53 protein-coding genes and 1 pseudogene (2 of these 54 cut by a window edge) are annotated in these 57,671 nt (G+C 47.4%); 40 read left to right on the plus strand and 14 right to left on the minus strand.

The genetic code is table 11. From position 1 onward, the window contains the following. Positions 1 to 795, plus strand: partial view of a bifunctional glutamate--cysteine ligase GshA/glutathione synthetase GshB gene (gshAB, locus tag BN3349_RS01710; protein WP_040975556.1) — the 3' end only. Its footprint begins 1,479 nt before the window's first position; 795 of the gene's 2,274 nt are visible here — the last part of the coding sequence; the start codon falls outside the window, past its left edge; the stop codon is at positions 793 to 795. 101 nt (positions 796 to 896) lie between these two features. Here gshAB and BN3349_RS01715 read toward each other — a convergent pair whose 3' ends face one another. The 4 genes from BN3349_RS01715 to BN3349_RS01730 form a co-directional block, all read right to left on the minus strand. Continuing rightward, complete coding sequence (locus BN3349_RS01715) at positions 897 to 1,856, minus strand: AEC family transporter (protein WP_040975557.1); 960 nt, start codon at positions 1,854 to 1,856, stop codon at positions 897 to 899. Positions 1,857 to 1,926: 70 nt separating this feature from the next. Next, positions 1,927 to 2,907, minus strand: coding sequence for an FUSC family protein (locus BN3349_RS01720; protein WP_040975558.1), 981 nt, complete (start codon positions 2,905 to 2,907; stop codon positions 1,927 to 1,929). A 125-nt stretch (positions 2,908 to 3,032) separates the two neighbouring features. Further along, positions 3,033 to 3,539, minus strand: coding sequence for an HdeD family acid-resistance protein (locus BN3349_RS01725; protein ID WP_040975559.1), 507 nt, complete (start codon positions 3,537 to 3,539; stop codon positions 3,033 to 3,035). A gap of 69 nt (positions 3,540 to 3,608) precedes the next feature. After that, entirely contained in the window at positions 3,609 to 5,246 is a 1,638-nt protein-coding gene (locus BN3349_RS01730) for an NAD-dependent malic enzyme (protein WP_040975560.1), read from the minus strand. Between the two features lie 201 nt (positions 5,247 to 5,447). Between BN3349_RS01730 and BN3349_RS01735 the strand changes: the two genes are divergently transcribed. Continuing rightward, a complete protein-coding gene (locus BN3349_RS01735) occupies positions 5,448 to 5,798 on the plus strand; it encodes a helix-turn-helix domain-containing protein (RefSeq protein ID WP_040975561.1) in 351 nt (116 codons plus the stop codon). A 134-nt stretch (positions 5,799 to 5,932) separates the two neighbouring features. Beyond that, positions 5,933 to 6,997, plus strand: a complete 1,065-nt coding sequence (locus tag BN3349_RS01740) for a PhoH family protein (RefSeq protein WP_040975562.1) — start codon at positions 5,933 to 5,935, stop codon at positions 6,995 to 6,997. A 48-nt stretch (positions 6,998 to 7,045) separates the two neighbouring features. On the opposite strand, the gene BN3349_RS01745 is transcribed toward BN3349_RS01740, so the two are convergent. After that, on the minus strand, positions 7,046 to 8,539 hold the full coding sequence (locus tag BN3349_RS01745) for a PTS transporter subunit EIIC (protein ID WP_040975563.1): 1,494 nt from the start codon (positions 8,537 to 8,539) through the stop codon (positions 7,046 to 7,048). 246 nt (positions 8,540 to 8,785) lie between these two features. Between BN3349_RS01745 and ybeY the strand changes: the two genes are divergently transcribed. The 22 genes from ybeY to BN3349_RS01850 all read left to right on the plus strand — a co-directional run bounded on the left by ybeY (position 8,786) and on the right by BN3349_RS01850 (position 34,369). Beyond that, the gene (gene ybeY / locus BN3349_RS01750) at positions 8,786 to 9,253 is read left to right on the plus strand and encodes an rRNA maturation RNase YbeY (protein ID WP_040975564.1); all 468 of its coding nucleotides are present in this window, start codon (positions 8,786 to 8,788) and stop codon (positions 9,251 to 9,253) included. 4 nt (positions 9,254 to 9,257) lie between these two features. Further along, positions 9,258 to 11,219: a tRNA(Met) cytidine acetyltransferase TmcA gene (locus BN3349_RS01755; RefSeq protein ID WP_040975635.1), complete on the plus strand. Its 1,962-nt coding sequence runs from the start codon at positions 9,258 to 9,260 to the stop codon at positions 11,217 to 11,219. Positions 11,220 to 11,252: 33 nt separating this feature from the next. Further along, a complete protein-coding gene (locus BN3349_RS12000) occupies positions 11,253 to 11,429 on the plus strand; it encodes a DUF5363 domain-containing protein (protein ID WP_180334825.1) in 177 nt (58 codons plus the stop codon). Between the two features lie 140 nt (positions 11,430 to 11,569). Further along, positions 11,570 to 13,078: a carbon starvation CstA family protein gene (locus BN3349_RS01760; RefSeq protein ID WP_032108593.1), complete on the plus strand. Its 1,509-nt coding sequence runs from the start codon at positions 11,570 to 11,572 to the stop codon at positions 13,076 to 13,078. 224 nt (positions 13,079 to 13,302) lie between these two features. Next, positions 13,303 to 13,761 carry a division/cell wall cluster transcriptional repressor MraZ gene (mraZ, locus tag BN3349_RS01765; RefSeq protein ID WP_040975565.1) on the plus strand — a complete coding sequence of 153 codons (459 nt, stop codon included), beginning with the start codon at positions 13,303 to 13,305 and terminating at the stop codon, positions 13,759 to 13,761. Between the two features lie 119 nt (positions 13,762 to 13,880). Next, positions 13,881 to 14,855 (plus strand): 16S rRNA (cytosine(1402)-N(4))-methyltransferase RsmH, encoded by a 975-nt coding sequence (gene rsmH, locus BN3349_RS01770; RefSeq protein ID WP_040975566.1) that lies wholly within the window; start codon positions 13,881 to 13,883, stop codon positions 14,853 to 14,855. Further along, positions 14,849 to 15,169: a cell division protein FtsL gene (ftsL, locus tag BN3349_RS01775; RefSeq protein ID WP_040975567.1), complete on the plus strand. Its 321-nt coding sequence runs from the start codon at positions 14,849 to 14,851 to the stop codon at positions 15,167 to 15,169. Before rsmH ends, ftsL begins: the two co-directional genes overlap by 7 nt. Before the next feature lie 14 nt (positions 15,170 to 15,183). After that, positions 15,184 to 16,992, plus strand: coding sequence for a penicillin-binding transpeptidase domain-containing protein (locus tag BN3349_RS01780; RefSeq protein WP_040975568.1), 1,809 nt, complete (start codon positions 15,184 to 15,186; stop codon positions 16,990 to 16,992). Between the two features lie 21 nt (positions 16,993 to 17,013). Next, positions 17,014 to 18,477, plus strand: a complete 1,464-nt coding sequence (gene murE / locus BN3349_RS01785) for a UDP-N-acetylmuramoyl-L-alanyl-D-glutamate--2,6-diaminopimelate ligase (protein WP_040975636.1) — start codon at positions 17,014 to 17,016, stop codon at positions 18,475 to 18,477. Positions 18,478 to 18,537: 60 nt separating this feature from the next. Beyond that, entirely contained in the window at positions 18,538 to 19,920 is a 1,383-nt protein-coding gene (gene murF, locus BN3349_RS01790; RefSeq protein ID WP_040975569.1) for a UDP-N-acetylmuramoyl-tripeptide--D-alanyl-D-alanine ligase, read from the plus strand. Continuing rightward, positions 19,914 to 20,996 (plus strand): phospho-N-acetylmuramoyl-pentapeptide-transferase, encoded by a 1,083-nt coding sequence (gene mraY / locus BN3349_RS01795; RefSeq protein ID WP_040975570.1) that lies wholly within the window; start codon positions 19,914 to 19,916, stop codon positions 20,994 to 20,996. Before murF ends, mraY begins: the two co-directional genes overlap by 7 nt. A gap of 10 nt (positions 20,997 to 21,006) precedes the next feature. Beyond that, entirely contained in the window at positions 21,007 to 22,320 is a 1,314-nt protein-coding gene (murD, locus tag BN3349_RS01800) for a UDP-N-acetylmuramoyl-L-alanine--D-glutamate ligase (protein ID WP_040975571.1), read from the plus strand. Positions 22,321 to 22,330: 10 nt separating this feature from the next. Further along, entirely contained in the window at positions 22,331 to 23,521 is a 1,191-nt protein-coding gene (gene ftsW / locus BN3349_RS01805; protein WP_040975572.1) for a putative lipid II flippase FtsW, read from the plus strand. Beyond that, complete coding sequence (gene murG, locus BN3349_RS01810) at positions 23,514 to 24,593, plus strand: undecaprenyldiphospho-muramoylpentapeptide beta-N-acetylglucosaminyltransferase (RefSeq protein WP_180334826.1); 1,080 nt, start codon at positions 23,514 to 23,516, stop codon at positions 24,591 to 24,593. The genes ftsW and murG overlap by 8 nt, the downstream gene beginning before the upstream one ends. 18 nt (positions 24,594 to 24,611) lie before the next feature. After that, complete coding sequence (gene murC / locus BN3349_RS01815; RefSeq protein WP_040975573.1) at positions 24,612 to 26,048, plus strand: UDP-N-acetylmuramate--L-alanine ligase; 1,437 nt, start codon at positions 24,612 to 24,614, stop codon at positions 26,046 to 26,048. A gap of 17 nt (positions 26,049 to 26,065) precedes the next feature. Next, on the plus strand, positions 26,066 to 26,995 hold the full coding sequence (locus tag BN3349_RS01820) for a D-alanine--D-alanine ligase (RefSeq protein ID WP_040975574.1): 930 nt from the start codon (positions 26,066 to 26,068) through the stop codon (positions 26,993 to 26,995). Then, a complete protein-coding gene (locus tag BN3349_RS01825; protein WP_040975575.1) occupies positions 26,992 to 27,759 on the plus strand; it encodes a cell division protein FtsQ/DivIB in 768 nt (255 codons plus the stop codon). The genes BN3349_RS01820 and BN3349_RS01825 overlap by 4 nt, the downstream gene beginning before the upstream one ends. Before the next feature lie 35 nt (positions 27,760 to 27,794). Beyond that, positions 27,795 to 29,072, plus strand: a complete 1,278-nt coding sequence (gene ftsA, locus BN3349_RS01830) for a cell division protein FtsA (RefSeq protein WP_040975576.1) — start codon at positions 27,795 to 27,797, stop codon at positions 29,070 to 29,072. Positions 29,073 to 29,157: 85 nt separating this feature from the next. Continuing rightward, positions 29,158 to 30,465, plus strand: coding sequence for a cell division protein FtsZ (ftsZ, locus tag BN3349_RS01835; protein ID WP_040975577.1), 1,308 nt, complete (start codon positions 29,158 to 29,160; stop codon positions 30,463 to 30,465). Positions 30,466 to 30,510: 45 nt separating this feature from the next. Then, positions 30,511 to 31,428: a UDP-3-O-acyl-N-acetylglucosamine deacetylase gene (gene lpxC / locus BN3349_RS01840; protein ID WP_040975578.1), complete on the plus strand. Its 918-nt coding sequence runs from the start codon at positions 30,511 to 30,513 to the stop codon at positions 31,426 to 31,428. A 105-nt stretch (positions 31,429 to 31,533) separates the two neighbouring features. Next, on the plus strand, positions 31,534 to 33,180 hold the full coding sequence (gene ushA, locus BN3349_RS01845; protein ID WP_040975579.1) for a bifunctional UDP-sugar hydrolase/5'-nucleotidase UshA: 1,647 nt from the start codon (positions 31,534 to 31,536) through the stop codon (positions 33,178 to 33,180). A 28-nt stretch (positions 33,181 to 33,208) separates the two neighbouring features. After that, complete coding sequence (locus tag BN3349_RS01850; protein WP_040975580.1) at positions 33,209 to 34,369, plus strand: chorismate mutase; 1,161 nt, start codon at positions 33,209 to 33,211, stop codon at positions 34,367 to 34,369. A gap of 68 nt (positions 34,370 to 34,437) precedes the next feature. Here the strand turns inward: BN3349_RS01850 and BN3349_RS01855 are convergent, their stop codons facing one another. Beyond that, positions 34,438 to 35,751, minus strand: a complete 1,314-nt coding sequence (locus tag BN3349_RS01855; protein WP_040975581.1) for an NCS2 family permease — start codon at positions 35,749 to 35,751, stop codon at positions 34,438 to 34,440. A gap of 138 nt (positions 35,752 to 35,889) precedes the next feature. Beyond that, complete coding sequence (locus BN3349_RS01860; RefSeq protein ID WP_032108612.1) at positions 35,890 to 36,090, minus strand: YMGG-like glycine zipper-containing protein; 201 nt, start codon at positions 36,088 to 36,090, stop codon at positions 35,890 to 35,892. A 201-nt stretch (positions 36,091 to 36,291) separates the two neighbouring features. Here BN3349_RS01860 and galE point away from each other — a divergent pair, with 201 nt between their 5' ends. The 3 genes from galE to adk all read left to right on the plus strand — a co-directional run bounded on the left by galE (position 36,292) and on the right by adk (position 39,595). After that, a complete protein-coding gene (galE, locus tag BN3349_RS01865) occupies positions 36,292 to 37,308 on the plus strand; it encodes a UDP-glucose 4-epimerase GalE (RefSeq protein WP_040975582.1) in 1,017 nt (338 codons plus the stop codon). A gap of 85 nt (positions 37,309 to 37,393) precedes the next feature. Continuing rightward, positions 37,394 to 38,662, plus strand: a complete 1,269-nt coding sequence (locus BN3349_RS01870) for an AmpG family muropeptide MFS transporter (protein ID WP_040975583.1) — start codon at positions 37,394 to 37,396, stop codon at positions 38,660 to 38,662. A gap of 288 nt (positions 38,663 to 38,950) precedes the next feature. After that, complete coding sequence (gene adk / locus BN3349_RS01875) at positions 38,951 to 39,595, plus strand: adenylate kinase (protein ID WP_040975584.1); 645 nt, start codon at positions 38,951 to 38,953, stop codon at positions 39,593 to 39,595. Between the two features lie 57 nt (positions 39,596 to 39,652). Here the strand turns inward: adk and BN3349_RS01880 are convergent, their stop codons facing one another. The 5 genes and pseudogenes from BN3349_RS01880 to BN3349_RS12005 all read right to left on the minus strand — a co-directional run bounded on the left by BN3349_RS01880 (position 39,653) and on the right by BN3349_RS12005 (position 41,476). Next, positions 39,653 to 40,471: a DNA ligase gene (locus BN3349_RS01880; RefSeq protein ID WP_101430469.1), complete on the minus strand. Its 819-nt coding sequence runs from the start codon at positions 40,469 to 40,471 to the stop codon at positions 39,653 to 39,655. Between the two features lie 70 nt (positions 40,472 to 40,541). After that, on the minus strand, positions 40,542 to 40,955 hold the full coding sequence (locus BN3349_RS01885; protein ID WP_143933741.1) for a hypothetical protein: 414 nt from the start codon (positions 40,953 to 40,955) through the stop codon (positions 40,542 to 40,544). A 109-nt stretch (positions 40,956 to 41,064) separates the two neighbouring features. Beyond that, positions 41,065 to 41,220, minus strand: coding sequence for a pantoate--beta-alanine ligase (locus tag BN3349_RS12195; protein WP_245853704.1), 156 nt, complete (start codon positions 41,218 to 41,220; stop codon positions 41,065 to 41,067). 47 nt (positions 41,221 to 41,267) lie between these two features. Next, positions 41,268 to 41,372, minus strand: a pseudogene (locus BN3349_RS12315) (pantoate--beta-alanine ligase); the annotation flags it as partial. After that, positions 41,339 to 41,476 (minus strand): hypothetical protein, encoded by a 138-nt coding sequence (locus BN3349_RS12005; RefSeq protein ID WP_180334823.1) that lies wholly within the window; start codon positions 41,474 to 41,476, stop codon positions 41,339 to 41,341. The gene BN3349_RS12005 and the pseudogene BN3349_RS12315, both read right to left, overlap by 34 nt. Positions 41,477 to 41,508: 32 nt before the next feature. Here BN3349_RS12005 and BN3349_RS01895 point away from each other — a divergent pair, with 32 nt between their 5' ends. The 7 genes from BN3349_RS01895 to cysI all read left to right on the plus strand — a co-directional run bounded on the left by BN3349_RS01895 (position 41,509) and on the right by cysI (position 51,558). Next, positions 41,509 to 42,657, plus strand: coding sequence for a 5-methyltetrahydropteroyltriglutamate--homocysteine S-methyltransferase (locus BN3349_RS01895; protein ID WP_040975586.1), 1,149 nt, complete (start codon positions 41,509 to 41,511; stop codon positions 42,655 to 42,657). A 515-nt stretch (positions 42,658 to 43,172) separates the two neighbouring features. Beyond that, positions 43,173 to 44,606 carry a siroheme synthase CysG gene (gene cysG / locus BN3349_RS01900; protein WP_040975587.1) on the plus strand — a complete coding sequence of 478 codons (1,434 nt, stop codon included), beginning with the start codon at positions 43,173 to 43,175 and terminating at the stop codon, positions 44,604 to 44,606. A gap of 25 nt (positions 44,607 to 44,631) precedes the next feature. Next, complete coding sequence (locus BN3349_RS01905) at positions 44,632 to 45,363, plus strand: phosphoadenylyl-sulfate reductase (RefSeq protein ID WP_040975588.1); 732 nt, start codon at positions 44,632 to 44,634, stop codon at positions 45,361 to 45,363. Positions 45,364 to 45,458: 95 nt separating this feature from the next. Further along, positions 45,459 to 46,391, plus strand: coding sequence for a sulfate adenylyltransferase subunit CysD (gene cysD / locus BN3349_RS01910; RefSeq protein WP_040975589.1), 933 nt, complete (start codon positions 45,459 to 45,461; stop codon positions 46,389 to 46,391). 119 nt (positions 46,392 to 46,510) lie between these two features. Then, complete coding sequence (locus tag BN3349_RS01915) at positions 46,511 to 47,803, plus strand: sulfate adenylyltransferase subunit 1 (RefSeq protein WP_040975590.1); 1,293 nt, start codon at positions 46,511 to 46,513, stop codon at positions 47,801 to 47,803. A 122-nt stretch (positions 47,804 to 47,925) separates the two neighbouring features. Next, positions 47,926 to 49,719, plus strand: coding sequence for an assimilatory sulfite reductase (NADPH) flavoprotein subunit (locus tag BN3349_RS01920; protein ID WP_040975591.1), 1,794 nt, complete (start codon positions 47,926 to 47,928; stop codon positions 49,717 to 49,719). 66 nt (positions 49,720 to 49,785) lie between these two features. Next, complete coding sequence (gene cysI, locus BN3349_RS01925; RefSeq protein WP_040975592.1) at positions 49,786 to 51,558, plus strand: assimilatory sulfite reductase (NADPH) hemoprotein subunit; 1,773 nt, start codon at positions 49,786 to 49,788, stop codon at positions 51,556 to 51,558. Between the two features lie 127 nt (positions 51,559 to 51,685). Here cysI and BN3349_RS01930 read toward each other — a convergent pair whose 3' ends face one another. Next, positions 51,686 to 52,597, minus strand: a complete 912-nt coding sequence (locus BN3349_RS01930; protein WP_040975593.1) for an AraC family transcriptional regulator — start codon at positions 52,595 to 52,597, stop codon at positions 51,686 to 51,688. A gap of 38 nt (positions 52,598 to 52,635) precedes the next feature. Here BN3349_RS01930 and BN3349_RS01935 point away from each other — a divergent pair, with 38 nt between their 5' ends. Together BN3349_RS01935 and BN3349_RS01940 are read left to right on the plus strand one after the other, a co-directional pair. Then, positions 52,636 to 53,076, plus strand: coding sequence for a nuclear transport factor 2 family protein (locus BN3349_RS01935; protein ID WP_040975594.1), 441 nt, complete (start codon positions 52,636 to 52,638; stop codon positions 53,074 to 53,076). Positions 53,077 to 53,115: 39 nt separating this feature from the next. After that, on the plus strand, positions 53,116 to 53,475 hold the full coding sequence (locus BN3349_RS01940) for an MmcQ/YjbR family DNA-binding protein (RefSeq protein WP_040975595.1): 360 nt from the start codon (positions 53,116 to 53,118) through the stop codon (positions 53,473 to 53,475). A gap of 325 nt (positions 53,476 to 53,800) precedes the next feature. Here BN3349_RS01940 and nagE read toward each other — a convergent pair whose 3' ends face one another. Beyond that, the gene (nagE, locus tag BN3349_RS01945; RefSeq protein WP_040975596.1) at positions 53,801 to 55,255 is read right to left on the minus strand and encodes an N-acetylglucosamine-specific PTS transporter subunit IIBC; all 1,455 of its coding nucleotides are present in this window, start codon (positions 55,253 to 55,255) and stop codon (positions 53,801 to 53,803) included. 271 nt (positions 55,256 to 55,526) lie between these two features. Here nagE and nagB point away from each other — a divergent pair, with 271 nt between their 5' ends. The 3 genes from nagB to BN3349_RS01960 form a co-directional block, all read left to right on the plus strand. After that, complete coding sequence (nagB, locus tag BN3349_RS01950; protein ID WP_040975597.1) at positions 55,527 to 56,330, plus strand: glucosamine-6-phosphate deaminase; 804 nt, start codon at positions 55,527 to 55,529, stop codon at positions 56,328 to 56,330. 27 nt (positions 56,331 to 56,357) lie between these two features. After that, the gene (nagA, locus tag BN3349_RS01955) at positions 56,358 to 57,497 is read left to right on the plus strand and encodes an N-acetylglucosamine-6-phosphate deacetylase (RefSeq protein ID WP_040975598.1); all 1,140 of its coding nucleotides are present in this window, start codon (positions 56,358 to 56,360) and stop codon (positions 57,495 to 57,497) included. 119 nt (positions 57,498 to 57,616) lie between these two features. Next, positions 57,617 to 57,671, plus strand: the start of a protein-coding gene (locus tag BN3349_RS01960; RefSeq protein WP_040975599.1) for an ROK family transcriptional regulator. The gene runs 1,169 nt beyond the window's last position; only the first 55 of its 1,224 coding nucleotides appear in the window; the start codon lies at positions 57,617 to 57,619; the stop codon falls past the right edge of the window.

A 57,671-nucleotide genomic window follows, 5' to 3' on the forward strand; every position in this document is an offset into this window, starting at 1 on the left:
AAAAAAGTGTTGGCGAAGTCCGGGTTCAATGTGCCGCAGAGTTTGGAATTTACCTCGGCGGAACAAGCACTGGCGAGCTATAGCCTGTTTGAACGGCGCGCAGTAGTGATTAAACCAAAATCCACTAATTACGGTTTAGGCATTACTATTTTTCAGCAAGGTGTGCAGCACCGCGAGGATTTTGCTCAAGCGGTGGCAATCGCATTCCGTGAAGACAAAGAGATTATGGTGGAAGATTATCTGGTCGGCACCGAATACCGCTTTTTCGTACTCGGTGATAAAACGCTGGCGGTGCTGCTGCGTGTTCCCGCCAATGTTATCGGCGATGGCATCCATACGGTGGCGGAACTGGTGGCAGCGAAAAACGATCACCCACTGCGCGGCGACGGCAGCCGTACCCCGCTGAAAAAAATCGCCTTGGGCGATATTGAGCGCTTACAGCTGAAAGAACAGGGACTGACAATCGACAGTATCCCGGCAAAAGATCAATTGGTACAACTGCGCGCCAATTCCAATATCAGCACCGGCGGTGACAGTATCGATATGACCGACGCAATGCACGACAGCTACAAACAGCTTGCCGTGGGCATCACCAAGGCTATGGGCGCGGCAGTGTGTGGCGTGGATCTCATTATTCCCGATCTGACCCGACCTGCTGAACCGAATCTCGCCTCATGGGGCGTAATTGAAGCGAATTTCAATCCGATGATGATGATGCACATTTTCCCTTATGCCGGACAATCCAGACGGGTAACCCAAAATGTCATCGCGATGTTATTCCCGGAACTGAAATAATTGTAAAAACCGCATATTGTTTATGCGGTTTTTTATGGTGTATAGGCATCAATTCTTAGCTGATTTCCAACTGCTATGATGCCGTGTAAAGTTGTCAGGTATTACATAAATTGCAACAATGCATCAACAATCGGTACTACAATCATAAATAAAATAGTGCTAGTGGTAACCACATTAGTGGCAAACTGCACATCACCTTTTGCTTCGTTGGCTAGAATTGGTAAGACTGCCAGCGCAGAGACGGATGATTGTAGGATAAGGGTTTTAGCTTCTATCGGCGGCAATAGTAGCCAATGCTGGCCAAACAAGATTAATACAAACATGATTAGCGGTGCGAGAATAAATTTACCCAGCAGTGCGGCGACGGTGTCTTTGTCAAAACGGATGCTTTTCAGACCGGCATCGCATAGAGTAATCCCGATATAAATCAGCGATAATGGGGTGACCGTTGCACCGATATATTGTAGCGAGGAATGGATAAACGCCGGAACTGGAATATTACTTAGCAGAAATAGCAGAGAAATAAGAAAACCGATTAGTGGCGCTGGAAATAATTTTTTCCAGTTAAATGCCTGCGTCTGGCTTGCTAGTTGTGATTCGCTGCTGTCGTGTGCGATCAACAATGCTCCAAATGCCCAGGTAGAAACCGTATTGAGTACATAATACACGAGAAAATACGGCATACTGATATCTCCGAACAGCGCTATATTCAACGGTAAACCGATAAAAATTGTATTGGCGTTTACAATGGTATTGATAAAAATTCCGCGGCGACCGGGGCGGATACGGAGAATTTTTACCATTAGCCATGAAATCAAATACCCGATCACAACAGAAATAATGCCGTAAAATAGACCGTCCGATAAGGCCAATAATTTATCGCGGTTCAGATATGTTAATACTGAGATGAAAATTGATGCCGGCATTGCGATATTCATAATTAGTCGGGAAAGATTGGCAGCAAAGGTATTTGCGAACCAACCTTGTTGTCGCAGATAAAACCCCAGGGCGATAATGAGAATAATAGAAAGTACACTTTCTAATGCGGTTAAGAATGCCATAAGTTAGCCTCTTTAGTAAGATGATGGTTTAACTCGGTTTGGCGGATTTGCTCGCTGTCCGCCTATTCCGTCATAAACGGAAAATTCGTCCCATTACAAGGGCAGTTGCACCACCGAGCAAGGTGGCGATCAAACGATGTTCGGTGGTTTGAATCGGATCACCGAAACCGAGTGCGATAAGAAAGACAATCGTTGCGGAAATCATACTGCTTAATAAGGCGTAATGCGCTTTTTGCATAGAAAAGGCGGCTGCAGCCGTTAAGGTCAGGCAGATTAACAGTATAAATAGCGCATCATGAAACAGATAGATAATCACTGTAGCCAGCCCACAGCCGAATAACGTGCCAACCAAACGGTTAATGGCTCGATTCAGAGTAACATTTCCTGCGGGACGTAAAATTAGCAAGGCAGTCATTGGTGCCCAATAATCGTTTGCAATTCCTGCTGCTTTGGCCATTAACAACGCACTGATTACTGCAATCACAACGCAAAACATAAAACGGAATAGTAAACCGTTTGATAGTGATGTCGCAGCAGCAACCGGTAAAGGTTGCGCACTTTTCGGTATTAAGGCCGACAGTAGCATCATACCGATTAACTGTATTCCACCCCCCAGTAGAATCAGCTCGGCGCGCAATAATGCCGGATCTAATGATTGCGGATAATAGCTGGCAACCAAAAAAGCGACGACGATCTGTAAACTGATCCACCATAGATTATTGTCGTAACCCGTGAGCAATGCGCAAACTGCGGTTAACAGTGCTGTTATGGGTAGAAGCCAGATTGAGTGTTCACTTGCCAGTGAACCGACAAAGGCGGCCAGCGCCATACCCAGTGTAGCGGCAATAACGGCTCCCCAGCGATAGCCAGCAAATGTTCTGGAGGCGCCGAATCCGACGGAAAAAGCGGCGCCGACAACCACCACTGCGGAAGTGGGATCCAAATCCAGGCTAAACGCCAGTACAATAATGATTGCCGGTGCACACAGCACCGTTTCGCGCCAGTAAATTTCACCACAGAAATTTTTTAATTTATTTGCATACGCACTCAATCCGGTTTTACTCCTGTACTTATTGGGATTACACGTTTGGTACGTATTCCCAAGTAATAAAAATAGTGCGCGGATTATAGCGATTATTGCGTAAAAATACCTTAAAAAACGACCGCACTTCTTTCTTAGATTTTATGAGAAGATGACCAACACAACAGCGAAATTCCGTTGGAAAACAACTCAATTGCAAACAACAATCCCAGCGTGACAGCCGCTGATTCCGGAAAGTTGGCAAAAATAATGCAGGCCAACAGTAGCGATAGTGCACCGGAGGCGATCATTATCCACCGAACTATACCGCTTAGCCGTCGAAGCGCTATGATAAGACGGAAAAAACCGGTCAGCAGCAGGAGTATAGCGACTAATAGAGTGAGTGACGTAATGCCCTGTAGCGGGTGGGCAACCAGAAAGTATCCCAACAGCAAATAAGCCACGCCAATGAAAATCTCACTCCACTTTGCTTGTCCACTGAGAGTGGAGAAAGCGAAATAAAGCAGAATGATGCCTGAAATAATAAAAAACCAGCCAGCCAACAGATCAACCGTTAAGCTAGCGGCGAAAGGATTGAACCAGGCAAATAGACCGCCGATCAGAGACAGCAACCCCGCGATAAATAAACTGGAGTTTTTCATTTTATATCTCCTATTACATTTGAGCGTAAAAATTAACCGTCCGCGAATATTACGGACGGTTCGGATTTATCAGCGGTATAATGGTTGCCACATAGCATCCTGTACGGTTTGTACCCAGTTTGCTGACTGTCTAGTTGCCACACCGTCGGCAGTTGCCTGTTTGGCTACCGCAACGGCAACCGTAGCGGAAGATGCCCGCAAATTATCTACCGGCGGCAGCAATGAGGCACCTAAATCCTGTGGGTTCACTTGACTTGCTACCGCTTCGGCTGCTGCCAGTAGCATGGCATCGGTGACTTGTCTGGCACCGGATACGATCACGCCTAATCCCAATCCCGGATAAAGCAAGGCATTATTGCCTTGTCCGATATGAAATTGCGTGCCCTGATAATTTACCGGTGCAACTGGAATACCGGTGGCAATCAGCGCTTTGCCGTTTGACCATGGTATAGCATCTTCCGGCATCACTTCGATCTTTTCGGTCGGATTAGACAGCGGTAACAAAATCGGACGTGCTACACCGGCACATAGAGCTTTGATGACTTGCTCATTAAAGGCGCCATGATCGGTAGAGGTTCCAATCAGAATAGTCGGTTTTACTTGTTTAACAACTTCCAACAGACGAATTTTACCGTCTTCTTTTTGCCAAGCGGCGACCTCGGCAGCCGGACGAGCATATTCTTGCTGATAGTCAGGCAGATGCGGCATATCATCGGTGATCAGACCATTGATATCAATTAACCAGACACGTTTTTTGGCTTCTTCACGCGACAACCCGTTGCGTTCCATTGCTGCGCTGATTTGATCTGCCATTCCTGTTCCTGCCGTGCCTGCGCCATATACCACTAAACGCTGATCGGCAAAAGTCTGTTTTGTCACTTTCAGACCAGAAATTACCGCTGCCATGACGATTGCCCCTGTACCTTGCATATCATCGTTAAAAATACGGTATTTTTCGCGGTTTTGCTGTAGGATACGGCGTGCGTTAGACGGACCGAAATCTTCAAAATGCAGCAATGCATTCGGGAACATAGCGGAAGCGACTTTAAGATATTCATTAATCAAATGATCGTAGCGTTCACCACGAATACGAGCGTGTCGGTTGCCAAGATAGGCGGGATCATTTAATAAGGCCTCGTTATCGGTGCCTACATCCAGATTGACGGCGATGACGCGTGAAGGATCAATTCCCGCCGCTGCGGTATAAACCGCCAGTTTACCGACAGAAATATCCGTACCGTTAACTCCCCAATCGCCAATACCGAGAATTTCTTCCGCATCAGATACAACGATTAAATCCACATCGTCTGGGTCAAGACCTAACGTTTCAAAGGATGCTTTGATATCTTCAGGACGATTTATGTTCAAATACACCGCCCGCGAACGGCGATAATCGCGACTCCATTTTTTGATTGCTTCTCCGACGGTTGGATCATAGACAATAGGCAACATTTCCGCCAGATGATCAGTAATCAAACGATAATACAGTATTTCATTACGGTTATGCAGCTGATCTAAAAAGATATATTTTTCAATATCTTTTTCATAGCTTGATAGTTGTTTGTAAGCTCTGGTCACTTGTTGGTCAAGCGTTTCCACTGCTGCCGGAAGGCGCCCGGTCAAACCTAATTGGGCGCGTTCTTCCAGCGTAAAGGCCGTACCTTTGTTGGTCAGCGGGTTGTTGATGATATCAAGAGTTTTTGCCATGATGAGCTCCTTGGGGTTGTGGTAAGATAAATACGAAACTATCTCAATCATACAATTTTTGCAATGATTTATACTGAATCGTTACAGGTCAGTATATAGCATATTGCATTAAAAACAACCTAAAAGGTTGTTTGATGGTATTTAAAAGTCCTTAATAAAATAAGTTGATTGCTCCACTATTAACGTTGAATGGAGGACTGTATGAAACTTAATTTTAATCATAATGAAGTCAATAAACGCATCGGAAAAACTATTGCAAAATACCGTCAGCAAAGTGGATTTACCCAGGAACAAGTGGCAGAAATACTGGAGATTGGCAATGAAGCTGTATCACGCATGGAACGCGGAATTATTATTCCCAATGCTGTCAGGTTGATTGAACTAGCGGAAATTTTTAACTGTACTGTAGCCGATCTGATTGGAGAAAGCAGCCCTCGCTTGTCCGACCAGACACATCATATTCACCGCCTGATAACGGATCTGGCCGAGTCGGATCGGTATTTGATGCTACATTTCGTGCAAAGTTTTGCCGGTCGCTTAAAACAGGCATGAGTCAGTCGATATTGGAGAAGTGCGGTGAATTTTTTTCGAGTTTAAAACAGTAGCAAATTGCACCGCACTTTTTTACAATAAGAACGGTGAAACGTCGCCGGTCAGGCGTTGGAAATGAAGAAAGGAATAACGATTTGACACAAACAGAAAGTCAGGAATTTACTCTCGAGCCGCAGGATAATCTGCGTTTGCAAGCGCTTTGCGGTGCGTTTGATGAAAATATCCAATTGATTGAGAAAGCATTTAATCTGATTATTTCCCGTCGCAATTTTACGTTTACCGTACAATCGCAGGACGATGAGGCAAAACCGCATCATGCCGAGATAATCGCTGGTGCGGCGAAATTAATTCAGCGTCTATATTTGGAAACTGCGCCGATCCGCGGCAAAGTGAAAGAAATTGATTTGTCCGATGTGCATATAGCGATTCAGGAAAGCCGCATGCTGTTGCAAGCGGAGCACGACGAGAGCCGGGTGTACGGCACGACAATCAAAACCAAACGTGGCTTAATTAAACCGCGTGGACCGAATCAGATTCAGTATCTGCATAATATTCTACGCTATGACATCAGCTTCGGTATCGGACCTGCCGGCACCGGGAAAACCTTTTTAGCCGTTGCCGCTGCGGTGGAGGCGCTGGAGCGGCAGGAAATCCGCCGTATATTGCTCACTCGCCCGGCGGTGGAAGCGGGGGAAAAGCTGGGCTTTTTGCCCGGTGATCTGGGGCAGAAAATCGAACCCTATCTACGCCCGTTATATGATGCGCTGTTTGAAATGCTCGGTTTTGAGAAGGTACAGAAACTGATGGAGCGCAATGTGATTGAGATCGCACCGCTGGCTTATATGCGCGGGCGCACGCTGAACGACAGCTTTATTATTCTGGACGAAAGCCAGAATACTACGGTAGAACAGATGAAAATGTTTCTGACTCGTATTGGTTTTAATTCTAAAGCGGTGATCACCGGCGATATTACGCAGATTGATTTGCCGCGTAGTCAGAAATCCGGTTTGCGCCATGCCATTGACGTGCTGGAAAATGTGCCGGAGCTCAGTTTCAATTATTTTGACAGCCAAGATATTGTGCGCCATCCGGTGGTTGCCAAAGTGGTGCGGGCCTATGATGCTTGGGAAGCACAGGAGGAAGTTCGTCGTCAAGCACTGGCGCAGCAGCGACAGGCGCAATTGGCGGAGACGGAATAATACAACACGAAAGACAAGGGAAGCGCGGGCTTCCCTCGGTTTATCATATCAATCCTCATGCCCTAATAGCTGATTGATTTCACTTTTATATAGCACTGCTTTAGCACCGAACACCGCCTGTACGCCGCCGCCCACTTCAAGCACATCAATTGCCCCCAGCGCTTTTAAACGGGCTTTGTCCACCGCTTTAATATCTTTCACCGCAACCCGTAAACGGGTGATGCAGGCATCGACGTGTTCGATATTATTTGCCGACCCCAACGCCGCAATGATTTTACCGGCATTTTCTGTCAGTGAGGTTGTTTGCGGTTGAGTGTTTTCTTGCTGTTCGTCGCCGCGCCCCGGCGTCATCACATTACATGTTTTGATTAAAAACAGGAACGAAAAATAATACAACAACGCCCAAGGAATACCGACCAGAATCACCCGAATCCAGTGCGTATTTTCGTTGCCTTGTAAAATGCCGAACAACAGAAAATCAATAAATCCGCCGGAGAACGTATTGCCGATGGTGATATTCAGAAAATCGGCAATATAGAAAGACAGTCCGTCCAAAAAGGCGTGAAATACATAAAGCCAAGGCGCGACAAATAAAAACATAAATTCGATAGGCTCGGTAATGCCGGTGATAAAAGAGGTCAGCGCGGCACCGAGAAATAGCCCGCCGATCTGGCTGCGACGCGGTTTCGGCACGGCATGATACATGGCAAGACACGCGGCGGGTAAACCGAACATCATGGTATCAAAACGTCCGGCAAAGAAACGTGTGCCTTCGGTGAATAAGCCCTGATGCATCGGATCCGCCAGTTGGGCGAAAAAGATTTTTTGTGCGCCGACAATGGTTTCGCCGTTCACGATTTCAGTGCCGCCCAGTTCGGTGTACCAAAACAGCGGATAAATCATATGGTGCAGTCCCACGGCACCGCTCAGCCGCATTAAAAAACCGTAGAAAAAGGTGCCGATTTCGCCCATGGCGGCAATCCGTTCGCCGGCGGCAAGCAGCCAGCCCTGAAATGTCGGCCAAATCAGGAAAAACAGCACACCGACGAAAATCGCGCAGAATGCGGTGATAATCGGTACGAATCGCGAACCGCCAAAAAAGCCGAGCACTTGCGGCAATTGAATATTATGATACTTGTTGTGCAGCTTTACGGTGATTAATCCCATCACCAGCGCGCCGATAACACCGGTATCAATGCCTTTGCTATCGGGCGCGAAGAGCGGAATCAGCGCCGAAATAGTACCGCTCATAATCAAATAACCGACCACCGCGGCGAGGGCGGCGACACCTTTATCCCGTTTCGCCAGCCCGATACCAAGCCCGATGCACAGCAGTAGCGCTAGATTGCCGAATACCACACTGCCGGCGGCGGACATTAACTGAAACACGCTTTGCAGTATATTTTGATCCAATAGCGGATAAGCCTGAACGGTTGCCTGATTAGACAGCGCCCCGCCGATTCCCAGCAATAACCCAGCGGCGGGCAGAATGGCAATAGGCAGCATAAAGGCTTTGCCTATTTGTTGCAGTTGTTTAAACATTGAAATAGCTCCTAATTTTAATTCCGGTGTAAAAATTCATTTTTCGCAAAAAACCGAAAAAGTGCGGTAATAATAAATCTTTTTTTGCCGAAAAGCCTGTGCTTTTTTCTAAAATGTGATCTAATTTTCAGATTTATAAGACATTATTTCTCATTCTGCGGGTTATACGGCGCAATGGAAAAATCAATATTCTTCATCGCGTTTGAATGGTATGCTAAGCCCATTTTGAGTAAGCAGAGAAATGCCATGAAAAATGTGATGATTGATTTACAAATCGCCTGTGAAAAACCTGAAAATTTGCCAACCGCCGCTCAGTTCCAACAATGGGCGAGTGCAGCGGTGCGGGCGGAAAAGACAGAACCTGAAATCACCGTGCGGATTGTGGATGAGGCGGAAAGCCATCAACTGAATCTAACCTATCGCGGTAAAGATCGCCCCACTAATGTGCTGTCTTTTCCCTTTGAATGTCCGCCGGAAGTGGTGTTGCCGTTGCTGGGCGATTTGGTGATTTGCCGTCAGGTGGTGGAGCGCGAGGCGCAGGAACAGGGCAAACCGTTGATGGCGCACTGGGCGCATATGGTGGTGCACGGCAGTTTGCATTTGCTCGGTTACGATCATATTGATGATGCTGAAGCGGAAGAAATGGAAGCGCTGGAGACGGAAATTATGTGCACTCTGGGCTTTGCGGATCCTTATTTAGCGGAAAAAATTTAACTTGTTGGCTCGACAGATTGCGCTGCTTGTGGGCGAAGATGAATGGTTAACGCAGGAACTTAGCGCGCTTTGCCAACGAAGCGACGAAAGTGCGGTGCTTTTTTATGCCGAAAAGCGACCGCACTTACAACTCAATTGCCCGTATCTGATGGTACCCTTTGCGCAAGCGCGAAACCGTTTAGGGCAGGAAGCGGCTCTGAGCATTTACGATGCGCGTCATGGCATTAATCTGGATGCGCTGGCGATTGCTGGCGGCGGACTAACAGCTGGCGGATTGTTGTTGCTGATTTTTAATTGCTGGCAGGCGCTGGAAAAACAGATTGATTTTGACAGCCTACGTTGGAGCGGCGAGGCAGGCGGCATTTGCACCCCGCATTTTATCCGTTTTTTCCAGCGCCATATTGTTGATTTCGGTTTTCCGATTTATCGGCAGCAAGACAACCCATGCATTAATTTAAGCGTGCCACGTATATGCCGGTGCGTAGAGAATCCTATGCCGACGGACGAACAACAGGCGGCGATGACGCGCATTTTGAGCGCACAGGCGGATATTTTCGTGGTGACGGCAAAACGCGGACGCGGTAAATCCGCCTTGGCTGGCATGCTGGCGGCTCGGTTAACGGATGTGATAGTGACGGCGCCGAATAAAAGTGCGGTCAATATTTTGTGCGAATTTGCGGGGTCGTCGTTACCTTTTCTCTCCCCCGATGAATTATGCCGGCAAATTACACAGGCGCCGCAGCGGTTTGCTAAACAGTGGCTGATTATTGATGAGGCGGCGATGATCCCGCTGCCGTTGCTGCAAGTGTTGACTGGCGCCTTTAAGCATATTTTATGCACCACGACGGTGCAGAGTTATGAAGGCACCGGGCGTGGATTTTTGCTGAAATTTATGCAAAAAATAGACCGCACTTGGTGCCATTTGACTTTACATAAGCCGTTGCGCTGGCGCACGGATGATCGTGTCGAGCCCTTTATGGATGCGCTGTTGCTGCTGGACGCGGAAGATGCTGTGGCACAACCGTTACTGCAGCCCGAGCATCCTTACACAATTTGCCGATTAAGCCGAGGGCAGCTTATTGAACGGCAGCGTTACCGTGCTTTTTACGGTTTGTTGACCTTGGCACATTATAAAACCTCACCCTCGGATTTACGCCGTTTGTTCGATGCGCCGCGGCAACGGTTTATGCAGGCGGAATCCGAACAGGGGCTACTTGGATGCCTGTGGGGCGTGGAAGAAGGGGAAATGTGCGATGCGGCATTGATTGCCGATATTCAGCGCGGCGTGCGGCGTCCGAAAGGCAATCTGGCGGCGCAGATGCTGTGTCAGCAAACCGGATTGACGGCGGCTTGTAGTCTAAAATCCGTGCGCATTTCCCGTATTGCCGTGCTGCCGCATTTGCAGCGGCAGGGTATCGGACAGCAGTTGATTGAGGCACTGGCACAACAAGGCGATGCGGATTTTCTTTCTGTCAGCTTCGGCTATACGCCGTGGTTGGCTGCATTTTGGCGGCAGTGCGGTTTTGTGTTGGTGCATATCGGTGAACATCGGGAAGCCAGCAGCGGTTGCTATTCGGCACTTGCGGTGCGCCCGTTAACTGCGGCGGGAGAGGATTTCTGCCAGCGTGCACAGGCGCAGTTTCGGCGTAATATCGGGTTATCTTTTCACCCGTTGGCAAGCAGTTTTTCGTTTGAACCGCTTGATTGGGCGCTGCGGCGAGAAGATTGGCAAAGTCTGCGAAACTTTGCTGATTTTCACCGCACTTTAGCCGCAGCATTGCCGGCAATTCGGCGTTTGATAAGGGCGGTGGGGGCGTCGTTAAGCGAGCGATATTACCCGTTGTTAACGCAATATTGCTTGCGACAGAAGAACGCCCCCGTCCCTGCTGCGAGCAAAAAACGTTGGCTGGAGGCGTGCCGGGCGGAAGTAAAAGAAATGTTGCAAAAATATCAAAGCCTTTTATGATTACAGCTGTTTATGGATTAAAGGAGAGAGCATATGAGCGAGACAAAGAAAAGCTGGTTGCGCAGAGCATTGGATAAATATAATGCATTTTGTGAGGAGGTCGGCGTTGATCAGGGCGCATGCCGCAGTTGCATTCCGGTGGTGCGATTTGATGAAAGTGGTGAGAAAAAAACAGGTGAAAAAACAGACGAACATAAAGATAAACTGTGATAGACCTCACTTTTTATAAATATTTTCCCAGCAAATAACTGGAGTAACGTTTACTTCATTGCAGTGACTACATAAAATATGCTCGCTTTATAAAAATAAATAAGGCGGGCATATTTTTTAATTTATTAAAGGTGATTTTTATGTTGTGGTTCCTTTTCTGTGTTGCTGTGTTGCTTGCTGGATATTTTATTTACAGTAAGTTTGTCGAAAAAGTTTTTGTTATTAATCCGAAACGTGAAACGCCGGCGTTTGCGAAAAAAGACGGCGTTGATTATGTTCCTATTTCGAAAAAGAAAATCTGGTTGATTCAGTTGCTGAATATTGCCGGCACGGGACCGATTTTTGGTCCGATTCTGGGGGCGTTGTACGGACCGGTCGCAATGTTGTGGATTGTACTGGGTTGTATTTTCGCCGGTGCGGTTCACGATTATTTGACCGGTATGCTGAGTATCCGTAACGGCGGGGCGAATATTCCCTATTTAGCCGGTAAATATTTAGGACGCCCAGCCAAACATTTTATGAATATATTGGCGATTTTGCTGTTGTTGTTGGTCGGTGTGGTGTTTGTCGCCAGCCCAGCGTCCTTGTTGACCAATATTACTAATGATTTGCTCAGCTCCGGTTCCGTCAGTGCAGCAGCGGTAAATGATGAAGCGGGGGCATCGACCACGCACATCTTAACTATCTGGACTGCCGTTATTTTTATTTATTACATTCTTGCTACCTTAGTGCCGATTGATAAGATTATCGGTCGCATTTATCCGTTCTTCGGCGCATTATTAATGTTTATGACTTGCGGTATGCTGTTCGGTTTATTCTTTGAAGGTATTCCGTTTTTCAGAACGATCGGTGCGGACGTCAGTTTTGTTGACTTCTTTAAAAATATGCATCCTGCGGATACGCCGATTTGGCCGTTGCTGTTTATCACCATTGCTTGCGGTGCGATTTCCGGTTTCCATGCCACTCAATCTCCGTTAATGGCGCGTTGTACTGAAAATGAAAAAGAAGGTCGCTTTATTTTCTATGGTGCGATGATCGGCGAAGGGGTGATTGCATTAATCTGGTGTATGGTCGGCTTGAGTTTCTATAATGATCAGGCATCGTTGGCCGAAGCGATTAAGATCGGTACGCCAGCGAAAGTGGTGTATGATTCCGCTATCGGCATGCTCGGACTGTTCGGCGGTATTTTAGCTGTGTTAGGCGTGGTGATTTTGCCGATTACTTCCGGCGATACCGCATTCCGTGCCGCACGTTTACTGATTGCCGATTTCTTCAAATTCGATCAGCGTAATATCGTTAAACGTTTGACTATCGCGTTGCCGTTGTTTGCGATCGGTTTCTTGGTGTCTAAAATGGACTTTTCTATGTTATGGCGCTATTTCGGTTGGGCGAATCAAACCACTGCTATGGTGACATTATGGGTGGGGGCGGCATTTTTATACCGCAACGGCAAGTTCCATTGGATTGCAACCGTTCCGGCTATCTTTATGACTATCGTGTGTTCCACCTTTATTCTGAATGCGCCGATCGGATTAGGGCTGAACTATGATTTGTCCGTGTGGCTCGGTCTGGCTTGCGGCGTATTGTCCGTGCTGATGTTCTTCGGAATGTTAAAACCGTTGGCTAATGACGACGGAAACGAAAATTAGTTTTTCGCTTAATTAATTTGAACTGACCGCTTACGGGAAACCGTGAGCGGTTTTGTTTTTTATGGCGTTATACAAAACTTTACGTTATTCAGAAATTAAACGCTTGCAACTTGATTTAACTAATAATAAACTTAGGCAAAGTGGTGGAAAGTGGTATTTTGTGGTAAAAAATGCCGAAATGAGTCGTATAAATCTTCAGTTGCGAAGAAATAAAAGGACATCTTATGTTTCGTGGCGCATCGGCGGTGAATCTGGATTCAAAAGGGAGACTGGCTATCCCTACCCGCTATCGCCCGGAAATTATGGAACATAATCAGGGAAGAATGGTTTGTACGGTGGATATCCGCCAGCCCTGTTTATTGCTTTATCCGCTGAATGAATGGGAAAGCATAGAACAAAAATTACTCGCCCTATCCAATTTTGATCCGATGCAACGCAGTTTACAGCGTGTAATGCTGGGATATGCGACGGAATGTGAACTCGACAGTGTCGGGCGAGTGTTGCTCAGCGGGCCACTACGCCAGCATGCAAAATTAGAAAAAAGCATCATGTTGGTTGGGCAGCTGAATAAATTTGAAATTTGGAGCGACGCTGAATGGCAATCCCAAATCGAAAAAGATATGGCTTTGGGGGCCAGCGGTCAGCTGTCGTTATCGCCGGAATTAATTACGCTGTCGATATAAAAGAAAGATTTTCTTTCATGTAAAAGAACAGCGGCACTAGCAAAGGTAAGCGGTGTACAGGGTACACCGCCTTATCTTCCCTAATTTTATTTTGTGTTTTTATTTTTTAATCAATGATCATGAACGCGCAGCATACTTTTTCATCACCGGAACACACCACCGTTTTATTGCATGAAGCGGTCGCGGGGCTGGCTTTGAAAGAAAACGGTGTGTATATTGACGGCACTTTCGGGCGCGGCGGTCATTCCCGTTTGATTCTTTCGCAGTTATCCGCCAGTGCGCGTTTGATTGCTATCGATCGTGATCCGAGAGCGATTGCGGCGGCCGAACAAATCCAGGATCCTCGTTTTCACATTGAACATAACAGTTTTTCCGCCATTGCCGAAATTTGTGAGAAACTTAATTTGGTCGGCAAAATAGACGGTATCTTATTGGATTTAGGGGTATCTTCTCCGCAGTTGGACGACGCTGCACGCGGTTTCAGTTTTATGCAAGACGGTCCGTTGGATATGCGCATGGATACTACCCAAGGGCTTTCTGCCGCCGAATGGTTGCAACAGGTCTCTGAACAGGATCTGGCGTGGGTATTAAAAACCTTCGGTGAGGAACGCTTTGCCAAACGTATCGCGCAGGCGATCGTCGGTTATAACCGTCATGCCCGCCAGCAAGGCACGCCGCCATTAACACATACCTTGCAGCTGGCGGAGTTGATTGCGCAATCGGTGCCGTTTAAAGACAAACATAAACATCCCGCCACGCGCAGTTTTCAAGCAATCCGTATTTTTATTAATTCTGAATTGGAAGAGCTGGAACAGGTTCTGCAATCGGCATTAACGGTATTGGCGCCGCAGGGTCGTTTAGCGGTGATCAGTTTTCATTCCCTGGAAGATCGCATGGTAAAGCATTTTATGCGTAAGCAAAGTCAGGGTGTCGTTATCCCGAAAGGTTTACCATTGCGCGATGATCAGATTCAGCGGCATCAGACATTAATGCTCATCGGCAAAGCGATTAAGCCGACAGAGAGCGAAATTACCCAAAATACCCGTGCCCGAAGTGCGGTACTGCGCGTTGCCGAGAGGGTTGCAAAATGTTAAAGAATTCGGAGCGTTACCCCTTGCAGAGCATTGTGCTGGAAGATTTGTTCACATCCAACAAATTGATAATAGCGTTGCTTATATCGGTGCTGGTTACTGCGCTGGGCACCATTTGGATTACACATCAGACCCGCGGATTAATTGCACAAAAAAGCGAATTGGTTTTGCAGCATCAGGCATTGGAAAATGAATTCTTAAATTTAAAACTGGAAGAGGCGACGCAGAGCGATAATACCCGAATTGAAGCGATTGCTACGGGAAAATTACAGATGAAAGCGATTGATCCCGAGCAGGAAGTTTTGATCCTGGAATAGGTAAGGTGCGTAAAATGATCAAATTTAATAAGCAAAACAGTAACAAAACGAAACGCAATAGCAATAACGGCAGTGCAATTAAACGCAATAAACCGAAAGTTTCTTATGATACGAGCTTTTTAAAAGGGCGTTTTTACTGGACGATCGGCGTGGTTCTGATCGGGCTGAGCGCATTGATTGCGCGCGCCACCTATGTACAGGTGATGAATTCGGATCCGTTAATGGATGAAGCGGATAAACGTTCGCTGCGTACGCAGGAGGTGCTGTCTGTACGTGGTTCGATTCTAGATCGTAATGGTCAGTTGTTGTCAGTTAGTGTGCCAATGTATTCCATTGTGGCGGATGCGAAATTTATTTACGAAGAAAACGCGCTACAGGATAAAGAGCGCTGGAAAGCGCTGGCGGAGGTATTGGGCGTGTCTTATCACACGCTGATTAAACGACTGGAAAAAGATCCTGCCTCGCGTTTTGTGTATTTATCCCGCCAGGTTTCGCCGACCGTCGCCGATTATATTAAACAGCTAAAACTCAAAGGCGTCGTGCTGAAAACCGAGGCGCGCCGTTTTTATCCACGGGTGGAAGAAACCGCCCATATTATCGGTTATACCGATATTGACGGCGCCGGGATTGAAGGAATTGAAAAAAGCTTTAATTCTCTGCTGGTAGGCAAATCTGGTTCGCGCACTTATCGCAAAGATAAATACGGTAACGTGGTGGAAGATATTTCCGATGTGAAAAAATACGATGCGCATGATGTGACCTTAAGCATTGATGAAAAGCTGCAATCTATGGTATATCGCGAAATCAAAAAAGCGGTGACGGAAAATAAAGCGGAATCGGGTACCGCCGTGTTGGTGGATATTCGTACCGGTGAAGTACTGGCGATGGTCAACGCGCCGTCTTATAACCCGAACAATCGCCTTGGCGTTAAAGCGGAACTGATGCGTAACCGCGCGATTACCGATACCTTCGAGCCGGGGTCAACGGTTAAACCGTTCGTAGTGTTAACCGCACTTCAGCGCGGTGCGGTACGCCGTGACGAAGTGATTAATACCGGACCGCTAGTATTAAACGGGCATGAAATCCGAGATGTCGCCCCGCGTGACAAACAAACGCTGGATCAGATTCTGGAAAATTCCAGCAATCGCGGTGTCAGCCGTTTGGCATTGCGGATGCCGCCGGCCGCATTAATGGAAACTTATCAAAATGCCGGTCTTGGCAAGCCGACGGATCTCGGCTTGATAGGCGAACAGTCCGGTTTGCTGAATGCCAATCGCAAACGCTGGGCGGATATCGAACGTGCTAATGTGGCTTACGGTTACGGTATCAACGCCACACCGCTGCAAATTGCGCGTGCTTATGTGACCCTCGGCAGTTTCGGAATTTATCGCCCGCTTTCCATTACCAAAGTGGATCCGCCGGTGATTGGCAATCGCGTATTTCCGGAAAAACTGACTCGCGAAGTAGTCAACATGATGGAAAAGGTTGCCATAAAGAATAAACGCGCTATGGTGGAAGGTTATCGGGTCGGGGTGAAAACCGGAACGGCGAAGAAGTTGGAAAACGGTCGTTATGTGGATAAATATATTGCATATACCGCGGGCGTTGCGCCAATCAGTGATCCGCGCTATGCCCTGATTGTGCTGATTAACGATCCGAAAGCGGGGCAATATTACGGCGGTGCGGTTTCTGCGCCGGTGTTTTCCAGCATTATGGGCTATGCGTTGCGTACCAACAATGTGACGCCTGACGGTATTGAGCAGGATAAGGTCGCAAAACGCATGGTTCGTTTAAGTGATAAAAAAACGGAAAAAACGAACTAAGCGTTCAATGAAGAAAAAATGATGCAAAAACTTACCGCACTTTTAGGGTTATCTCAGCTTGCCGATGAGGTTGAGCTGACCGATATGACATTGGACAGCCGCTCTGTAAAGACTGGCTGTCTTTTCGTTGCAGTCAAAGGACATCAAACCGACGGTCGCCATTATATTGCACAAGCGTTGCAAAATGGCGCAAGTGCGGTGCTTTTTGAGGCAGATTCGGCGCAACAACATCTGTGCATTCGCTATGAAAACGGCGTTCCGCTAATCGCCTATTATGGTTTATCCGAGCAGTTATCCGCCATTGCCGATAAATTTTATGCCTCGCCTTCCCGTCGTCTCACGCTGGTTGGGGTAACTGGAACCAACGGCAAAACAACCGTCGCGCAGTTGCTGGCACAATGGACGCAATTGCTCGGGCATACTGCCGGTGTTATGGGAACAATCGGAAACGGTTTGTATGGTCGGATGAAAGCGGCTACCAATACCACCGGTTCCGCGCTTGAAATTCAGGCTGCGCTGGCGGATTTTGCCGCACAAGGAGCGGATTTCGCCGCCATTGAGGTTTCTTCGCACGGCTTGGTACAGCATCGCGTGGAGGCGTTGCATTTCGCGGCGGTAATCTTTACCAATCTGAGTCGTGATCATCTTGATTATCATCATTCAATGGCGAACTACGCCGCCGCCAAAAAGCGTCTTTTTAGCGAGCTGAGCAGCAAACACAAAATTATTAATGCCGATGATCCTCTCGGTGCTCAATGGCTGGCAGAATTACCGCAAGCGGTGGCGGTCAGCTGCGATCCGGCATTTCAACCGCAGCATAATCCATGGCTGAAAGCTGAGCGGATCAGCTTTAACGGTAACGGCGCGCTGATTACATTTCGCTCAAGCTGGGGCGACGGCGAATTGCACAGCCCGCTGATCGGTGCCTTTAATGTCAGCAACCTGCTGCTGGTGAGCGCCACCTTGTTGGCATTAGGCTATTCCGTGGTGCAATTATCTGACAGCGTAGCAAAATTAAAGGGCGTGTGCGGACGCATGGAAATGTTGAGTGCCGCCCATAAGCCGACGGCAATCGTGGATTATGCACATACTCCCGATGCGCTGGAAAAAGCCCTGATTGCGGCGCGTCAGCATTGCCATGGCAAACTGTGGTGTATTTTCGGTTGCGGTGGTGATCGCGACCGTGGCAAACGCCCGCTTATGGCGCAAATCGCCGAGCAGCTTGCAGATCGGGTGATCGCCACCGACGATAATCCGCGCACGGAAGACAAACGGCAAATTATGGCGGATATTTTAGCGGGGTTTGAGAAACCGCAGCAGGTTTTGGTTATCCATGACCGCGAGCAGGCAATTCGCACTGCGATAGACAGTGCGGTGGAAAATGATGTGATTTTAATCGCCGGTAAAGGGCATGAAGATTATCAGATCATCGGCACGTACAAACAGCATTTTTCCGATCAGGAAACGGTAGCCAAGTATTTTTAAACAGCAAGGCAAGGCGACCGATTGCCGGATATGTCTTGCGACACACTCAGAAGTATACTCATGATTAAACTGGATCTCAAACGGCTTGCAGAGATTCTGCAAGCCGAATTAATCGGTGATGGGCGCATTAGCGTGGAAAACGTCAGCACCGATACTCGTCAGCCGAGTGAAAACGGCTTGTTTTTTGCGCTGAAAGGCGAAAAATTTGATGCTCATGCTTATCTCAACGCCGCGGTTGAACAAGGTTGTCGGGCGGTCGTTGTGCAGCATCGTTGCGATGTTGCCGTTCCTCAACTGGTTGTTAGCGATACGCGTGTTGCGTTGGGACGGCTGGCGCAATGGCTGAAAGCGCATTTAAATCCGATTACCGTGGCGATTACCGGTTCTTCCGGAAAAACTTCAGTGAAAGAAATGACTGCGTCAATTCTGCGCGAAAGTGCGCTGGATTCCGACGCGGTTTTGTTTACTCAGGGTAATTTTAATAATGACATCGGCGTGCCGTTGACCTTGCTGCGCTTGAAGGAAAAACACCGTTTCGCCGTGGTGGAACTGGGCGCTAATCATATTGGCGAAATCGCGTACACGACTGCGCTGGTGCGCCCGGATGTGGCGTTGGTCAATAATGTGGCGGCAGCGCATTTGGAAGGTTTTGGCAGTATCGAGGGGGTGGCGCAGGCAAAAGGCGAAATTTACCGCGGTTTGAAACAAAACGGCGTGGCGCTGATTAATTTGGATTGCCATTATCTGACGCGTTGGCAGGCGGATATCGGCAATCACCAAGTGCGGTCGTTTTCTATCAAGAATCCACAGGCAGATTTTTATGCGACGGACATTATGATAACGGAACAGGGGTCCGAGTTTATTTTGCACAGCCCGCAAGGTGAGATTGCCGTGCAGCTACCTTATTTAGGTGCGCACAATATCGGCAATGCGCTGGCGGCTGCGGCGCTGGCAATCAATGCGGGCGCGCACTTGGCTGAGGTGAAACGAGGATTGGAGCGTCAAGCGCAAGTGAGCGGGCGTTTATTTCCGCTAAATCCCTGCAAAAATCTGTTATTACTAGACGATACTTACAATGCCAATGTAGATTCGTTGCGTTCTGCTATCAGCGTATTACAAAAATATTCCGCTTTTCGTATTTTAGTTGTTGGTGATATGGCGGAATTAGGCGAAAATAGTCAGCTTTGTCATCAGCAAGTGGCAGATTTTGCCAAGGCGGCGAATTTGGATGCGGTGCTGAGTTTCGGCTCGGCAAGTGCGTCGATAGCAACGGCTTGCGGTGGTACGCATTTTACCGATAAGGCGGCGCTGATCGCCTGCGCAACGGCATTAATTCGGGATAAATTAAACGCGAATCAAAAAGTGGTTTTACTGGCAAAAGGGTCACGCAGTATGCGAATGGAAGACGTGATCCGTTCATTAAAGGATAATTTTGTATGTTAGTCTGGTTGGCTGAATATTTACAGCAATATCAAAGCGGGTTTAATGTGCTGTCGTACATTACCGTACGCGCGATTTTGGCGTTATTGACCGCACTTTTACTTTCATTATGGGTCGGGCCGAAAGTCATTCGCCGTTTACAGATTCTGAAATTCGGTCAGGAAGTGCGCAACGACGGACCGGAAAGCCATTTAAGCAAAAAAGGTACGCCGACGATGGGCGGTATCATGATTTTATTTGCGATCGGCGTCAGCACGCTGTTGTGGGCGAATCTGGTCAATCCTTATATTTGGTTCAGTTTGTTGGTGCTATTCGGTTACGGTGCGGTCGGTTTTATTGATGATTACCGCAAAATTACGCGTAAAAACAGTGATGGGCTGATTGCGCGTTGGAAATATTTCTGGTTGTCCGCCATTGCGTTGGTTGCAGTATTCGGCATGTACGCTGTGGGCAAAGATACCGATGCTACCCGGCTGGTGGTGCCGTTTTTTAAAGAAATTATGCCGCAGTTAGGGCTGTTTTATATTATTCTGGCCTATTTCGTGATTGTGGGAACCAGTAACGCGGTGAATCTGACCGATGGGCTGGATGGTCTAGCGATTATGCCGACAGTTTTTGTGGCCGGGGCGTTTGCGTTAATCGCATGGGCGACGGGGAATGTGGAATGGTCGAAATATTTGTATATTCCTTACATTAAATACACTTCCGAGTTGGTGGTGTTCTGCACCGCGATTGTCGGCGCGGGGCTGGGTTTTTTATGGTTTAATACCTATCCGGCGCAGGTGTTTATGGGCGATGTAGGGTCATTGGCATTGGGCGGCGCGCTGGGCGTGGTCGCGGTGTTGGTACGACAGGAATTTTTACTGGTGATTATGGGCGGCGTATTTGTGATGGAGACGCTGTCGGTGATTTTGCAGGTGGGCTCCTATAAATTGCGTAAACAGCGTATTTTCCGCATGGCGCCGATTCATCATCATTTTGAACTGAAAGGCTGGCCTGAGCCGCGGGTGATTATCCGTTTTTGGATTATTTCCCTGATGCTGGTGTTATTAGGGCTGGTGACGCTGAAATTGCGTTAAGAGAAGAACTATGAATAGTCAATATCGGAATAAAAATATTTGTGTTGTCGGACTAGGTAAAACCGGATTGTCCTGCGTGCGCTTTTTAAGCGCGCAACAGGCTAAAGTGCGGGTGATGGATACCCGCGCCAATCCGCCCGGCGCGGAGCAATTGATGCCGGGAATTGCGCTGCATACCGGCGGTTTAAACCAGCAATGGTTGCTGGAAAGTGAGATGATTGTGATCAGTCCGGGATTGGCGCTAAAAACGCCGGAAATTCAGACCGCACTTCAAGCCGGTGTAGAGGTGGTGGGCGATATTGAATTGTTCTGCCGCGCGGCGGACAAACCGATTGTGGCGATTACCGGTTCAAATGGCAAAAGCACGGTAACGACCTTGGTGACGGAAATGGCGAAAGCCGCCGGAATAAACGTCGGTATGGGCGGTAATATCGGTATTCCCGCGCTGTCTTTACTGGATAAAAACTGTGATTTGTATGTGTTGGAATTATCCAGTTTTCAGCTGGAAACCACCTACAGCCTGCACGCTGCTGCCGCCACTGTGCTGAATGTTACGGAAGATCACATGAACCGTTATGCGGATTTACAGGCATATCGTCGGGCCAAATTAAAAATTTATCAGCATTGTCAGACGGCGGTGGTCAACGGTGAAGATCCGTTAACTCGGGAAGACGCTGCGCAAAGCGTGCAAACACAGGTCAGCTTTGCCGAACAGGATGCCGATTACTGGCTGAAAAGTGAAAACGAAAAACAATATTTAATGGCGGGGCACACCATGATTTTGCCTTGCGATGAAGTCGGATTGAGCGGTCGCCATAATCAGATGAACGCGCTGGCGGCAGTGGCGTTGGCGCAGGCGGTAAGAATCGATTTAAACGCAATTCGCACCGCACTTCGTACATTCGGCGGTTTGGATCACCGTTTTCAGTTAGCACATTTTGCCCATGGCGTGCGCTGGATCAACGATTCAAAAGCCACTAATGTAGGCAGCACCGTCGCGGCGCTGACTGGTTTGCAGGTGGGCGGAAACTTATATATGTTATTGGGCGGTGATGGTAAAGGCGCGGATTTTTCGGCATTAGCGCCATTGCTGAATCAGCCGCATATTTATTGTTACTGTTTCGGGCGAGACGGTGCGCAGTTGGCCGCGTTGTCCGCACACAGTCGGCTATTTGATACGATGGCACAGGCGATCGAAAGTCTGCGTCCGACATTACAAGCGGGGGATATGGTATTATTGTCGCCGGCCTGCGCCAGTTTAGATCAATTCGCTTCCTTTGAACAGCGCGGAGAAGAATTCACCCGTTTGGCAAAATTAAGTTAGAGTCAGGTTAATGCGGTTTATTGAGAAGTTTAAACAAAATTACCAAGATTGGGCGAGATTGGCGCCGAATAATTTACTTTATGACCGGGCGCTGTTCTGGTTATTTATTATCTTATTGCTGATCGGTTTGATGGCGGTGTCTTCCGCCTCAATTCCGGTGGGAACCCGGCTGTTCAATGATTCGTTCTATTTTGCCAAACGCGACGCGCTGTATGTGGTGATTTCCATTGTGGCCTGCTATACCTTTTTACAGGTGCCGATGGACAACTGGCAAAAATATCATGCCTACATTTTCTGGAGCGCGATGTTTTTGCTGGTACTGGTACTGATTCCCGGTATCGGCGCTAAAATCAACGGTGCCAGACGTTGGATCCCGCTGGTCTTCTTTAATTTCCAGCCTGCCGAATTTGCCAAACTGGCGCTGACTTGTTTTCTCGCCAGCTATTTTACTCGCCGTTACGATGAAGTGCGCAGCCGGCGATTAAGCGCTTTTAAACCTATGATTGTCATGGGATTATTAGGTGGATTGCTGTTATTGCAGCCGGATTTAGGCAGTACGATCGTGCTGTTTATTATTACTTTCGGGCTGTTATTTATTGCGGGCGCTAATTTCTGGCAGTTCGTCGCACTTGGTTTCTCCGGTGTATTGCTAATTTTATGGCTTGCGGTTTCCTCCGCATATCGACTGAAACGCCTGACCGGTTTTATGGATCCGTTTCAGGACCCATACGGCACAGGGTTCCAGCTGTCCAATTCATTAATGGCGTTTGGACGCGGTGAGTTTAGCGGAGAAGGGCTGGGCAATTCAATTCAGAAACTGGAATATTTGCCAGAGGCGCATACTGACTTTGTGATGGCGGTGATTGGTGAGGAGTTCGGTTTTATCGGTATTTTCTTTGTTATTGTTTTATTGGCGCTGCTGGTGTTCAGAGCAATGAAAATCGGGCGTGAGTCGTTACAACTGGAACAGCGTTTTAAAGGCTTTTTCGCATTTGGAGTCAGTTTTTGGATTTTTTTCCAAGGCTTTGTCAATTTGGGCATGGCATTGGGTTTGCTGCCGACCAAAGGGTTGACTTTTCCGCTGGTCAGTTACGGCGGTTCGAGCCTGATTATTATGTCGATTACGATCGGTGTATTACTGCGTATCGACCATGAAAACCGGTTAATGCGCGGCGGTCAGGCTCGTTTGCGGGATGATTAAGGATTATATTGTGATACAGGAAACAAGAAAAAAATTACTTATCATGGCGGGCGGCACCGGCGGGCATGTTTTCCCCGCAATTGCCGTGGCGCAATATTTACAGCAGCAGGGCTGGGATATTTGCTGGCTGGGTACGCAAGACCGTATGGAGGCGCAGTTGGTACCGAAATACGGAATTCCTATTCGCTTTATTCAGATTTCAGGATTGCGTGGCAAAGGCATTAAAGCATTGTTGGCGGCGCCGTTTGCGATTTGCAGAGCTGTATTGCAGGCGAGAAAGATTATTCGTGATTATCGCCCTGATGCCGTACTGGGCATGGGCGGATATGTGTCCGGACCAGGCGGTCTTGCTGCCAAGCTATGCGGCGTGCCGATTGTGCTGCATGAACAAAATGCCATTGCCGGCTTGACTAATCATTGGTTGGCAAGGATCGCCACGCGGGTATTGCAGGCGTTTCCGAGCGCATTCGCGCAGGCGCAGACGGTAGGAAACCCGGTCAGACAGGATTTATTCGCAATGCCCTCGCCGCAGGAACGTTTTGCCGGTAGGAGCGGTAAATTGCGAGTATTGGTGGTCGGCGGCAGTCAAGGTGCAAGAGTGCTGAATCTCACGCTCCCTGCAGTGGTGTCGCGTTTGGCGGATAAACTTGAAGTGCGTCATCAGGTCGGAGCCGGTGCGGCGGCACAGATTCAGGCGCTTTATCCCGCCGATGCGGACGTTCGCATTGTTGAATTTATTGACGATATGGCGCAGGCTTACGGTTGGGCGGATATTGTCATTTGTCGTTCCGGCGCATTGACCGTTTGCGAGCTGGCGGCGGTAGGCGCGGCGGCAATTTTCGTGCCGTTTCAGCATAAGGATCAGCAGCAGTATTTAAATGCCAAATACCTTGCCGATGCGGGGGCGGCGGAAATCGTGCAACAAAAAGAGTTAAATGCCGATGTGCTGGTGCGGTTGTTAAGCCGTCTTGATCGCGGCAAATTATTGGATATGGCGGTGAAGGCAAAAACGATGTCGGCGCCGCGTGCGGCGGAGCAGGTTGCGCAAGCGGTTATTGACGTAACAAATTAAGCAATCAGGAATAGATTAATGAAAGATTTTCAACAACGGGTCAGACAGACTGTGCCGGAAATGCGTCGGGTACGCCAGATTCATTTTGTCGGTATCGGCGGTGCCGGCATGGGCGGTATTGCAGAAGTATTGTTAAATGAAGGGTATTTGGTAACCGGTTCGGATATTGCGGAAAGTGCGGTCACAAATCGGTTAATTTCTTTAGGCGCGAAAGTGTTTTTCCGTCATGAAGCAGGCAATGTTACAGGTGCCAGCGTAGTGGTGGTTTCCAGTGCGATTAAAGCGGATAATCCGGAAGTCAAGGCGGCGCGTGAAAAACGAATTCCGGTCATTCAGCGGGCGCAGATGTTGGCGGAAATTATGCGTTTCCGGCATGGTATTGCCATTGCGGGGACGCACGGCAAAACTACTACGACGGCGATGATTTCCATGATTTATGCACAGGCAGGGCTGGATCCGACCTTTGTCAACGGCGGCTTGGTGAAGTCTGCTGGCACTAATGCGCATTTAGGCTGTAGCCGTTATTTAATTGCGGAGGCGGATGAAAGCGACGCTTCGTTTTTGCACCTACAGCCAATGGTGTCGGTAGTGACTAATATTGAGCCAGACCATATGGATACCTATCATGGCGATTTTGAAGAAATGAAACAGACCTATGTGAATTTTCTGCATAATTTGCCGTTTTACGGTTTGGCGGTACTGTGTGCCGATGATCCAGTTTTACATGAGTTAGTGCCTCAGGTTGGACGCCAGGTAGTTACTTACGGTTTCAGCGAGAAAGCGGATTATCGCATTGAAAATTATCGCCAAACCGGCTTTCAAGGGCGTTATACGGTGTTGACTCCGGCGGGAAAAGCCATTGACGTATTGTTGAATGTCCCAGGGCGGCATAATGCGCTGAACGCCACTGCCGCGCTAGCCGTTGCGAAAGAAGAAGGCATCGGCGATGAGGCGATTTTGATTGCGCTGGCTGATTTTCAGGGCGCAGGACGCCGTTTTGACCAGCTGGGTAAATTTAGCCGCCCGAATGGCAGAGTAATGTTGGTGGACGATTACGGACATCATCCGACGGAAGTGGAAGTGACCATTGAAGCGGCTCGTCAGGGCTGGGGCAATAAACGTATTGTGATGATTTTTCAGCCGCACCGTTATTCGCGTACCAGAGATTTATTTGAGGATTTTGTGCGTGTGCTGTCACAGGTGGATGTGCTGATTATGCTGGATGTTTATGCCGCAGGCGAACAACCGATAGCCGGCGCCGACAGTCGTTCCTTGTGCCGTTCGATTCGTAATTTGGGCAAGGTGGATCCGATTTTTGTCGCCGATTACGCACAATTGGCGGACATACTTGATCAGGTCATTCAAGACGGTGATCTGATTCTTGCGCAAGGTGCGGGCGATGTGAGCAAATTATCGCGTCGCTTAGTGGAACAATGGACAGCGGAACAACGCTAATATAAGTGGAACCCTAAATGAAAAAAGCATTAAAACAACAAAAAATTGCAGTGTTGCTCGGCGGCACTTCGGCTGAGCGCGAGGTTTCTCTCAGCTCCGGTAGTGCAGTGTTAGCGGCGTTGCAAAATCAGGGATTTGACGCCCATCCGATTGATCCGAAAACCTTTCCGGTGGCAACCCTAAAACAACAGGGATTTGAGCGGGTATTTAATATTTTGCACGGTCGTGGCGGTGAAGACGGCACGATGCAAGGTCTGCTGGAACAAATCGGCTTGCCTTATACCGGCTGCGGTGTTATGGCTTCGGCGCTGACTATGGATAAACTGCGTACCAAAATGTTATGGAAAGCGTTCGGACTGCCGGTTGCGGAGATGGAAATCGTGACAAAATCAAGCCTGTCAGAACTAAACCCAGCGGCTGTTGTCGAAAAACTAGGATTACCGCTGATGGTGAAACCGTCTTTGGAAGGTTCCAGCGTCGGACTGACTAAAGTGAAAACGGTCGATACCTTGAAAAGTGCGGTGGAATTTGCGTTAGAACATGATGATACGGTGTTGATCGAGGAATGGCTGGCGGGCGATGAGTTTACTGTACCGGTATTAGGAAACGAAGTACTGCCAGCAATCAAAATTGTACCGGAAGGCGAGTTCTACGATTACGAGGCGAAATATATTTCGGATAGCACGCAGTATTTTTGTCCGGCCGGCTTAAGTGATGAACGCGAACAGGAATTACGTCGGCTGGTGAAAAAAGCTTATGATGCGCTAGGATGCCGCGGCTGGAGCCGAATTGACATTATGACCGATGCGCAAGGCGCTTTCCGTTTAGTTGAAGTGAATACCAATCCGGGAATGACCAGTCATAGTTTATTCCCTAAATCTGCTGCCGTTGCCGGATATTCGTTTGAGCAGCTGGTGGCAAGAGTGCTGGAGCTCAGTGTCGAATGAATGTATTACGGCATAAAACATCGCAAGGGATCAGGACCGGCGCACGGAAACCCCGGTTTTTTGTGCGGATAAAGCCCTTAGTTGTGCTATTATGCCTAGGTCTGTTGTGTTATGTATATGCTAATCGGCAGGATTGGCTGGATGCGTTGGACGACAGACCGATAAGTGCTTTCGCCTTGGTCGGTACGCCGACTTTTACGACGGACGCCGATATACGGGAAACTTTGCTGAAAATGGGCGAACTGAAGGGCTTTTTCGGGCAGAATATGGATGCGGTGCGCGAGCAGATTCAGACGATGCCTTGGATCAAGGATGTGGTGGTGCGAAAAATCTGGCCGGATCGGCTGAGTATTCTGGTTAATGAATATACGCCGGTTGCAGTGTGGAATGAAACCGAGTTTGTTTCTGCCGACGGAGTCGTGTTTAAACTGCCGATGGAAAAATTAAAACAGGCGGATTTACCCCGTTTATCCGGTCCGGATTATCAAAGTGCGGTCGTTTTGGGGGCATGGAATAAGATTTATAATGATTTCAAATCCAAGGGGTTGATTGTTAAGGCGGTTGCCATTGATGCCAGAGGTTCATGGCAGGTTGTATTGGATAATGATGTCAGATTAAAATTAGGGCGCGGTGAATGGAAGACAAAACTGGATCGTTTTGTGACGATTTATCCGCAGATCGAAGTGCCGGAACATAAAAAATTATCTTATGTCGATCTGAGATATGCTGTCGGTGCCGCGGTCGGAATGGCGGATGCGGATTAGTGCATAATTACAAGTGAATAGTGCGAAGTTATAAAATGGCTAAAATTGTGGAATCAAAAACTATTGTAGGGTTAGAAGTCGGTACTTCTAAGGTCGTTGCCGTTGTGGGCGAAGTATTGCCCGACGGTGTAGTGAATGTGCTTGGGGTGGGCAGTTGTCCGTCTAAAGGAATTGATAAAGGCAGCATTACCGATTTAAGTGCCGTAGTAAATTCTATTCAGCGCGCGATTGAAGCAGCTGAGTCGGTTGCCGATTGTCAGATTATGAGCGTGACCTTGGCGATTACCGGGGAACATATTCAGAGTTTGAACGAAAGCGGTTTTGTGCCGATAGCTGAAGGCGAAGTTACGCAGGATGAAATTGATTCCGCCATGCATACGGCAAGTTCGGTCAAAATGGGCGAAGGCTTGTCGTTGCTGCATATTATTCCGCAGGAATATGCCGTTGATAAACAGGTGAATATTAAAGATCCGCTCGGGTTGCAAGGCGTGCGTTTAAAAGCACAGGCGCATTTGATTGCCTGTCATCAGGATTGGCTGAATAATCTGAAAAAAGCCGTCGAACGCTGTAAATTGAAAGTGGATAAAATCGTGTATTCCGGTGTTGCCTCCGGTTATTCCGTACTGACCGAAGATGAAAAAGATTTAGGCGTTTGTCTGATTGATTTCGGTGCCGGTACTATGGATATTGTGGTTTATACCAATGGCGCCTTACGGTTCAGTAAAGTCATTCCTTATGCCGGAAACCGAGTCACTGACGATATCGCTTATGCTTGTGAAACGTCAAGAATGGAAGCGGAACGCATCAAGGTCAATTATAGTAGCGCATGGAATCCGCCGACAGCGCATGCTGATAAGAAGATCGAAGTTGCGGGTATCGGCGGTCGTACTCCGCGGGTGTTGACTAAAGAACAGTTGTCGGTAGCGACGTCCGCGCGTTATGAAGAGTTGCTCGGATTGGTAAGAAACGAATTGAATCAATTGCAATACGAACTTGAAAGCAAACAGATGAAGTTTGAATTAATCGCCGGTATTGTGATTACCGGCGGCGGCGCACAGATTGAAGATTTAAAACTTTGTGCGGGCAAAGTGTTCGGCACTCAGGTGCGTATCGGCAGTCCGATGAATATCACCGGTCTGACTGATTATGTGAATAAACCGCAGTATTCCACGGTTGTCGGTTTATTACAGTATAACCATAATAATGAAGATGAAAGTCCGATTAATGATCATTATGGTTCCGAAGACAGTTTTTGGGGTTCGACTTGGTCGGGGCTGAAAAAAATTATGAATAAAGTGCGCTCAGAATTTTGAGAATTTTAATTTTTAATCTACAATAAGAGCAATTTAAGTTTTAATTTTGCGCCAATCCGAGAATTGGCATTGACGGAGAATAAATATGTTTGAACCGGTTGATTACGATCTTGACGATATGAACGGTGCGCTCATCAAAGTGGTTGGTGTCGGCGGCGGCGGCGGTAACGCGGTAAATCATATGGTTGCCAATATGATAAAAAATAATATTGGCGGTACGGTCATCGATAGCGACGAACTTGTTTATCCGACACCGGAAGATGAACACGGCAGAATTATTTTCTACGCGGTCAATACCGATGCTCAGGCGCTGCGGAAAAGTAATGTGCAGCAAACGGTGCAAATCGGCGGTGAAACCACTAAAGGGTTAGGTGCCGGTGCCAACCCGAACGTGGGGCGTAAAGCGGCGGAAGATGATCAGGAAGCGATCCGTTCAATGCTGGAAGGCGCAGATATGGTATTTATTGCCGCCGGTATGGGCGGCGGTACAGGAACCGGTGCGGCGCCGATTGTTGCACAAATTGCGAAAGAATTAGGTATTTTGACTGTTGCGGTTGTTACCAAGCCTTTCTCGTTTGAAGGTAAAAAACGCATGCAGTTTGCGGAAATGGGCATTAAGGAATTATCTAAGCATGTGGATTCCCTGATTATCATTCCGAATGAAAAATTATTGAAGGTATTAGGTAAGAATATCAGTTTACTGAATGCTTTTGCGGCGGCGAACGATATTTTACGCAATGCGGTAACCGGTATTTCCGATATGATTACCTCACCGGGCTTAATTAATGTGGACTTCGCCGATGTGCGCACGGTGATGTCGGAAATGGGACGCGCAATGATGGGTTCCGGTGTGGCGCAAGGAGCTGCAACCGACGGTCGGGCGGAGAAAGCGGCGCAGGATGCAGTCGCAAGCCCGTTGCTGGAAGACGTGGATTTATCCGGAGCGCGTGGCGTGTTGGTCAATATTACTGCGGGGATGGATCTCGGTTTAGATGAATTTTACACTGTCGGCGATACTATCCGTGCTTTCGCTTCCGATGAAGCGACGGTCGTAGTCGGAACTACGTTAGTGCCGGAAATGGTCGATGAAATTCGAGTGACGATTGTTGCCACCGGTATCGGTGATATTGAAGGACCGGATATTCAAATTATGCCGCGTACCCAAGGGGTTTCTCAGCCGACGGGACAATCTAATGCAAAACCGAATCAGGGCGGTTTTGGACAATATGGTCAAAACGTTTCAACCCATGGGCAGGAACCGGTTCCGAATCGACCGGCAAATCTCGCCGATCGCAATATTTTGGATACGCCGATTACAGACAGATTGAATTCATTGAAAAAAGACGAGAATTTGTTTAACGCGGCAAATTTTATGCGTAATCCTGATAAATAGATTTTATAAATTACTTGTTGTTTAACAATAGGTTAAAAGAAAATTATGATTAGACAAAGAACATTGAAACAAAGTATTAAAGTAACCGGTGTTGGTTTGCACAGCGGTAATAAGGTCACGCTGACATTACGCCCAGCGATGGCAAACACCGGTGTGGTATATTGCCGTACCGATTTGAATCCGCCGGTGACTTTTCCGGCGAATGCAAATGCCGTGCGTGATACCATGCTTTGTACTTGCTTGGTCAATGAGGAAGGCGTCAGAATCTCTACTGTCGAACATTTGAATGCCGCATTGGCGGGATTAGGCATTGATAACATTATTATTGAAGTCGATGCACCGGAAATTCCGGTGATGGATGGTAGTGCGAGCCCGTTTATTTATTTGTTGTTGGATGCCGGTATTGAAGAGCAGAATGCGGCGAAAAAATTCATTCGGGTAAAACAGCCGGTACGTGTTGAAGACGGTGATAAATGGGCGGAGTTAAAGCCTTACAACGGTTTTCGTCTGGATTTTACCATTGATTTTGAACATCCGGCGATCAGTAAAAACGTACGCAATTATGTACTGGAATTTTCTGCACAAGCGTTTATTCAGCAAATCAGTCGCGCCAGAACTTTCGGCTTTATGAAAGATATCGAATATTTGCAGTCTCAGGGCTTGGCGCTGGGCGGCAGTTTGGACAACGCTATTGTATTGGATGATTATCGAATTCTGAACGAAGACGGGTTGCGTTTTAAAGATGAGCTGGTACGGCATAAAATGTTGGACGCAATCGGTGATCTTTACATGGCGGGATATAATATTATCGGTGATTTCAAAGCCTATAAATCGGGTCACGGTTTAAATAATAAGTTACTGAGAGCGCTGTTAGCTAATCAGGAAGCTTGGGAGTTTGTGACTTTTGATGATAAACGGCAGGTACCCCAAGGCTATGTGGCGCCGGTTCAGGTATTCATTTAGTTAACAGTGATAGGTGGAAAGCTATATTTCGTCGGAATATAGCTTTTTTATTGTCTGCTCGGCAAAAGTGCGGTTGTTTTTTTATTTATTTTTTAAGGTGTTAGGATGAAAAATCGAATTAAACTTGGTGTATTGGTAATGGGGCTGTGGGCGTCCTCCACGATGGCTTATCAGGCGGATCATACTTATCGTTTTACTGTATTGCATACTAATGATTTACACGGGCATTTCTGGGCGAATGAACGGGGAGAATATGGTCTGGCTGCTCAGAAAACCTTAATCGACCGGATTAAACAGGAAGTCGAACAACAGGGTGGTTCCATGCTATTGCTGAATGCGGGGGATATTAATACGGGGGTGCCGGAATCGGATCTGCAAAATGCCAAGCCGGATATCGAAGGTATGAATATCATCGGTTATGAGGCCATGACATTAGGCAATCATGAATTCGACAACCCGCTTCAATTGTTAGATATGCAGGAGAAATGGGCGAAATTCCCGCTGTTGGCTGCCAATGTATATCATGCCGACAGCAGTAAATTATTAGTTAATCCTTATGTGGTATTGGACAAGCAGGGGTTAAAAATCGCAGTTGTCGGTTTAACCACGGAGGATACGGCAAAACTGGGAAATCCCGAATACATGGGGGCGGTGAAATTTGCCGATCCGACACAAAGCGCACAAAAGGTGCTGGTCGAATTAGACCGCAATGTAAAACCTGATGTTAAAATTGCCTTGACCCATATGGGATATTATTACGATGCCAAGCATGGTTCAAATGCGCCGGGTGATGTCAGTATGGCACGTAACCTGCCGCCGAAATCGTTCGATATGATTATCGGCGGACATTCTCATGACACAGTTTGTGTTGATGCAAAAGGCGGTTTTATTGAACAGTATCAACCGACGATGCCTTGTATGCCGGATTTTCAGAATGGCAGTTGGATCATGCAGGCTGGGGAATGGGGCAAATATGTTGGCAGAGCGGATTTTGAGTTTATCAACGGCGAACTGAAACTGGTCAATTATCAATTGATTCCAGTGAATCTGAAACGCAAAGTAAAAACTGCGGACGGCAAAACTGATTATGTTTTCTATGCAACAGAGATTCCTCAGGACGCACAGTTGCTTGCGACACTCAAAACTTATCAAGCGCAGGGCGATAAATTACTGGGTGTGAAAGTCGGTGAGACTCGAGGCGAATTGGTCGGCGATCGTGATGTGGTGCGTTTTCACCAAACCAATTTAGGGCGATTAGTGGCGGAAGCGCAACGCGAACGCGTAAAAGCCGATGTAGGGATTATGAATTCCGGTGGAATTCGCGATTCTATTCAGGCAGGCGATGTTACTTATAAGGATATTCTGAAAGTTCAGCCGTTCGGTAATATTATCAGTTATGTAGAATTGAGCGGTGCCGAATTGCTTGATTATCTGAACGTTGTTGCACTGAAGGAAGTAGATTCCGGCGCTTACGCACAATTTGCCGGTATTTCAATGCGTGTAAACCGTGCTGCGCAAAAAGTCGAACAGGTGAAAATTCAAGGGCAGCCCATTGATATGAATAAAATCTACCGCATTTCTTTACCAAGCTATTGTGCGGCAGGCGGAGACGGCTATCCGGTGGTTAGTGATAACCCGAGTTACGTCAATACCGGTTTTGTCGATGCGGAAGTGCTGAAAGCATTTTTTATTAAAAATTCGCCGATTGATGCAACTAAATTTGATCCGAAAGATGATGTTGTTTATCCTTAATTTCTGAGGTAGTGATTAGGACAAAAATATGGCACTTGAGTTAAGCGAAATTCGCCGGCAGATTACACAGATTGACCGCAGTCTGCTGAAATTATTATCCGAACGGCACCGTTTGGCGTTTGATGTGGTTCGTAGTAAAGAAGTGACGCAAAAAGCGTTGCGCGATATAGAACGCGAACAGCAACTGTTACAGGAGTTGGTGCAGTTTGCGGAAAACGAAAATTATCAGCTGGAACCACAATATATTACCCAGGTTTTTCAAAAAATTATTGAAGATTCGGTATTAACCCAGCAGGTGTATTTACAGAAAAAACTGAATGCGCAACGTGAACAGAATATTCATATCGCGTTTTTAGGCAAACGCGGTTCCTATTCTCATCTTGCGGCGCGCAGCTATGCCGCGCGTTATCAGGAAGAGTTAATTGAACTGAGCTGTAGCTCCTTTGAGCAAATTTTCGCGAAAGTACAGAACGGTGAAGCGGATTATGGCGTATTACCTCTGGAAAATACCACTTCCGGTTCAATTAACGACGTATATGATTTGCTACAGCATACGGAATTATCGCTGGTGGGTGAATTGGCCTATCCGATAAAACATTGTGTGTTGGTAAACGAGCAGGATGATCTGACTAAAATTGAGGTGTTGTACAGCCACCCGCAGGTGATACAACAATGCAGCCGTTTTATTCGCAGTCTGGAGCGCGTGCATATTGAATATTGTGAAAGCAGTTCGCATGCGATGGAGCTGGTGGCGAGTCTGAATAAACCAAATATTGCCGCGTTAGGCAACGAAGATGGCGGTAAATTATACGGTTTACGGGTATTAAAAAGCGATATTGCCAATCAGGAAAATAATATTACGCGTTTTATCGTCCTTGCCAGACAACCGATAACCGTTTCGCCACAGGTTCGTGCGAAAACCCTGTTGCTGATGAGTACATCACAGCAGGCGGGGGCGCTGGTCGACGCGTTATTGGTGTTCAAACGCCATAATATCAGCATGACTAAGCTTGAATCCCGTCCGATTTACGGCAAACCTTGGGAAGAAATGTTTTATCTGGAAATCGAAGCCAATATCAATGCACCAGCAACACAGCAGGCGTTTGAAGAATTAAAGCAATACAGCAGCTATTTGAAATTGTTAGGATGTTATCCGAGTGAGATTGTAAAACCAGCAGAAATTAACTGATTATCAGTTGATACAAATAAGGGCTAAACGCAGTGTTTAGCCCTTTTGCCATATACAGTAGCGATTAATTAAATCGCCCAGCCGCCCACATAGAACAGCACTAATGCAACGGCGATAATAATCGTACCCAGATTGAGTTTTTTGACCTCGCCGCTTACCAAACGTCCGATTACTAATGTGGCAAAGCCTAACATAATGCCGGTAACGATATTGGCGGTTAATACGATAAATACGGCACAAACTAAACCGCTCATGGTACCGGTGAAATCGGTAAAATCCAGTTTGCTGACATTGCTCAGCATCAGTAAACCGACGTACATTAATGCCGGTGCCGTGGCATAACCTGGTACTAAACCTGCCAATGGCTGAAAAAACAGCATTAACAGAAACAGGATGCCCACCACAATCGCTGTGATACCTGTCTTGCCGCCCGCTGCGGTGCCGGCGGCGGATTCAATATATACAGCTGCCGGTGCGGTACCGAAAATGCCGGAAAACAGGCTGCTGACGGAATCGGAAGTCAGAGCTTTACCGCCGTTGATGATTTGTCCGTCTTTGTCCAGTAAATTTGCCTGACCGGCTACGGCGCGAATGGTACCGGTAGCATCAAATACCGCGGTCATTACCAATGCAAAAACCGCCGGCAAAATAGCTGGCTGCAAGGCACCAGTCAAATCCAGTGCTAAAAATAACGATTGTTCACCGAATGTCGGCATTCTAAACACATCGCCGCTGAATGTTACCTGAGGATCAAAAATCAAACCGATAAGCGTAATGGCAATAATTACCCATAATATAGCGCCTTTGATCTGCATTTTCTCTAAACCGATAATTGCTGCAAGACCGATTAATGACATTAAAACCGGAAATGACGCGAAATCGCCAAGTTTTACCGGCAAACCCGCCTGATTGCCGACCACGATGCCAACACCGTTTGCGGCAATTAATAACAAAAACAGCCCGATGCCGATTCCGGCGCCGTGCGCAATGCTTGCCGGCAGATTACGTAAGATCCAAGCGCGCACGCCGGTGGCGGAGATTAGCGTAAACAGCACACCCATAAAAAATACCGCACCTAAGGCGACAGGAACGCTGACTTGTTGCCCCAATACTAGACTGAACGCAGTAAATGCGGTTAATGAAATAGCGCAGCCGATAGCCATTGGCGCGTTTGCCCACAAACCGATTAAGATAGAACCGAGACCGGAAACTAGACAAGTGGCGATAAATACGCTTTCTGCCGGAAAACCGGCCGCACTTAACATATTCGGCACTACGATAACGGAATACACCATCGCCAAAAAAGTAGTCAGTCCGGCAATGATTTCCTGACGGACGGTTGAGCCGCGCTGTGCGAGCTCAAAATGCTTTTCCAAAGACATACAATACCCTGTGTAAATAAAGTAAAAAACGCGGCTATTTTACCTGAAAGTATTGAAGAGTAAACGTTTGCGATTGGAAAACGGGCAATAAAAAAGATCTGTGTCACAGATCTTTAATATGAATAGAGAAATTAACAGTTATTTAACTTGACTACCAATTAATCCGCCAAGAGCCGCACCGCCTAAGGTCGCTCCGGTAGAATTGCCGATGACATTACCGGCCACACCGCCGACAGCAGCACCGATAGCGGTGTTTTTCTGTGTTCTGGACATGCCGTTACAGGCAGCGACGGAGGTGACGAGCAATAATAGAGATGCGATTTTTACAATAGTTTTCATAAAATAAACTCCTAGGATTTCCGAAAATGTAAATGAACCTCTGGGTCATTTACATTGGCTAAGACTCTACGGTCGATGAAAAGTTCAATAAATAATAGCAATGCGTGGAATCGGTAAAATCTAACGAATCATTTTCCCATCGACACAAAATGTTCTATACTACGTGGCGTTTGGAGTTCATTAAGCATTGAGGAGAATGTGATGACGATTTTAGTGACAGGCGGGGCGGGTTATATCGGTTCGCATACCGTAGTCGAATTGTTAAATTCGGGCAAAGATGTTGTAGTATTGGATAATCTGTGTAATGCGTCGCCAAAATCTCTTGAGCGTGTCAGTCAAATTACCGGAAAAAGCGTTAAATTTTATCAAGGTGATGTGCTGGATGCGGCGCTGTTACAGAAAATCTTCGCCGAAAATACGATTAAATCGGTGATCCATTTCGCCGGCTTGAAAGCCGTAGGGGAAAGCGTGCAGAAACCTGCGGAATATTATATGAATAACGTAACCGGGTCTTTGGTGTTGTTACAGGAAATGAAAAAAGCCGGCGTCTGGAATTTTGTTTTCAGCTCTTCCGCCACGGTTTACGGCGATCCGGAAATTATCCCGATTACCGAAAGCTGCAAAGTCGGCGGCACGACCAATCCTTATGGCACGTCTAAATTAATGGTAGAGCAGATTCTGACCGACATCGCCAAAGCCGAACCGAAATTCAGCTTTACTATTTTACGTTATTTCAACCCGGTGGGTGCGCATGAAAGCGGTTTGATCGGCGAAGACCCGAATGGGATTCCGAATAATCTGCTGCCTTATATCAGTCAGGTCGCTATCGGCAAACTACCCCAATTATCAGTGTTCGGCAGCGATTATGATACCCACGACGGCACAGGCGTGCGTGATTATATTCATGTGGTGGATTTGGCGGTCGGTCACCTGAAAGCGTTGAACCGCCATGAAGATGATGCCGGACTGCATATTTATAATCTGGGAACCGGCGTCGGTTATTCGGTGCTGGATATGGTTAAAGCCTTCGAACAGGCAAACGGCATTACCATTCCATATAAACTGGTCGCGCGTCGCCCGGGAGATATCGCGACCTGCTATTCCGATCCGGGATTAGCGGCAAAAGAGCTGGGGTGGACGGCTGAACGCGGATTAACGCAAATGATGAAAGATACTTGGAACTGGCAGAAAAATAATCCGACGGGGTATCGCGATTAAACCCGTATCAAATCGTACCGGCGCAAGTGATGACTTGCGCCGATTACATTGCAAAAACATTAAAAAAATCCACCGCACTTTGAGCATGATATCAACCAACGCCAGCTTATTTTCTCAGATCTTCAGCCGCAACATGCTGATCTGCGTGTTTACCGGTTTCAGTTCCGGACTTCCGTTATATGTTATTATTTCCTTGCTTCCGATTTGGCTGCGCGCTGAACGCATTGATTTGGCGACACTCGGTTATTTTACTTTGGTTACCTTACCGTTTTCGTGGAAATTTCTCTGGGCGCCGTTGTTAGATCGCTACATCCCGCCGTTTTTAGGTCGCCGTCGGGGCTGGATGCTGATCTCACAATTATTATTGATTGTTTTTCTCGCGCTGTTCGGCTTTCTTGATCCGCATAGCCAGTTTGGATTAACGCTAATTGCTGCCACTGCCGCGGTATGTTCGTTTTTTTCCGCCAGTCAGGATATTGTGCTGGATGCTTACCGACGGGAAATTCTGCCGGATAACGAACTGGGATTAGGCAATTCCATTCACGTTAACGCCTATCGAGTTGCCGGGCTAGTGCCGGGATCATTGTCATTGATTCTGGCGGATCATTTCAGCTGGCAAACGGTGTTTATTATCACCGCACTTTTTATGTTGCCGGGCATTTTTATGACGCTGTGTTTAAGTAAAGAACCGCAAATTCCGCTAAAAACCGACCGCACTTTAATCGACAATGTGGTTGAACCGTTTCAAGAATTTTTCAGTCGCAAAGGGATCGGTTCGGCAATGGGAATTCTGGCGTTTATTTTTCTGTATAAACTGGGCGACAGCATGGCGACTGCGCTGATTTCGCCGTTTTATCTGGACATGGGCTTTAGCATGACGCAAATCGGCTTAGTAGTAAAAAATGCCTCTTTGTGGCCAATGATCATTGCCGGTATTGTCGGCGGGATCATTATGCTGAAAATCGGAATAAACCGTGCTTTATGGCTATTTGGCGTAGTGCAGCTGATTACGATTCTTGGTTTCGCGTGGCTGGCGAAACTCGGACCTTTTCCCCAGGTGGATCATTTTGCCCTGTTGGCATTGACGTTGGTCGTCGCGGCGGAATATATCGGCATCGGTTTGGGAACGTCGGCATTCGTCGCCTTTATGGCGCGCGAAACCAACCCGTTATATACTGCAACGCAATTGGCGCTGTTCACCAGCTTGTCCGCTTTACCGCGCGCCACGTTGAATACGCAGGCAGGCGTGTTGATCAATTATTTTGGCTATTACGACTATTTTTGGTTCTGTTTTTGGCTGGCGGTACCTGGCATGCTGTGCTTAATGCGAGTCGCTCCTTGGAATTCCAAATAAACTTTTATATTTTTAGTGTTAACTGCATCATTTTAGGTGTACAGTCGTTAAACTGGGATTGACTTTAATCTTGCTTTCAGTAATCCGAATTTATGTCACCGGCTTCTGCGCAATTAGCCGAATAGTTTGAACTGCCGTGAATAATTGGTTTTTGCCGATAACAAAGCATATTTTGCTGCGGTAAAGCCGCAATCAGGTTAAAAGAACGGCAAAATCATCTTTCAGGCTTGAGTTTGCGACTTAAGCAGAGTATTGTATAACCGTTTTTTATTTTACGAGGTCTTAATAATGAAAATTATTTTATTGGGCGCACCGGGAGCCGGAAAGGGCACTCAAGCGCAGTTTATTATGAACAAATTCGGGATTCCGCAGATTTCCACCGGCGATATGCTGCGTGCGGCGATTAAAGCCGGTTCCGAATTGGGCAAACAGGCAAAAGTGTTGATGGACGCCGGTCAGTTGGTGCCGGATGATTTAATTATTGCGCTGGTAAGAGAACGCGTAGCCCAGCCGGATTGTCGCAAAGGCTTTTTATTAGACGGTTTTCCGCGCACTATTCCGCAAGCCGATGCGTTGAAAAGTGCTGGTATTGCCATTGATTATGTGCTGGAATTTGATGTGCCTGATGAGGTTATTGTCGAGCGTATGAGCGGTCGTCGCGTGCATCAGGCTTCCGGTCGTTCTTATCATATCGTTTATAATCCGCCGAAAGTCGAAGGCAAAGACGATATTACCGGTGAGGATTTGATTATCCGTGCCGATGATAAACCGGAAACCGTGCAAGATCGTTTAAAAGTGTATCATCATACCACCCAACCGTTAGTGGATTATTATCAGGCGGAAGCCAAAGCCGGCAACACCCAGTATTTCCGTCTGGACGGCACGCAAAAAGTAGAACAAGTGAGTGCCGAGCTGGATAAAATTCTGGCATAATTTCCACCGCACTTTTTAGTCCGGCACCGCAAGGTTTTTCGCTTTGCGGTGTTGTTTTTATTCTTCCTTTTTTCTCCAGTAAGTTGCGAACTTCGGCAGTCCGTTTTTAGTCAAACCGCGGTATTTATAAGTAATCATTGAACCGACAGGCGGTGGTGCCGTACGATCTTGCCGGCTGAATCCTGAACCGATACGAAATTCGCCGCGTTGGTTTTTACAGCTCAGCGCGCCCAACATGCCAGCAAATTGCCCGTTACCTTGGTGATGCGCCGTTACCTCGCATTCCTCGTCAAGTGCGGTCTTTAATTTCAGAATTTGTGTACTGCGCTTGTTTTCATAGGGGGCCAAAGGATTACGCAACACGATGCCTTCGCCGTTTAACGCTTCAATTTGGCGTAGAAAATCCTGTACTTGTTGCGTGTTTTGCACCGGAATCTGCTCGATAATTTGAATATAAGGTGTCGGATGCGTGGACAAATAATCGTGCAAAACGGCTAAACGCTGAAATAAATCGCCCTTTGCTTCCGGTACGTCAAAAACGTACAGCTTCATATTTTCCCAGCCTTTATCTTTTTGTGAACGCACAATAGATGAAATTTTTTCAAACTGATTCCGTTGGGTAAACAGCTCGCCGTCAATGGCAAAAGGCGGAAAATCTTTGATAAAGTAATTTGGCGGCGTCAGAATTTTATTCTGCCGAGTAAACAGCTGGCGTCCGTCCCAATATCCCCTGACACCGTCCAGTTTCTCACTCATCACCCAGCCTTGCACGTTTTGATTGGTATAAGTACCGAGTAACATTAAATCCGGCGGCTCAGCCCTTACCGGATAAGCGGCTAGCAACGAGAATAATAAATAGACAATAATGCGTGGCATTCGGTTTCCTCAATGTTTAGCGATAATGGCTTATTAAACTATACATGCGGTGAAATAAGGTGAAGCGATTTCATCGGCTTTTGCGATCCAAATCGAAAAAATCACGACAATCACAATAAAAAATAGGACATGCATCCAAAAATGGAATCAGCCATATAGCGGTGAAAAGTGCGGTGATTTTACTGGTAATTATTAGTGAATAACGAACCCCGCCACCTTTTCTCAGTAGGTGGCGAGAGTGGTTGGCGGCGAAATTCATGGTTGCTAGAGTCACGGCTAACTCGCTGTTTTGCATACCGACTTCGATTGCCAGTGCGGTGGTTTTGGCATAGTTCAGCCTTAATAATTTCCCCACAACCAGCCCTAAGCCGAGTCCTGCGAGATTGTGCAGGCACACTACGGCTAAGGTGAGTAATCCGCCGGTGATGATTTTATCGCAGTTTACGGCAATAATCGCAGCGATAATGATGACAATGGCAAGCATTGAAATTAAACCGGCTGCATAAAGGCGACGGCGGACAGTGCTAAAATAATCAGCGTAATATATTTGGATAAAACGCATTGATAACTTGTAAATACTGCATGATATCTCCTTATGGGTTTTGTGGCGGAGAATAAGTGAAATTATCAATTAAGCGCGTTTTACCGATATAAACCGCCATCGCAACCAGCACGGGTTTGTCAATAATATCCACCGGCTGGATGGTTTCGACGTCCACGGCGGAAACATAGTCGGTTTTTGTCCGCACAATGTGGCGGATAAATCGGTAATATCTACATAGGCTTTGGAGTGGCAGTACATTTCTTCCACGCTGGGATGAAACAGCAGATCCGTGCCGTTTTCCTCGCATAATGCCTTATCCCGGTTTAAATCACGCGGAACTGAAATGCCGTTTGCCACAGGGAAACCGCTGTCGGCGCGCTATTTTGCCGATAAATCAAAAAATCGGCAAAGAACATGCCGACGCTGTCTTTATGCGGAAACTCTGCTAAAATGAACCGCACTTTTTCATCAAAACACAAAACAGGAAAGTAAAATGAGCAAATTATTCCCTAATGCACATCAACGAACCAAAGCCCCGTACCGTTTCGATATTGTGGGCAGTTTTTTACGTCCGGAGGCGCTGAAACAGGCGCGTCAGCAATGCAGCTGCGGTGATATTTCGTGTGCGGATTTACGCGCCGTCGAAGATAACGAAATCAAAAAACTGGTGGCTCATCAAAAAGCGGTCGGCTTACATGCCGTCACCGACGGGGAGTTCCGTCGCACCTTTTGGCATCTGGATTTCTTAGCTGCACTGGACGGTGTGCAGGAGGTGGAAGCCGAGAAATTTTCGGTGCAGTTCAAACATCACAGTGTGCGCCCGAAAACCTTGAAAATCGTGGATAAAATCGGCTTTTCCGATTCACATCCGTTCTTGCAGCATTATCGTTCATTGCAGGCGATTGCCGGCGATTATCCGGTAAAATTCACCGTGCCGTCACCGTCAATGCTGCATTTAATCTGCACCGTACGCGAGACGGATTATCAGCCGATTGCGCGTTATGCCGGCAATAACCAATTATTGCTGGACGATATCGCCGATGCTTATAAAAGTGCGGTGCAAAAATTCTATGAATTAGGCTGCCGTAATTTGCAGCTTGACGACACCAGCTGGGGCGAGTTGTGTTCAGAAGAAAAACGGGCGGCGTATGCCGCGCGCGGTTTCGACTTGGCGCAGCTGGCGAAAGATTATGTGTATATGGTCAATCGCGCCATTGCCGATCGACCGGCAGATATGACCGTCACCATGCACATTTGCCGCGGCAATTTCCGCTCTACGTGGTTCTCTTCCGGCGGTTATGAACCGGTGGCGCAGGAATTGTTTGGCAACTGTAAGGTGGACGGTTTCTTCCTTGAATACGACAGTGATCGTTCCGGTGATTTCAAACCGCTGCGCTTTATTCGCGATCAGCAAGTGGTTCTCGGTTTGGTGACCTCTAAAGACGGCGCGTTGGAGGATAAAAACGAAATCATTCAGCGCATTCGGGAAGCGGCGCAATATGTGGATATTAACCAATTGTGCTTAAGCCCGCAATGCGGTTTTGCTTCAACAGAAGAAGGCAACATTTTGACCGAAGAACAGCAATGGAATAAACTGAAGTTTATTCGCGACATCGCACAGGAAGTGTGGGGCGAGGCGTAATCACAAGCGCGTATTGTACCGGCGGACGATTGTCCGCCTTTTTATTATAAACGTGTCTAAAAACGTAACAAAAATCCACCGCACTTTGTAACTTTTTATCCCGTTGAGCAAATTTGTTATGCTTTTTGGTTATGGCTAACCGAGCAGTTTACGGAATAGTTATTTCACTTTGTTATATAAAATGCTTTTTTGTTATTTTTCCTCACTGTGGATTTGATTTATAAATTACACCACTTAATGCAAGCGCGTTGCGCTTACTGTGCGGTGAAATTACATGTGGGAAAAATGAACGAGCCGGTCGTTTCCGGTCTTTTCACACCGTCGATGCGATAACTGTCGCCGACTATCCTTGGGATACCGATAATCCCTCCCTTTGACTTTCAATGCCCGCGTAAGCGGGTTTTTCGCATACGGCGTTTCGGTGGCATCTGATCTTAAGCGCGGCTTGGTTCGCGTCAGATTGTTGATAACGGATTTCTTAATACATTGCCGCAGGGCGGTAAACAGGAGTGGTAATGAATTATTTTCCCGTATTTGCGGATTTAACCGAACGGCCGGTGCTGGTCATCGGCGGCGGTGAAATTGCGGCGCGTAAAATCAAACTGTTATTAAAAGCTCATGCCGAGGTACGTGTGGTGGCGCAGCAATTAAATCAAGAAATTGCCGAACTTTATGCACAAAATAAAGTTATCTGGCTGGCGCAGGAATTTCATGTCGAACAAGTGCGGTCGGTTTTTTTGGTGATTGCGGCAACCGATGACGAACAGCTTAATCGGCGCGTATTTTTAGTTGCTGAACAGCAACAGAAGCTGGTTAATGTGGTGGATGACCAGCGTCATTGCAGCTTTATTTTTCCGTCGATTATTGATCGCAGTCCGATTCAGGTGGCGATTTCCAGCGGCGGCTGTGCGCCGGTGCTTGCCCGTTTGTTGCGGGAAAAACTGGAAAGTTTGTTGCCGCAGCATTTAGGTGCGATGGCGGCGATGTCCGGCAAGTGGCGTGCCGCCGTGAAGCAAAAGCTTGGCAGTGTGACCGAACGCCGTCGTTTTTGGGAACAACTGTTTAACGGACGTTTTTCTCGCTTACTGAAAAATCATCAGCATGTCGCGGCCGAGCAGGAATTACAGCGCCAGCTGCAACAGGATTATCGCGGCGGTTCGGTGGCGCTGGTCGGTGCCGGCCCCGGCGATGCGGGATTGCTGACTTTAAAAGGCTTGCAGGAAATTCAACAGGCGGACATTGTGTTGTATGACGCGCTGGTATCGGAAGACATTCTGGATTTAGTCCGGCGTGATGCGAAACGGGTGTTTGTCGGCAAACGCGCTGGAGGGCATTCGGTATCGCAGGAGGAAACCAATCGCCTGCTGGTAGATTATGCCCGTCGCGGTAAACGGGTGGTGCGTCTGAAAGGCGGCGATCCTTTTGTGTTTGGGCGCGGTGGTGAAGAACTGGAAATTCTGGCAGACAAACAAATTCCCTTTTCCGTGGTGCCGGGCATTACCTCGGCAATCGGCGCCACCGCCTATGCCGGGATTCCGCTGACTCATCGCGATTATGCCCAAAGCGCGGTGTTTGTGACCGGACACCGTAAAGCACAAGCGGAGAATGTCGCCGAATGGCAAAGCCTTGCCCGTAGCCAACAAACATTGCTGATCTATATGGGCACCATTAAAGCGGCGGACATTGCCGCGAATCTGATTCGTTTCGGTCGCCGTGCCGATACGCCGGTGGCGGTAATTTCACAAGGTACCCAGCCAAGTCAGAAAACCTTCACCGGTCAATTGGCGGATCTTGCCGAATTGGCGGCACAGGCGCCGACGCCGGCGTTAATTGTGGTGGGCGAAGTGGTGGCGTTGCAACATAAATTGGCATGGTTCGGTGAGAAAAAATCTGCTGAAAAACAACCGCACTTTACTTTAGATGGTTTATCCGTTGAACGTGTCGCCTGATATTAATTTTGTCCGGAGTGAATAGATGATTATCAAACCGAGTTTATGGCGAATTCCGCAGCCGAGCGCAGCGGTTTTCGCGCAGACCGAAGAAAAAGCCCGAATCCTGATCGAACGGATTCAATTAATTGTCCAGCGGCACAGTGATGCTCGTTTTGCCAGCAGTCTGGCGGTTGAAGATATGGTGATTACTGACGCCATTGCAAGTGCGGGAGCGTCGCTGAATGTTTTTACATTGGAAACCGGTCGTTTAAATCCGGAAACGCTGGCGCTGGTGGACGAAGTGAAGCAACGCTATCCCGGGTTGAATTTCAGCCTATTTCGACCGAATCCGGAACAGGTTCGGCAATATGAACAGGAAAAAGGGCGCAATGCGTTTTATGAAAGTGTGGAATTGCGCCGTGAATGCTGCTTTATCCGCAAAATCGAACCGCTGAACCGCGCCTTGCAAGGTGCAGACGCGTGGCTGACCGGTCAGCGCCGTGCACAATCGGTAACCCGAACCGAGCTGGCATTTCACGAACAGGACGGCAGTCGCGGTATAGATAAATATAACCCGATTTTTGACTGGAGCGAGTTGGAGGTCTGGGCTTATATTCTCGCCCGTCGAATTCCTTATAACGCGTTGTATGAGCAGGGCTATCCGAGTATCGGCTGCGAACCTTGCACTCGCCCAGTAAAACAAGAGGAAGATATCCGTGCCGGGCGCTGGTGGTGGGAAAATAAAGACAGCAAGGAATGCGGATTGCATAAGTAAATGCTCGTATTGCTGTGGTAAATATCAGCACGCGGCAGCATAACCGAATTTTATTAAATTAAATAAATTTTAAGCATGAAAAGGATGCAAACATCATGACAACACAATCCCAAACTCAAATCCAGAACGGTCATTTAGACTGGCTTGAAGCCGAATCCATTCATATTATCCGCGAAGTGGTGGCGGAATGTGAAAATCCGGCTTTGTTGTTTTCCGGCGGCAAGGATTCTGTTGTGCTGCTTGCCTTGGCACGCAAAGCCTTTCAGTTGGGGAATCGGGCGGTGCAATTGCCGTTTCCGTTAGTCCATATCGACACCGGACATAATTACCCGGAAGTGATTCAATTTCGCAATGAGCAGGTGGCGCAGCTCAATGCTCGACTGGTCGTTGGTCATGTGGAAAATTCAATTGCTCGCGGCACGGTGGTATTGCGTAAAGAAACCGACAGTCGTAATGCAGCGCAGGCGGTGACATTGTTGGAAACTATCGCCGAAAACGGCTTTGACGCCTTAATGGGCGGCGCACGACGTGATGAAGAAAAAGCGCGCGCCAAGGAACGGATTTTCTCTTTCCGCGATGAATTCGGTCAATGGGATCCAAAAGCCCAGCGTCCTGAATTGTGGTCTTTATATAACGCCAAACTGCACAAAGGCGAGAATATGCGCGTGTTCCCGATTTCCAACTGGACAGAGCTGGATATTTGGCAGTATATCGCACGCGAAAATTTGGCGTTGCCGTCGATTTACTACAGCCACAAGCGTGAAGTGGTGCGACGCAAAGGATTATTGGTGCCAGTGACCGCGTTAACCCCGAAAGCGGCAAACGAGCAAAGTGAAATACTGGATGTGCGTTTTCGCACTGTCGGCGACATCAGCTGCACCTGCCCTGTCGCCAGTACGGCAAAAAATGCGCTGGATATTATCCAAGAAACCGCCGTTGCCGATATTTCCGAACGCAGTGCTACGCGTTTGGACGATCAGACCAGTGAGGCGGCAATGGAAAAACGCAAAAAAGAAGGCTATTTCTAATTAAAAACCGACCGCACTTTTAGGTGCGGCAAGTTTTCTGCCTCCGTTGTCGATAGTGCAGGTAGCGGGATTGCGCAGTTAACCGAAATGAAAACAGAATAACAATAAAAGGACAGCATATGACACAACAGCTTACTCCCTTACGATTTATCACTGCCGGCAGCGTCGATGACGGCAAAAGCACCTTGATCGGACGCCTGCTGTATGACAGCAAAGCGTTACTGAGCGACCAGCTTAATGTGCTTAATCAGACAAAAAACAAAAGCAGCCAAGAAGCGATTGATTTTTCCTTATTAACCGACGGACTGGAAGCGGAACGCGAACAGGGCATCACTATTGATGTGGCATACCGCTATTTTTCCACGGCAAAACGCAAATTTATTATTGCTGATACGCCGGGGCATGAACAATATACGCGCAATATGGTTACCGGCGCCTCAACAGCTTCGGCGGCGATCGTGCTGGTGGACGCCTCGCAGCTTGATTTTTCCCGCGAACCGCTGGAATTACTGGCGCAAACCAAGCGACATTCCGCCGTCTTAAGCCATTTGAATTGCCCGCATATTATTGTGGCAGTGAACAAAATGGATTTGCTTCATTATAACGAAGAAAAATTCAATGCGATTCAGCGCAGTTATACGCTTCTGGCGCAGCAGCTGGGGCTGCAAAATGTGTATTTTGTGCCAGTGTCCGCGTTGTTAGGCGACAATCTGGTGTATAAAAGCGACAACACGCCGTGGTATCAGGGCGAACCGTTATTAACCATTCTGGAAAGTCTGCCGGCGGCTGACGACGGCGATATTCAAAGTGACGATTTTTATTTTCCGGTGCAGTTGGTGATTCGTCAGGACGCCGATAAGCAGGATGATTTCCGCGGTTATCAAGGGCGGATTGAAGCGGGCGATGTGCATGTCGGGCAGAAGATCCGCATCGAACCGTCCGCTTTGACGGCAACGGTAGTTGAAATTATTGCACCGAACGGCGAGGTAAAACAGGCGAAACGCGGAGATGTGATTACCTTGCGTCTGGATAAGGACATTGATATTTCTCGCGGCGATGTATTTGTGGCGGAACATTCGGCGTTACGTCCGAGCAAACAGGTGCATGCTACGCTGTGCTGGTTTGATGCGCGGGCGCTGAATCCGGCACGTAAATATCTGCTTAAACACGGTACGCAAACGGTGTTTGCGCGGGTCAGTGAAGTGGAGCAAGTGTTGGATATTAAGACGCTGTCCAATGCCAGCGGCGAAGAACAGATTCACATGAACGATATCGCGCAAGTGCGGTTAAGCCTGCAAAAGCCGATTGTTGCGACGACATATGACGTAAATGCCGCCGGCGGCGCCTTTATTTTAATTGATGAAGCCACCTATCACACTGTTGCGGCGGGCATGATTTTAGGATTGGAATAAAAATAGCGTAAAAACGCACCGCACTTTTTCACACATTATGATGCCAGCGGTGCGCAAGATTTGTTTCGATAAGCGCCATGCGCTTGCCGAGCAGTAACATAACTTTAACTGTGGGACAAACAATGACAAACACAACACATAATTTCCCTCTTAATGCCGAAACCGCCGCCTTCGTTGACGGGTTGGATAATCTGCAATTAGCTTGGCTTTCCGGCTATTGCTGGGCAAAAGCAAGAGGTGAGAGCGGGGCGGTCGAAGGCATTTCCGCCGTCGCGCCGGCTGCGGCTGCCGCGCCGTTGGCAGTGACTGTACTGTCGATTTCGCAAACCGGTAACGCCAAAGGAATTGCGGCGCAATTGGCAGCACGCTTGCAGCAGGAAAATATTGCGGTGACGCTGGTGTCCGCGAAGGATTATAAAGCGAAAAAAATCGCCGACGAGCAGTTGTTATTATTAGTGACCTCTACGCAGGGCGAGGGCGAACCGCCGGAAGAGGGCGTGGTGTTGTATAAGCTCCTGCATGGTAAAAAAGCGCCGAAACTGGATAGCCTGGACTTCGCGGTGCTGGGACTGGGCGATACTTCCTACCCAAATTTCTGTCAAGCTGGGAAAGATTTTGATCAGCGCTTGGCGGAATTAGGTGCGAAACGCTTATTGGAGCGCGTCGATGCGGATCTGGATTTCAGTGCCACCGCAACGCAGTGGATCGAGCATGTTGTGGCAGCCGTGAAACAAAAAACGGCTGCTGCGCCGACAGCGCTGACAAGTGCGGTTAGTTCATCGCAAGAAAAGACCGCGGAGAACCGTTATAACAAAGAAAATCCCTATGTTGCCACCTTGTTGACCAATCAGAAAATCACTGCCCGCCAATCGGAAAAAGATGTGCGTCATCTGGAATTTGATCTTGCCGATTCCGGGCTGACTTATCAGCCCGGCGATGCGCTCGGCGTATGGTTCGATAATGATCCCGCGCTGGTTGAGGAAATACTGAGCGCATTGGCGTTAAGCGGGGAAGAAAGCGTGCAGGCGGCAGGCAAAACGCTACCGATTCGCACCGCACTTTTATCCCATTTTGAACTAACGCAGAACACACCGGTGTTTATGAAAGCCTATGCCGAATTAGCCGGCAGTCAGGCGCTGAGTGAGTTGGTGGCGAAAACAGACCGATTAAGCGCATATGTGCAAAATACGCCGCCGGTGGATGTACTGCATGATTTTCCGGCAAAATTGAGCGCCGAACAGTTTGTGTCGCTGTTGCGTCCATTGGCGCCACGTTTGTATTCCATTTCTTCCGCCGCGGCGGAAGTGGGCGAAGAAGTTCATTTAAGCGTCGGAGTCGTGCGCTTTGAACATAACGGTAATGCCCGCGCCGGTGCCGCGTCCAGTTATCTTGCCGATCGGCTGGAGGAAGACGGACAAGTGCGGGTGTTTGTGGAACGCAATGACAATTTTCGCCTGCCGGCAGACAACGCTAAGCCGATTATTATGATTGGCTCCGGCACCGGCATTGCACCGTTCCGTGCCTTTGTTCAGCAGCGCGCCGCCGATCAGGCAGAAGGGAAAAACTGGCTGATTTTTGGCAACCAGCATTTTACTCAGGATTTCTTGTATCAGACCGAATGGCAGCAGTTTGCCAAAGACGGATTCTTGCACCGCTATGATTTTGCTTGGTCAAGAGATCAGGAAGAAAAAATCTATGTGCAGGATAAAATTCGTGAAAAAGCCACCGCACTTTGGCAGTGGTTGCAAGACGGCGCCTACCTTTATGTGTGCGGAGATGCAGCCAGAATGGCGAAAGACGTGGAAACCGCGCTGCTGGATGTGATCGCACAACAGGGCGGATTAAGCTCTGAAGATGCGGAAGAGTATTTGACCGAATTGCGTGAAGCGCGGCGTTATCAGCGGGATGTGTATTAAAATCCATGTTTCGGGCGAACCAACGATTTTGCCCTCTATCAGTATTATAATCGGAGTGAATAACCAATGAGCAAAGACAACCAAACCCCAAAACCGGATTGGCAGGATAAACCGCTGTCCGATAATGAACGCTTGAAATCGCAGAGTAATTTTCTGCGTGGGACGATTTTAGACGATTTACAAGACCCGTTGACCGGCGGCTTTAGAGGCGATAATTTTCAGCTGATCCGTTTCCACGGCATGTACGAACAAGATGACCGCGATATTCGGGCGGAACGGCTGGAAGAAAAGCTGGAACCGCTGAAATTTATGCTGTTGCGCTGCCGTTTGCCGGGCGGAATTATTCAGCCGTATCAATGGATTGAGATCGACAAATTTGCCCGCGAGCATACTTATTACCAATCTATCCGCCTGACTAACCGACAAACGTTCCAGTATCACGGCGTACCAAAAGGGCAGTTGCAGCCGATGCACCGCTTATTGCACAGTATCGGGCTGGACAGTATCGCCACGGCGGCAGATATGAACCGCAACGTGTTATGTACTTCAAATCCGATTGAATCGGAACTGCACCAGCAGGCATACGAATTTGCCAAAAAAATCTCCGAACATTTGTTGCCGCGCTCTCGCGGTTATTTGGATGTGTGGATTGACGGCAAAAAAATTGAAAGTTCCGATGACCTGTTTAAACAGGAAGAGGAGCCGATCTTAGGCAAAACCTTTTTACCGCGCAAATTTAAAACTGCGGTGGCGATTCCGCCGTTAAACGACGTGGATGTGTACGGCAATGATATGAATTTTATCGCCATACAGGATGAAAACGGGCAATTGTGCGGGTTTAACGTACTGGTGGGCGGTGGGCTGTCTTTTGAACACGGTAATACCAAAACCTATCCAAACGTGTCGCTTGAACTGGGTTATGTGCCGTTGGATAAAACCTTGGCGGCGGCAGAAGCGGTGGTGACCACTCAGCGTGATTTCGGCAACCGCAGCGACCGCAAAAACGCGCGTACCCGTTATACCATTCAGAACATGACGCTGGAAGGTTTCCGCGCCGAAGTGGAAAAACGCATGGGCATCAAATTCGAACCGACTCGTCCGTTTAAATTCACCGAGCGCGGCGACCGCATCGGCTGGGTACACGGAATCGACAAAAAATGGCATCTGACCTGTTTTATCGAAAGCGGACGTATTACCGATCAGCCGGGCAAACCGCTAATGACCGGTATGTTGGAACTGGCAAAAGTGCATAAAGGCGATTTCCGGATTACCGCGAATCAGAATATTATTATCGCGAATGTGGCGGAAGAGGATAAAGCGCAAATCGAAGCGATTGCCAGACAATACGGTTTGATTCGTTCGGATGTGACCAAACAGCGCGAATATTCCATGTCCTGTGTGTCCTTTCCAACTTGTCCGTTGGCAATGGCGGAAGCCGAGCGAATTTTGCCGGATTTTGTCACTGAACTGGATAAATTGATGGCAAAACATCACCTTTCCGATGATTATATTATCACCCGGGTGACTGGCTGCCCGAACGGCTGCGGTCGTGCCATGTTATCTGAAATAGGCTTGGTCGGAAAAGCCATCGGTCGCTATAACCTGCATATCGGCGGTGATCGTGAAGGAGTACGTATCCCGCGCCTGTATCGTGAGAACATTACCTTGCCTGAAATCATTGATGAACTTGATGGTTTGATCGGACGCTGGGCGACTGAACGGGAGGCAAACGAAGCGTTCGGTGATTTTGTGATCCGCAGCGGCATTATCAAACCGGTGGTTAATTCTCCGGTGGATTTCTGGGATGCCGCACTGATCCCAACTAAAACCGCTGAATAAACTATCTAAAAAACAACCGCACTTTGATCCGCCCCAAAAGTTGGGTTAAATAAAACGGATTAAGGTGCGGATTTTTATGACTAAACGCTACGTAATAACGCGAAAAGTATGCCATCATTTTCAGTTGTTAGGGGAGAAGTGCGGTTGATTTTCCAAGAGATTTTTCTTCTTTGAACCTTTGCGGTGTCATTCCTGTTTCACGTTTGAAAAATTTTACAAAATGGGTCGGTTCGTTAAAGCCAAGCTGTTCGCTGAGGGAGACAATAGACATAACGGCATGTACCAATTGGCGTTTGGCTCCGAGAATAATCCGTTGATTGATAAGTGTTTTGGCGGTTTGTTTGCGAATTAAAACACAAGCGCGGTTTAAGCTTTTTTCGCTACATGCCAATTTTTCTGCATATTGCTTCACTTGATGCCACTCGTAGAAATGGCGGTCAAGCAGTTGGCAAAATTTTTCAAACCGTGCCACTAAACGAGGAGGATAAGGCAAGGTTGGCTTGATGTCTAAGCTCGCCAATCGCCACAATAATGCATAACATTGGTGGTGAATAAGTTGTTGTTGAACTGGCGAATAAGGTTTTTGACAATCTTGTTTGAGTTGCACAATGCCTTGCTTCATCGTATTGAAATCTGTTTCTGTCAGCTGGACATTAGCTTGGACTTGGCTGAATTGATTCAATTCCGGAAGATAATTAATCATCATTACCCAACCTTCCCAGTTTTTATCCTTGCCAAAACTATGCGCTTGTCCTTTTTTCACCCACATTACCGTCCCTTTTTGACAAAAGTACGGCTCAAAGTCGAGCCATAATGTGCCGTTGCCTCCCGTATTCAAAATCACCATATCACATTGGTAGATGTAGGTTCGTTGTATCATTTCATCGGAACAGCGTTGTCGTAAGTTGGCAACGCTAAAAATTTCTACATTGTAGTCATAATTTTTTCGAGGCTGGTAATTTAATGGTATGGTTTGTTTTTGTCTTAAATTTGCCATGATAATGGGGTGTTTTCGCCTTTTTTGCTTTGATAATTGCATTATAATACCATCAAATTTATTCAAAGAACGAGGGGATTATGGGAGATTTTCAATACACCTCTGAACAAGCTCAATTAGCGAAACGGATTATTGAGTTAGAAAAACAAGCGTTAGATAAATGGTTTAAAGGCGATACATCAGGGTATCGCGAATTGTGGTCAAAACAAAATTTCAGTTATTTTGATATTGCAAGCCCAGTACGGATTGATAGCTATGAAAAGATTTGTGAATTTTTAAATGGCATTGAAGGCAATCTCTTTGCGGAAAATTATGATTTTTGCCATCCTCGTGTGCAATTTGCACCGGATTTGGCTATTTTAACTTATCAATTACATGCAGATACCAATCTTATTGATATGCACTATAACTGCATTGAGATTTATCAAAAAGAAGATGAAGATTGGAAAGTGATCCATTCTACCTGGTCGGCCATTCGTCCGATGGATTGGGATTTCAGTAAGATAAAGGCTGAAGTGTAACAATTCTGTATTGTAATTTTGCTAAATAAGGAGTGTTAAATGACTCAAGCGCAACAAATCTTCGATTATGCTGCCTGCCAATACAGTACGCAACCTGAATACCTTTGGGCAAAATTTCCGGAATACGCCGTCTTGCGCCATAACAATGCCAAGGGGAAATGGTATGCTCTTATCGGAAAAATTGCTAAAGCAAAACTAGGCTTGCAAGGTGAAGGCGAAACGGATTTCATTAACTTGAAATGTCCACCAGATATGGTAAATATCTTACAGCAAGCCCCACATTTTCTGCCTGCCTACCATATGAATAAAATCCACTGGCTGACGATTGTGCTAGATCATGGCGTGCAAATAGACGAAATCTTGAAACTGCTTGATTGGAGTTATGATTTAACGAAGTAAAAATAGTTGTTGTAGGTGGCATACCCGACACTAGCTTGTAGAATGGAGTTCTGTTCATCCTATAATTACTGCGAAAAACGACCGCACTTTTATGTGAGCAGCCCTATTTTAAGGAGATAAACATGGCTACTTATTCCGATTTATTGATTGATACAGTAAACCCTGCTTATGAACGGTTTGTCCGCGCTTTTGATGGAATTAGTTAAGCCATAGAGTGATAGTGCGGTTGTCAGTGTTCACATACCCCTTGAGGGGCATGTGAGTTCCTAGGGCTTATAAAGTAACCTAAAAACCGCACGTTTTACGTGCGGATTGTTGTTTAAATTTAATGCTGTTGTTTCATGGCATCGGCGATGAGTTCGGCCTCCGGTCCGAGAATAATCTGTAATCCGTGTTCGCCCAGTTTAACATTGCCTTTTGAACCCAGCGCTCTTAGCTGTAATTCGTCAATTTTGCTCATATCAACCAAGGTGAGGCGCAGACGGGTGATGCAGGCGTCGATATTAGATAGGTTGTCTGCACCGCCCAGGGCGTCAATAAAGGCGGCGGCTTGTTGCTCATAAGAGACCGCCTGATTTTGAGTTTGCAGGCTTTCGTCTTCTTCGCGCCCCGGTGTCTTTAAATTAAAAGCTTTAATGATGGCACGGAAAAGCGCGTAGTAAATTACCGCGAAAACCAGCCCTTGCACGATAAGCATATACCATTCGGTTGCCAGCGGATTACGTGAAGAAAGCACCAGATCGACCAGACCAGCGCTGAAACCGAAGCCGGCAATCCAGTGCATTGTGGCGGCGATAAACACCGAAATACCGGTTAGCAACGCATGTACAACATAAAGCAGCGGTGCGACAAACATGAAAGAGAATTCCAACGGTTCGGTAATACCGGTAAAGAAAGAGGCTAATGCGGCAGCAAGCATAATGGATGCTACTTGGACTTTTTTCGCCGGTTTGGCGCTATGATAAATCGCCAGTGCGGCAGCTGGTAAACCGAACATCATGACTGGGAAGAAGCCCGCCTGATACATTCCAGTAACGCCCAGTATGGCTTTGCCTTCTGCTAGCGATTGCGCGCCGCCTAAGAAATTCGGAATATCGTTAATGCCGGCAACATCAAACCAGAATACGGAGTTTAATGCGTGATGTAAGCCGACCGGAATGAGCAGACGGTTTAGGAAGCCGTAAATGCCAGCGCCGAATGCGCCCAGATCTTTGATATATTCGCCGAAACTGACTAACCCGTTGAAAATCGCCGGCCAAACATACAGCAGAATAAAGGCGACGAGGATCATGAACAACGATACGATAATCGGCACTAGCCGTTTTCCGCTGAAAAACGCCAGTGCTTTCGGCAGTTCGACCTGATAGAAACGGTTATACAGTTCCGCCGAAATCACACCGACTAAAATGCCGATAAACTGATTGTTGATTTTGCCGAATGCGGCAGGCACTTCTTCTGCCGTGATACCTTCCAACTGGGCAACGCTGCCCGGAGACAGCAGGGTAGTCAGTACTAAATAACCGACCAACCCGGACAGCGCGGCGGAACCGTGTTTGTCATTGGACATACCGAACGCCACCCCGACCGCAAACAGGATTGCCATATTATCAATAATTGCTGCGCCGGATTTGATCAATAATGCGGCTAACTGGCTGTTGGCACCCCAGCCGTCGGGGTCGATCCAATAGCCGATACCCATTAATACGGCAGCTGCCGGCAGGGCGGCAACGGGTACCATTAATGCGCGCCCTATTTTTTGTAGATAATTTAATACGCTCATAACAGCTCCTTAACTTTGATGTTGAAGTTGGCAGTGAAAATATCAGTGATTCTCGTGATTTGGTGGAGTTAATGAAGAATTACTTCATTAATAAACGATTATAGGGTGATAATTTCACTTTGCAAATTAAAGCATCGGTTTTGTGATTGCTATCACTAATTTTACGTAGGGTGCGAAATTGATCTTGGATTTGGAGGTAATATTATTTTATAATCTTTTTTATGAAATTTTTCTTCATTATTTGGTCATTATTTTAGCACGGAGATTTTTTATGCGCTTGATTCCTCTAAAAACATCGGAACATGTCAGTAAATGGGCGGCTCGTCATATTGTGGAGCGAATTAACACCTTTGCGCCGACAGCAGAACGTCCTTTTGTCTTGGGGCTACCCACCGGCGGTACGCCGCTACAGACCTATAAAGAACTGATTAAGCTCTATCAGGCGGGCGAAGTCAGTTTTAAGCATGTGGTGACGTTTAATATGGATGAGTATGTGGGGTTGCCGAAGGAACACCCAGAAAGTTATCATTCTTTTATGTATAATAATTTCTTCAACCATGTCGATATTCAGGAAAAAAATATTAATATTTTAGACGGTAATACGGATGATCATGATGCCGAATGCCGTCGCTATGAAGATAAGATTAAATCTTATGGTAAAATTAATCTGTTTATGGGCGGCGTCGGTGTTGACGGGCATATTGCATTTAATGAACCAGCGTCTTCTCTTGCTTCCCGCACCCGGATCAAAACATTAACTGAAGATACGCTGATCGCCAATTCACGTTTTTTTGATAATGATGTCAATAAAGTACCGAAATATGCGCTGACTATCGGCGTGGCGACGTTGCTTGATGCCGAAGAAGTCATGTTACTGGTTACCGGCTATAACAAGGCGCTGGCGCTGCGAGCGGGAGTGGAAGGCAGTGTAAACCATTTCTGGACAATCAGCGCGCTGCAATTACATCGTCATGCGATTTTTGTCTGTGATGAACCGGCTACGCAGGAACTCAAAGTCAAAACAGTGAAATATTTTAGCGAGTTAGAGGCTAAGGCAATTCACAGCGTATTGTAAGCAGTTTTAACAAAACGGAGAGGAAAGATGAAATATGCGTTTACCAATGCGGTCGTTTATACCGCAAAAGACGTGCTGTACGGACATGCGGTAGTGGTTGAAAAGGATAAAATCATAGCCGTGGTCGCCGAACAGGACTTGCCTGAAAATATGCAAAAAATCGATTTGCACGGCAATAATCTGACTGCCGGCTTTATTGATTTGCAGCTTAACGGTTGCGGTGGCGTAATGTTTAACGAAGACGTCAGCGTCAGAACGCTGGAAATTATGCAGGCAACCAACCTTAAGTCCGGCACAACCAGCTATCTGCCGACGTTTATCACTTCGCCCGATGAAGGGATGAAAAGTGCGGTTCAGATTATGCGCGATTATTTGAGTAAATATCGCAATCAGGCTCTAGGGCTGCATTTGGAAGGGCCGTATATCAGCGTGGAGAAAAAGGGCGTACACCGCGAAGAATATGTACGCACGATCAGCCCGGAAATGAAAGCGTTTTTATTGGCGAATGCGGATGTGATCACAAAACTGACGTTGGCGCCGGAAAATCCGACTGCACAATGGATTCAAGATTTCGTCGCAAGCGGGATTGTGGTGTCTATCGGACATTCCAATGCAACCTATGAGCAGGCGCGTCGCGCCATTGATGCCGGTGCGTGTTTTGCCACGCATTTGCATAATGCGATGTCGCCGATAAGCTCCGGACGGGAGATGGGAGCTGTCGGCGCAGTGCTGAGCAGTGATGTTTATAGCGGCGTCATTGTGGACGGTCTGCATGTGACATTTGACAATATTCGTCTGGATAAACAATTGAAAGGCGATAAACTCTGTATTGTCACCGATGCAACCGCAGCGGCGGGGGCGCACATCGATTCTTTTGAGTTCGTGGGTAAAACCGTCTATGTACGGGACGGTAAATGCTATGATGTTAATGGTACCTTAGGCGGTTCTGCCATTACTATGATTGAATCGGTGGAAAATGCGGTGAAATATGTCGGTATTCCGTTAGACGAAACTTTACGCATGTGTAATTATTATCCGGCGAAAGCGATTGGCGTAGATGACCGTTTAGGTTCAATTGAAGCGGGAAAAATCGCTAACCTGACAGTATTCACTCATGATTTCAAGGTGATAGGTACCGCTGTCAACGGTGAATGGAAATTGAATTAAAATCGACCGCACTCTTATGGATGAAAGGCAGCTTAGGCTGTCTTTTTTAATGCTAGGAATTCTGTAAAATTCATTCTAAAATAGCCGAGTTTATTGTTTTTAGCTGTGGGAGAATTGAAATGCAGGAAAATCATCAGATAGCCAACGTTGATTTCGTAAAACAGATGAATAGTG

Origin of the sequence: Necropsobacter massiliensis (assembly GCF_000827595.2) — a bacterium.
GTDB lineage: Bacteria > Pseudomonadota > Gammaproteobacteria > Enterobacterales > Pasteurellaceae > Necropsobacter > Necropsobacter massiliensis.

Coding starts and splice junctions, on each gene's coding strand:
- BN3349_RS01920 (WP_040975591.1), top strand. CDS start 47,926: ATGACAAACACAACACATAATTTCCCTCTTAATGCCGAAACCGCCGCC.
- galE (WP_040975582.1), top strand. CDS start 36,292: ATGACGATTTTAGTGACAGGCGGGGCGGGTTATATCGGTTCGCATACC.
- cysD (WP_040975589.1), top strand. CDS start 45,459: ATGACAACACAATCCCAAACTCAAATCCAGAACGGTCATTTAGACTGG.
- BN3349_RS12000 (WP_180334825.1), top strand. CDS start 11,253: ATGAGCGAGACAAAGAAAAGCTGGTTGCGCAGAGCATTGGATAAATAT.
- BN3349_RS01930 (WP_040975593.1), bottom strand. CDS start 52,597: ATGCAATTATCAAAGCAAAAAAGGCGAAAACACCCCATTATCATGGCA.
- murF (WP_040975569.1), top strand. CDS start 18,538: ATGATTAAACTGGATCTCAAACGGCTTGCAGAGATTCTGCAAGCCGAA.
- BN3349_RS01860 (WP_032108612.1), bottom strand. CDS start 36,090: ATGAAAACTATTGTAAAAATCGCATCTCTATTATTGCTCGTCACCTCC.
- BN3349_RS01735 (WP_040975561.1), top strand. CDS start 5,448: ATGAAACTTAATTTTAATCATAATGAAGTCAATAAACGCATCGGAAAA.
- BN3349_RS01940 (WP_040975595.1), top strand. CDS start 53,116: ATGACTCAAGCGCAACAAATCTTCGATTATGCTGCCTGCCAATACAGT.
- ftsW (WP_040975572.1), top strand. CDS start 22,331: ATGCGGTTTATTGAGAAGTTTAAACAAAATTACCAAGATTGGGCGAGA.
- ybeY (WP_040975564.1), top strand. CDS start 8,786: ATGAAAAATGTGATGATTGATTTACAAATCGCCTGTGAAAAACCTGAA.
- ftsZ (WP_040975577.1), top strand. CDS start 29,158: ATGTTTGAACCGGTTGATTACGATCTTGACGATATGAACGGTGCGCTC.
- BN3349_RS01760 (WP_032108593.1), top strand. CDS start 11,570: ATGTTGTGGTTCCTTTTCTGTGTTGCTGTGTTGCTTGCTGGATATTTT.
- BN3349_RS01855 (WP_040975581.1), bottom strand. CDS start 35,751: ATGTCTTTGGAAAAGCATTTTGAGCTCGCACAGCGCGGCTCAACCGTC.
- nagA (WP_040975598.1), top strand. CDS start 56,358: ATGAAATATGCGTTTACCAATGCGGTCGTTTATACCGCAAAAGACGTG.
- cysI (WP_040975592.1), top strand. CDS start 49,786: ATGAGCAAAGACAACCAAACCCCAAAACCGGATTGGCAGGATAAACCG.
- BN3349_RS01850 (WP_040975580.1), top strand. CDS start 33,209: ATGGCACTTGAGTTAAGCGAAATTCGCCGGCAGATTACACAGATTGAC.
- murG (WP_180334826.1), top strand. CDS start 23,514: ATGATTAAGGATTATATTGTGATACAGGAAACAAGAAAAAAATTACTT.
- ftsL (WP_040975567.1), top strand. CDS start 14,849: ATGTTAAAGAATTCGGAGCGTTACCCCTTGCAGAGCATTGTGCTGGAA.
- BN3349_RS01880 (WP_101430469.1), bottom strand. CDS start 40,471: ATGCCACGCATTATTGTCTATTTATTATTCTCGTTGCTAGCCGCTTAT.
- BN3349_RS01935 (WP_040975594.1), top strand. CDS start 52,636: ATGGGAGATTTTCAATACACCTCTGAACAAGCTCAATTAGCGAAACGG.
- BN3349_RS01745 (WP_040975563.1), bottom strand. CDS start 8,539: ATGTTTAAACAACTGCAACAAATAGGCAAAGCCTTTATGCTGCCTATT.
- BN3349_RS01725 (WP_040975559.1), bottom strand. CDS start 3,539: ATGAAAAACTCCAGTTTATTTATCGCGGGGTTGCTGTCTCTGATCGGC.
- murC (WP_040975573.1), top strand. CDS start 24,612: ATGAAAGATTTTCAACAACGGGTCAGACAGACTGTGCCGGAAATGCGT.
- ftsA (WP_040975576.1), top strand. CDS start 27,795: ATGGCTAAAATTGTGGAATCAAAAACTATTGTAGGGTTAGAAGTCGGT.
- adk (WP_040975584.1), top strand. CDS start 38,951: ATGAAAATTATTTTATTGGGCGCACCGGGAGCCGGAAAGGGCACTCAA.
- BN3349_RS01870 (WP_040975583.1), top strand. CDS start 37,394: ATGATATCAACCAACGCCAGCTTATTTTCTCAGATCTTCAGCCGCAAC.
- BN3349_RS01895 (WP_040975586.1), top strand. CDS start 41,509: ATGAGCAAATTATTCCCTAATGCACATCAACGAACCAAAGCCCCGTAC.
- rsmH (WP_040975566.1), top strand. CDS start 13,881: ATGAACGCGCAGCATACTTTTTCATCACCGGAACACACCACCGTTTTA.
- BN3349_RS01905 (WP_040975588.1), top strand. CDS start 44,632: ATGATTATCAAACCGAGTTTATGGCGAATTCCGCAGCCGAGCGCAGCG.
- BN3349_RS01730 (WP_040975560.1), bottom strand. CDS start 5,246: ATGGCAAAAACTCTTGATATCATCAACAACCCGCTGACCAACAAAGGT.
- murD (WP_040975571.1), top strand. CDS start 21,007: ATGAATAGTCAATATCGGAATAAAAATATTTGTGTTGTCGGACTAGGT.
- nagB (WP_040975597.1), top strand. CDS start 55,527: ATGCGCTTGATTCCTCTAAAAACATCGGAACATGTCAGTAAATGGGCG.
- lpxC (WP_040975578.1), top strand. CDS start 30,511: ATGATTAGACAAAGAACATTGAAACAAAGTATTAAAGTAACCGGTGTT.
- BN3349_RS01820 (WP_040975574.1), top strand. CDS start 26,066: ATGAAAAAAGCATTAAAACAACAAAAAATTGCAGTGTTGCTCGGCGGC.
- mraZ (WP_040975565.1), top strand. CDS start 13,303: ATGTTTCGTGGCGCATCGGCGGTGAATCTGGATTCAAAAGGGAGACTG.
- ushA (WP_040975579.1), top strand. CDS start 31,534: ATGAAAAATCGAATTAAACTTGGTGTATTGGTAATGGGGCTGTGGGCG.
- BN3349_RS01780 (WP_040975568.1), top strand. CDS start 15,184: ATGATCAAATTTAATAAGCAAAACAGTAACAAAACGAAACGCAATAGC.
- nagE (WP_040975596.1), bottom strand. CDS start 55,255: ATGAGCGTATTAAATTATCTACAAAAAATAGGGCGCGCATTAATGGTA.
- BN3349_RS01915 (WP_040975590.1), top strand. CDS start 46,511: ATGACACAACAGCTTACTCCCTTACGATTTATCACTGCCGGCAGCGTC.
- BN3349_RS01885 (WP_143933741.1), bottom strand. CDS start 40,955: ATGCTTGCCATTGTCATCATTATCGCTGCGATTATTGCCGTAAACTGC.
- BN3349_RS01825 (WP_040975575.1), top strand. CDS start 26,992: ATGAATGTATTACGGCATAAAACATCGCAAGGGATCAGGACCGGCGCA.
- murE (WP_040975636.1), top strand. CDS start 17,014: ATGCAAAAACTTACCGCACTTTTAGGGTTATCTCAGCTTGCCGATGAG.
- BN3349_RS01715 (WP_040975557.1), bottom strand. CDS start 1,856: ATGGCATTCTTAACCGCATTAGAAAGTGTACTTTCTATTATTCTCATT.
- mraY (WP_040975570.1), top strand. CDS start 19,914: ATGTTAGTCTGGTTGGCTGAATATTTACAGCAATATCAAAGCGGGTTT.
- cysG (WP_040975587.1), top strand. CDS start 43,173: ATGAATTATTTTCCCGTATTTGCGGATTTAACCGAACGGCCGGTGCTG.